This is a genomic window from Campylobacter sp. RM10537 (genome assembly GCF_022369435.1).
Classification (GTDB): domain Bacteria; phylum Campylobacterota; class Campylobacteria; order Campylobacterales; family Campylobacteraceae; genus Campylobacter_D; species Campylobacter_D molothri.
Genome location: NZ_CP059597.1, coordinates 402,883 through 460,553 on the forward strand (window position 1 = coordinate 402,883; position 57,671 = coordinate 460,553).

Annotated in this window: 58 protein-coding genes and 3 pseudogenes (2 of these 61 only partly in view); 46 read left to right on the forward strand and 15 right to left on the reverse strand. The window is 28.5% G+C overall.

The window, feature by feature from the left end; all coding sequences use genetic code 11:
- The 3 genes in view from yihA to mrdA are tightly spaced (each overlapping or abutting the next) and all read left to right on the forward strand, a layout consistent with a single transcriptional unit that may run on beyond the window.
- A protein-coding gene (gene yihA / locus CMOL_RS02055; protein WP_200283442.1) for a ribosome biogenesis GTP-binding protein YihA/YsxC crosses the window boundary here: on the forward strand, window positions 1-130 show its end. Its footprint begins 461 nt before the window's first position; only the last 130 of its 591 coding nucleotides appear in the window; its start codon lies off the left edge, out of view; it ends in the stop codon at window positions 128-130.
- The gene (locus tag CMOL_RS02060) at window positions 131-616 is read left to right on the forward strand and encodes a hypothetical protein (RefSeq protein ID WP_239820525.1); all 486 of its coding nucleotides are present in this window, start codon (window positions 131-133) and stop codon (window positions 614-616) included. It abuts the gene before it with no gap.
- Window positions 616-2,418, forward strand: a complete 1,803-nt coding sequence (mrdA, locus tag CMOL_RS02065) for a penicillin-binding protein 2 (RefSeq protein WP_239820526.1) — start codon at window positions 616-618, stop codon at window positions 2,416-2,418. The genes CMOL_RS02060 and mrdA overlap by 1 nt, the downstream gene beginning before the upstream one ends.
- Before the next feature lie 18 nt (window positions 2,419-2,436).
- On the opposite strand, the gene CMOL_RS02070 is transcribed toward mrdA, so the two are convergent.
- From CMOL_RS02070 to rplI, 7 genes are read right to left on the reverse strand one after another with little or no spacing between them, the layout of a single operon-like run.
- Window positions 2,437-4,227, reverse strand: coding sequence for an aminopeptidase P family protein (locus CMOL_RS02070; protein WP_239820527.1), 1,791 nt, complete (start codon window positions 4,225-4,227; stop codon window positions 2,437-2,439).
- The gene (locus tag CMOL_RS02075; protein WP_239820528.1) at window positions 4,227-4,790 is read right to left on the reverse strand and encodes a hypothetical protein; all 564 of its coding nucleotides are present in this window, start codon (window positions 4,788-4,790) and stop codon (window positions 4,227-4,229) included. Before CMOL_RS02075 ends, CMOL_RS02070 begins: the two co-directional genes overlap by 1 nt.
- A complete protein-coding gene (locus CMOL_RS02080; protein WP_239820529.1) occupies window positions 4,783-5,859 on the reverse strand; it encodes a hypothetical protein in 1,077 nt (358 codons plus the stop codon). The genes CMOL_RS02075 and CMOL_RS02080 overlap by 8 nt, the downstream gene beginning before the upstream one ends.
- Complete coding sequence (era, locus tag CMOL_RS02085; RefSeq protein ID WP_239820530.1) at window positions 5,849-6,724, reverse strand: GTPase Era; 876 nt, start codon at window positions 6,722-6,724, stop codon at window positions 5,849-5,851. Before era ends, CMOL_RS02080 begins: the two co-directional genes overlap by 11 nt.
- The gene (hslU, locus tag CMOL_RS02090) at window positions 6,721-8,040 is read right to left on the reverse strand and encodes an ATP-dependent protease ATPase subunit HslU (RefSeq protein WP_200283305.1); all 1,320 of its coding nucleotides are present in this window, start codon (window positions 8,038-8,040) and stop codon (window positions 6,721-6,723) included. Before hslU ends, era begins: the two co-directional genes overlap by 4 nt.
- Window positions 8,037-8,579 (reverse strand): ATP-dependent protease subunit HslV, encoded by a 543-nt coding sequence (hslV, locus tag CMOL_RS02095; protein ID WP_137624192.1) that lies wholly within the window; start codon window positions 8,577-8,579, stop codon window positions 8,037-8,039. The genes hslU and hslV overlap by 4 nt, the downstream gene beginning before the upstream one ends.
- Window position 8,580: 1 nt before the next feature.
- The gene (gene rplI, locus CMOL_RS02100) at window positions 8,581-9,024 is read right to left on the reverse strand and encodes a 50S ribosomal protein L9 (RefSeq protein ID WP_137624191.1); all 444 of its coding nucleotides are present in this window, start codon (window positions 9,022-9,024) and stop codon (window positions 8,581-8,583) included.
- Window positions 9,025-9,171: 147 nt separating this feature from the next.
- On the opposite strand from rplI, the gene CMOL_RS02105 reads away from it, so the two are divergent.
- From CMOL_RS02105 to CMOL_RS02150, 10 genes and pseudogenes are all read left to right on the forward strand, one after another.
- A complete protein-coding gene (locus CMOL_RS02105; protein WP_239820743.1) occupies window positions 9,172-9,417 on the forward strand; it encodes an RNA-binding S4 domain-containing protein in 246 nt (81 codons plus the stop codon).
- The gene (gene tsaE, locus CMOL_RS02110; protein WP_200283321.1) at window positions 9,414-9,818 is read left to right on the forward strand and encodes a tRNA (adenosine(37)-N6)-threonylcarbamoyltransferase complex ATPase subunit type 1 TsaE; all 405 of its coding nucleotides are present in this window, start codon (window positions 9,414-9,416) and stop codon (window positions 9,816-9,818) included. Before CMOL_RS02105 ends, tsaE begins: the two co-directional genes overlap by 4 nt.
- A complete protein-coding gene (lptB, locus tag CMOL_RS02115; RefSeq protein WP_200283324.1) occupies window positions 9,815-10,543 on the forward strand; it encodes an LPS export ABC transporter ATP-binding protein in 729 nt (242 codons plus the stop codon). The genes tsaE and lptB overlap by 4 nt, the downstream gene beginning before the upstream one ends.
- A complete protein-coding gene (locus CMOL_RS02120; RefSeq protein WP_239820531.1) occupies window positions 10,543-11,793 on the forward strand; it encodes an RNA polymerase factor sigma-54 in 1,251 nt (416 codons plus the stop codon). The genes lptB and CMOL_RS02120 overlap by 1 nt, the downstream gene beginning before the upstream one ends.
- A gap of 122 nt (window positions 11,794-11,915) precedes the next feature.
- Window positions 11,916-13,451, forward strand: a pseudogene (locus CMOL_RS02125) (anaerobic C4-dicarboxylate transporter).
- Between the two features lie 91 nt (window positions 13,452-13,542).
- Window positions 13,543-13,620, forward strand: a pseudogene (gene kdpF / locus CMOL_RS02130) (K(+)-transporting ATPase subunit F); the annotation flags it as partial.
- 9 nt (window positions 13,621-13,629) lie between these two features.
- Complete coding sequence (gene kdpA, locus CMOL_RS02135) at window positions 13,630-15,321, forward strand: potassium-transporting ATPase subunit KdpA (RefSeq protein ID WP_239820532.1); 1,692 nt, start codon at window positions 13,630-13,632, stop codon at window positions 15,319-15,321.
- Window positions 15,322-15,334: 13 nt separating this feature from the next.
- Window positions 15,335-17,380, forward strand: coding sequence for a potassium-transporting ATPase subunit KdpB (gene kdpB / locus CMOL_RS02140; RefSeq protein WP_239820533.1), 2,046 nt, complete (start codon window positions 15,335-15,337; stop codon window positions 17,378-17,380).
- A 1-nt stretch (window position 17,381) separates the two neighbouring features.
- Window positions 17,382-18,023 (forward strand): potassium-transporting ATPase subunit KdpC, encoded by a 642-nt coding sequence (kdpC, locus tag CMOL_RS02145; RefSeq protein WP_239820534.1) that lies wholly within the window; start codon window positions 17,382-17,384, stop codon window positions 18,021-18,023.
- Window positions 17,992-19,923, forward strand: a complete 1,932-nt coding sequence (locus CMOL_RS02150) for a sensor histidine kinase (RefSeq protein ID WP_239820535.1) — start codon at window positions 17,992-17,994, stop codon at window positions 19,921-19,923. Before kdpC ends, CMOL_RS02150 begins: the two co-directional genes overlap by 32 nt.
- On the opposite strand, the gene uvrB is transcribed toward CMOL_RS02150, so the two are convergent.
- On the reverse strand, window positions 19,918-21,891 hold the full coding sequence (gene uvrB, locus CMOL_RS02155; RefSeq protein ID WP_239820536.1) for an excinuclease ABC subunit UvrB: 1,974 nt from the start codon (window positions 21,889-21,891) through the stop codon (window positions 19,918-19,920). The two genes, CMOL_RS02150 and uvrB, sit on opposite strands and share 6 nt — an antisense overlap.
- Before the next feature lie 158 nt (window positions 21,892-22,049).
- Here uvrB and CMOL_RS02160 point away from each other — a divergent pair, with 158 nt between their 5' ends.
- From CMOL_RS02160 to CMOL_RS02175, 4 genes are read left to right on the forward strand one after another with little or no spacing between them, the layout of a single operon-like run.
- Complete coding sequence (locus tag CMOL_RS02160) at window positions 22,050-22,280, forward strand: hypothetical protein (protein ID WP_137624181.1); 231 nt, start codon at window positions 22,050-22,052, stop codon at window positions 22,278-22,280.
- A complete protein-coding gene (locus CMOL_RS02165) occupies window positions 22,270-22,515 on the forward strand; it encodes a hypothetical protein (protein WP_137622217.1) in 246 nt (81 codons plus the stop codon). The genes CMOL_RS02160 and CMOL_RS02165 overlap by 11 nt, the downstream gene beginning before the upstream one ends.
- Window positions 22,512-22,949, forward strand: a complete 438-nt coding sequence (locus tag CMOL_RS02170) for a type II secretion system protein (protein WP_239820537.1) — start codon at window positions 22,512-22,514, stop codon at window positions 22,947-22,949. Before CMOL_RS02165 ends, CMOL_RS02170 begins: the two co-directional genes overlap by 4 nt.
- Window positions 22,946-24,784, forward strand: coding sequence for a primosomal protein N' (locus CMOL_RS02175; protein ID WP_239820538.1), 1,839 nt, complete (start codon window positions 22,946-22,948; stop codon window positions 24,782-24,784). The genes CMOL_RS02170 and CMOL_RS02175 overlap by 4 nt, the downstream gene beginning before the upstream one ends.
- A 13-nt stretch (window positions 24,785-24,797) precedes the next feature.
- Here the strand turns inward: CMOL_RS02175 and CMOL_RS02180 are convergent, their stop codons facing one another.
- Window positions 24,798-26,171 carry a DUF2972 domain-containing protein gene (locus CMOL_RS02180; RefSeq protein ID WP_239820539.1) on the reverse strand — a complete coding sequence of 458 codons (1,374 nt, stop codon included), beginning with the start codon at window positions 26,169-26,171 and terminating at the stop codon, window positions 24,798-24,800.
- A gap of 3 nt (window positions 26,172-26,174) precedes the next feature.
- Window positions 26,175-26,699 carry an adenylyl-sulfate kinase gene (locus tag CMOL_RS02185; protein ID WP_239820540.1) on the reverse strand — a complete coding sequence of 175 codons (525 nt, stop codon included), beginning with the start codon at window positions 26,697-26,699 and terminating at the stop codon, window positions 26,175-26,177.
- A gap of 110 nt (window positions 26,700-26,809) precedes the next feature.
- Here CMOL_RS02185 and ispG point away from each other — a divergent pair, with 110 nt between their 5' ends.
- On the forward strand, window positions 26,810-27,880 hold the full coding sequence (ispG, locus tag CMOL_RS02190; protein ID WP_200282239.1) for a flavodoxin-dependent (E)-4-hydroxy-3-methylbut-2-enyl-diphosphate synthase: 1,071 nt from the start codon (window positions 26,810-26,812) through the stop codon (window positions 27,878-27,880).
- 29 nt (window positions 27,881-27,909) lie between these two features.
- Here ispG and flgH read toward each other — a convergent pair whose 3' ends face one another.
- Window positions 27,910-28,608, reverse strand: coding sequence for a flagellar basal body L-ring protein FlgH (gene flgH / locus CMOL_RS02195; RefSeq protein ID WP_239820541.1), 699 nt, complete (start codon window positions 28,606-28,608; stop codon window positions 27,910-27,912).
- 108 nt (window positions 28,609-28,716) lie between these two features.
- On the opposite strand from flgH, the gene pta reads away from it, so the two are divergent.
- Genes pta through CMOL_RS02210 form a run of 3 tightly spaced genes read left to right on the forward strand, consistent with a single transcriptional unit; the run spans window position 28,717 to window position 31,942 of the window.
- Window positions 28,717-30,219 (forward strand): phosphate acetyltransferase, encoded by a 1,503-nt coding sequence (pta, locus tag CMOL_RS02200; RefSeq protein ID WP_239820542.1) that lies wholly within the window; start codon window positions 28,717-28,719, stop codon window positions 30,217-30,219.
- Window positions 30,220-30,239: 20 nt separating this feature from the next.
- Window positions 30,240-31,424 carry an acetate kinase gene (locus CMOL_RS02205; RefSeq protein ID WP_200282246.1) on the forward strand — a complete coding sequence of 395 codons (1,185 nt, stop codon included), beginning with the start codon at window positions 30,240-30,242 and terminating at the stop codon, window positions 31,422-31,424.
- A gap of 26 nt (window positions 31,425-31,450) precedes the next feature.
- The gene (locus tag CMOL_RS02210; RefSeq protein WP_239820543.1) at window positions 31,451-31,942 is read left to right on the forward strand and encodes a hypothetical protein; all 492 of its coding nucleotides are present in this window, start codon (window positions 31,451-31,453) and stop codon (window positions 31,940-31,942) included.
- Here the strand turns inward: CMOL_RS02210 and CMOL_RS02215 are convergent.
- Window positions 31,930-32,805 (reverse strand): hypothetical protein, encoded by an 876-nt coding sequence (locus CMOL_RS02215; protein WP_239820544.1) that lies wholly within the window; start codon window positions 32,803-32,805, stop codon window positions 31,930-31,932. The genes CMOL_RS02210 and CMOL_RS02215 overlap by 13 nt on opposite strands.
- Window positions 32,805-33,731: a 16S rRNA (cytosine(1402)-N(4))-methyltransferase RsmH gene (rsmH, locus tag CMOL_RS02220; RefSeq protein WP_239820545.1), complete on the reverse strand. Its 927-nt coding sequence runs from the start codon at window positions 33,729-33,731 to the stop codon at window positions 32,805-32,807. Before rsmH ends, CMOL_RS02215 begins: the two co-directional genes overlap by 1 nt.
- Window positions 33,732-33,884: 153 nt before the next feature.
- On the opposite strand from rsmH, the gene CMOL_RS02225 reads away from it, so the two are divergent.
- The 6 genes and pseudogenes from CMOL_RS02225 (at window position 33,885) to CMOL_RS02250 (ending at window position 41,021) form a co-directional block, all read left to right on the forward strand.
- Complete coding sequence (locus CMOL_RS02225) at window positions 33,885-35,375, forward strand: peptidylprolyl isomerase (RefSeq protein ID WP_200282256.1); 1,491 nt, start codon at window positions 33,885-33,887, stop codon at window positions 35,373-35,375.
- A complete protein-coding gene (gene ftsA / locus CMOL_RS02230; protein ID WP_200282257.1) occupies window positions 35,372-36,760 on the forward strand; it encodes a cell division protein FtsA in 1,389 nt (462 codons plus the stop codon). Before CMOL_RS02225 ends, ftsA begins: the two co-directional genes overlap by 4 nt.
- 15 nt (window positions 36,761-36,775) lie before the next feature.
- Window positions 36,776-37,888 carry a cell division protein FtsZ gene (ftsZ, locus tag CMOL_RS02235; RefSeq protein WP_239820546.1) on the forward strand — a complete coding sequence of 371 codons (1,113 nt, stop codon included), beginning with the start codon at window positions 36,776-36,778 and terminating at the stop codon, window positions 37,886-37,888.
- Between the two features lie 130 nt (window positions 37,889-38,018).
- Window positions 38,019-38,831, forward strand: a complete 813-nt coding sequence (locus CMOL_RS02240; protein WP_239820547.1) for a flagellar hook-basal body protein — start codon at window positions 38,019-38,021, stop codon at window positions 38,829-38,831.
- 25 nt (window positions 38,832-38,856) lie between these two features.
- Window positions 38,857-39,648: a flagellar basal-body rod protein FlgG gene (gene flgG, locus CMOL_RS02245; RefSeq protein ID WP_137624165.1), complete on the forward strand. Its 792-nt coding sequence runs from the start codon at window positions 38,857-38,859 to the stop codon at window positions 39,646-39,648.
- Between the two features lie 128 nt (window positions 39,649-39,776).
- Window positions 39,777-41,021, forward strand: a pseudogene (locus tag CMOL_RS02250) (Cj0814 family flagellar-dependent secreted protein).
- Window positions 41,022-41,080: 59 nt separating this feature from the next.
- Here CMOL_RS02250 and glnA read toward each other — a convergent pair.
- Entirely contained in the window at window positions 41,081-42,511 is a 1,431-nt protein-coding gene (glnA, locus tag CMOL_RS02255) for a type I glutamate--ammonia ligase (RefSeq protein ID WP_239820548.1), read from the reverse strand.
- Between the two features lie 213 nt (window positions 42,512-42,724).
- Between glnA and CMOL_RS02260 the strand changes: the two genes are divergently transcribed.
- The 18 genes from CMOL_RS02260 to CMOL_RS02345 all read left to right on the forward strand — a co-directional run bounded on the left by CMOL_RS02260 (window position 42,725) and on the right by CMOL_RS02345 (window position 55,704).
- Window positions 42,725-43,426, forward strand: coding sequence for a chemotaxis protein (locus CMOL_RS02260; protein ID WP_239820549.1), 702 nt, complete (start codon window positions 42,725-42,727; stop codon window positions 43,424-43,426).
- Complete coding sequence (locus tag CMOL_RS02265) at window positions 43,427-44,683, forward strand: peptidase U32 family protein (protein ID WP_239820550.1); 1,257 nt, start codon at window positions 43,427-43,429, stop codon at window positions 44,681-44,683.
- Window positions 44,680-45,174 (forward strand): 5-(carboxyamino)imidazole ribonucleotide mutase, encoded by a 495-nt coding sequence (gene purE / locus CMOL_RS02270; protein WP_239820551.1) that lies wholly within the window; start codon window positions 44,680-44,682, stop codon window positions 45,172-45,174. Before CMOL_RS02265 ends, purE begins: the two co-directional genes overlap by 4 nt.
- Window positions 45,175-45,182: 8 nt before the next feature.
- Complete coding sequence (locus CMOL_RS02275) at window positions 45,183-45,731, forward strand: DUF3972 domain-containing protein (RefSeq protein ID WP_239820552.1); 549 nt, start codon at window positions 45,183-45,185, stop codon at window positions 45,729-45,731.
- The gene (gene glyQ / locus CMOL_RS02280) at window positions 45,728-46,591 is read left to right on the forward strand and encodes a glycine--tRNA ligase subunit alpha (RefSeq protein ID WP_200282270.1); all 864 of its coding nucleotides are present in this window, start codon (window positions 45,728-45,730) and stop codon (window positions 46,589-46,591) included. The genes CMOL_RS02275 and glyQ overlap by 4 nt, the downstream gene beginning before the upstream one ends.
- A complete protein-coding gene (locus CMOL_RS02285) occupies window positions 46,578-47,303 on the forward strand; it encodes a Nif3-like dinuclear metal center hexameric protein (RefSeq protein ID WP_239820553.1) in 726 nt (241 codons plus the stop codon). The genes glyQ and CMOL_RS02285 overlap by 14 nt, the downstream gene beginning before the upstream one ends.
- Before the next feature lie 9 nt (window positions 47,304-47,312).
- Window positions 47,313-48,029: a zinc ribbon domain-containing protein gene (locus CMOL_RS02290; protein WP_200282283.1), complete on the forward strand. Its 717-nt coding sequence runs from the start codon at window positions 47,313-47,315 to the stop codon at window positions 48,027-48,029.
- Entirely contained in the window at window positions 48,026-49,183 is a 1,158-nt protein-coding gene (gene waaA / locus CMOL_RS02295; RefSeq protein WP_239820554.1) for a lipid IV(A) 3-deoxy-D-manno-octulosonic acid transferase, read from the forward strand. The genes CMOL_RS02290 and waaA overlap by 4 nt, the downstream gene beginning before the upstream one ends.
- Window positions 49,164-49,916: an RluA family pseudouridine synthase gene (locus CMOL_RS02300; protein ID WP_239820555.1), complete on the forward strand. Its 753-nt coding sequence runs from the start codon at window positions 49,164-49,166 to the stop codon at window positions 49,914-49,916. The genes waaA and CMOL_RS02300 overlap by 20 nt, the downstream gene beginning before the upstream one ends.
- Window positions 49,917-49,975: 59 nt before the next feature.
- Window positions 49,976-51,313, forward strand: a complete 1,338-nt coding sequence (gene ffh / locus CMOL_RS02305; RefSeq protein ID WP_200282292.1) for a signal recognition particle protein — start codon at window positions 49,976-49,978, stop codon at window positions 51,311-51,313.
- 63 nt (window positions 51,314-51,376) lie between these two features.
- Window positions 51,377-51,604, forward strand: coding sequence for a 30S ribosomal protein S16 (gene rpsP / locus CMOL_RS02310; protein ID WP_239820556.1), 228 nt, complete (start codon window positions 51,377-51,379; stop codon window positions 51,602-51,604).
- A gap of 2 nt (window positions 51,605-51,606) precedes the next feature.
- Complete coding sequence (locus tag CMOL_RS02315) at window positions 51,607-51,849, forward strand: KH domain-containing protein (RefSeq protein WP_200282298.1); 243 nt, start codon at window positions 51,607-51,609, stop codon at window positions 51,847-51,849.
- Entirely contained in the window at window positions 51,842-52,381 is a 540-nt protein-coding gene (rimM, locus tag CMOL_RS02320) for a ribosome maturation factor RimM (RefSeq protein ID WP_239820557.1), read from the forward strand. The genes CMOL_RS02315 and rimM overlap by 8 nt, the downstream gene beginning before the upstream one ends.
- Entirely contained in the window at window positions 52,378-53,085 is a 708-nt protein-coding gene (gene trmD, locus CMOL_RS02325) for a tRNA (guanosine(37)-N1)-methyltransferase TrmD (protein ID WP_200282304.1), read from the forward strand. Before rimM ends, trmD begins: the two co-directional genes overlap by 4 nt.
- A gap of 9 nt (window positions 53,086-53,094) precedes the next feature.
- Entirely contained in the window at window positions 53,095-53,451 is a 357-nt protein-coding gene (rplS, locus tag CMOL_RS02330) for a 50S ribosomal protein L19 (protein ID WP_200282307.1), read from the forward strand.
- Between the two features lie 147 nt (window positions 53,452-53,598).
- Window positions 53,599-54,015 (forward strand): hydroxyisourate hydrolase, encoded by a 417-nt coding sequence (gene uraH, locus CMOL_RS02335; protein WP_239820558.1) that lies wholly within the window; start codon window positions 53,599-53,601, stop codon window positions 54,013-54,015.
- Between the two features lie 16 nt (window positions 54,016-54,031).
- On the forward strand, window positions 54,032-55,378 hold the full coding sequence (locus CMOL_RS02340) for a class II 3-deoxy-7-phosphoheptulonate synthase (protein WP_239820559.1): 1,347 nt from the start codon (window positions 54,032-54,034) through the stop codon (window positions 55,376-55,378).
- Window positions 55,372-55,704, forward strand: coding sequence for an arsenate reductase family protein (locus tag CMOL_RS02345; protein ID WP_239820560.1), 333 nt, complete (start codon window positions 55,372-55,374; stop codon window positions 55,702-55,704). Before CMOL_RS02340 ends, CMOL_RS02345 begins: the two co-directional genes overlap by 7 nt.
- A gap of 27 nt (window positions 55,705-55,731) precedes the next feature.
- Here CMOL_RS02345 and CMOL_RS07805 read toward each other — a convergent pair whose 3' ends face one another.
- Window positions 55,732-55,971, reverse strand: a complete 240-nt coding sequence (locus CMOL_RS07805) for a SelT/SelW/SelH family (seleno)protein (RefSeq protein WP_255349559.1) — start codon at window positions 55,969-55,971, stop codon at window positions 55,732-55,734.
- Between the two features lie 133 nt (window positions 55,972-56,104).
- On the opposite strand from CMOL_RS07805, the gene dnaE reads away from it, so the two are divergent.
- Window positions 56,105-57,671: the beginning of a DNA polymerase III subunit alpha gene (gene dnaE / locus CMOL_RS02350; RefSeq protein WP_239820561.1), read on the forward strand. 2,036 nt of this gene lie beyond the right edge of the window; only the first 1,567 of its 3,603 coding nucleotides appear in the window; it begins with the start codon at window positions 56,105-56,107; its stop codon lies beyond the right edge, outside the window.

Consider the following 57,671-nt stretch of genomic DNA (forward strand, 5'->3'; position numbering starts at 1 on the left):
TAAATTAAATCAAAGTGAGAAGGCTAAACTTAAAAATTATTTTCAAGATGCAATTTTAATTTCAAATTTAAATAAATTTGGACTTGATAGACTTGAGAATGAAATTATCGATCAAGTTTTGGGTTTATAAATGATAAAAAATTATAGAGTAAGTATCAATGGTGGATATATATTTTTAGGTATTTTTTATATTATATATCAAATTTTAGGTTCTATTTTCACTTACACTCCTTTGCTCTATGGTTTATTTTTTTGTTATATGATTTATCTTTTAGAGCAAAGACAAAAAACTTTTAATAAGCTTGATTTTCGGTGGTATTTTTCTTTATTTTTTTTATTTTTCACAGATATCACTTATGATTTCTTTATTTTTTCATCTTGGATTGCATTTGCTCTTTTTTATTATATTTGTGCTGATTGGATTAAAACAAGTTTAAAAATAGAAAAATTTATCCCTATTGCATTTGTGCTTTGTGCTTATTTTTTTATTTTTCTTTTGGATTTTATTTTTTCTTATATGAATAATCAGCATTTTAAAGCATTAAGTTTTGGATATTTAATATCCATAGGAATTGAGTGTTTTTTAGCTTATGTCTTTTTTAGGGGTAAAATTTAATGCGTATGCGTTTAGTTGTTGGATTTATACTTTTATTTTTTATTTTTTTATTGAGTCGAATCTATTATTTAAGTATAAAGTCTAATGTATATTATGAAGAGCTTGCGAAACAAAATGCCATAAAAACACAATTATTAGCACCAAAACGTGGGGAAATATTTGACCGAAATGGCACACTTTTGGCGGTTAATGATTTAGGATATAGTATTTCTCTAAAGCCTTATTTAAGTCTTAAAAAAAATAAAATCAGTATTTTGGAAAAAGAGTTAAATAAATTGCAAGGTTTTTTTCCAGATTTAAATGTTACAAAATTGTTGCAATTTTACAAGAAAAATGATTCATATTATAATCAAGATTATATACAAATTGTAGATTTTATACCTGCGCAAGAAATGATGAAACATTATTCCGTGCTTAATTTGGATGAAAATATAAAAATAGAATCTGCTGTGCAAAGAAAATATCCTTATGGAAAATTAGCCTCTCATATTATAGGTTATGTTGGAAAAGCTAATTTACAAGATATAAAAGAAAATGAAATTTCTAAATTAACAAATTTTATTGGAAAAAGTGGTATAGAGCGTTACTACAATGACATTTTACAAGGAGTAAAAGGAGAGAAGGTTTATAAGGTTAATGCTTTAAATCAAGAAGTAGCCCAAATTTCTTATACTCCTCCGCTTTCAAATGATATACATTTAACTATTGATATAGAATTGCAGAATTTTCTAACAAATCTTTTTGAAAATAATGCTGGAGCCGCAATAATTATGGATATTAGTGATGGGTCTATTTTGGCAGCTGGAAGTTTTCCAGAATATGATCTTAATCCTTTTGTAACTGGTATTTCTTTCAAAGATTGGGATGAACTTTCTAATAATCTTGATCACCCTTTTACAAATAAACTTATTAATGGATATTATCCTCCTGGTTCGGTTGTTAAAATGGGTGTTGCCTTAGCCTTCTTAAATTCAGGTAATATTACACCTTCTACTCAATTTTTTTGCGGAGGTAGTGTTGAGCTTGGAGGAAGATTATTTCGTTGTTGGAATCGATCAGGTCATGGAAATGTGGATCTAAAACATGCTATTAAATCAAGTTGTGATGTTTATTTTTATGATGGAGGTTTGCAAGTTGGTATTAATCAAATCAGTCAAACTTTATCACGTATTGGTTTTGGAGCAAAAACTGGAGTTGATTTGCCCAATGAATTTGTAGGTATTTTGCCAAGCAGAGAATGGAAAATGCAAAGGTACGGGCAAAATTGGTTTCAAGGCGATACTTTAAATACGGCCATAGGGCAGGGAAATTTTTTAGCAACTCCTATGCAAATTGCAAGATATACAGCTCAAATTGCCAAAGGTAAACAAGTTTTACCTCATTTTTTGCAAAGTATAGAAAATAATAATACTAAAATTCAAAATAAAACTCACTTTAATCAGGAAATTTTTACTTTATTTGAAAAAAGTCAGCTTCCATATATAAGAGATGCGATGTATGCTGTAGCTAATGAACAAGGAGGAACAGCTTATCGTTATTTACATGATCTTAAAGTAAAAGTAGCTGCTAAAACAGGAACTGCACAAGTTGTAGGATTTTCTCAAACGGATCGAAGTAGGGTGGATGAAAAACAATTGCAATATTATACAAGATCCCATGCTTGGCTTACTTCTTATGCGCCCTATGCAAATCCAAAATATGTTGTAACTGTTTTGCTTGAACATGGGGGTAGGGATACTACTTCTGGAGAAATTAGTGCAAAAATTTATCAAAAAATGATAAATTTGGGTTATTTTAAATAGTCCTCTAATTTTATAAAATTATTTAATAGTTTTTGTTTTATTTTTTAACCATTTTAGAACTTTGGGTTCATTTTTTAATTTAATAGAAAGTTTATCATAAACTTTTTTATGATAGGCATTTAGCCATAATTTTTCGTCTTTATTGAGTAAGGTTTTATCGATACATTTTGATTCAAAAGGACAAAGAGTTAAGGGTTTAAAGTATAAAAATTCTCCATAATCTCTATTTTTTGGATTTTTAACTTTAGTATTTAAGACTAAATTTTCAAGCCTAATACCCCATTTATCTTTTTTATATATCCCTGGTTCTATAGAGGTTAACATTCCTTCTTTGGCTTTAGTTTTTTCAAGAGCTGGAGAAAAGTAAGATAGGGTTTGCGGACCTTCATGAACATTTAAAAAATATCCCACCCCATGTCCAGTTCCATGCATATAATCAAGTTGATTTTTCCATAATGGTGCTCTTGAAATTGCATCAAGCAAAGGCATAGGAATATCTTTTGGAAAAATAGTATTAGATATGGCTATATGTGCTTTTAAAACAAGGGTATAATCATAAATTTGCTCTTTGCTTATTTGTCCTATAGGAATGACGCGAGTTATATCTGTAGTGCCATTTTCATATTGGGCTCCAGAATCTATAAGCAAAAGCCCGTTTTTCTTAATATAGGAAAAATTTTCTTTTGTTGCTTTGTAATGGATACAAGCTCCATTAGCATTAAAACCTGCTATGGTTGCAAAACTATTGCTAATATAATAAGGGCTTTTTGCTCTAAATTCTGTTATCTTAAAATCAATATCAAGTTCGCTGATACATTCATTTTTTTTAATATTCTCTTCTAGCCATGTAAAAAATCTAGCTAAAGCAACTCCATCTTCTATCATAGCATTTTCTATATGCTTGATTTCTTTTTGAGTTTTGATTGATTTTAAATATGTACTAGGATTAATTTCTTCTATAATTTTTACACTTTTATGGAGATATTGAATCAGTAAGGCTGTGGTTTTCGTTGGTTCTATCAGTAGGTTTGTATTGCGAAGTTTTTGGATTTCTTGATAAATTTCATAATAATCTTTAATATAAATTCCATCTTGATTGAGTTTTTTTTCTAGCTTTAAATCAATTTTATTTTTATCAATAAAAAGTAAAATTGTTTTTTGATTGATAAATAAATAACTTAAAAATACAGGATTATACTTTATATCATTGGCTCTTAAATTGGTAATCCAAGCGATATCATCAAGGGAAGAAATGAGATGATTTTGAGTATTTAAAATTTGCATTTTTTCTCGTATTTGATTGATTTTTTGTTGACGTGAATAGCCACAATATTTTATTTTATGTTCATAAATTTTACTTATTGGTAAATTAGGACGTTCTTTCCATAAAGGTGAAATTAAATCGATGTGTTTTAGTTTTATTTGATAATTTGTTTGTAAATTTTTAAATAAATTTAAAGATAAAAGAGAAAAATCCGTTCCTAAGATTTCATTTTTTTTAAGATTTTTTTTTAACCAATTTAAAAAAGTATTTGTATTATTTTGTTTTTGAAGCTCTATAAAAGTTCCTTTTAGTTCTCTTTCAGCTTGTAACCAATATCTTCCATCTGTCCATAAAAGAGCTTTTTCATGGGTAATAATTAAAGTTCCAGCTGATCCTTTAAAACCACTGATGAAAGTTTTATTTTGATAAAAATCTGGAAGATATTCATTTAAATGAGGATCTGAACTTAAAATTAAATAAGCATTTAAATGATGTTTTTTCATCAAATCTCTAAGTTGTGCAATTCTTTTTTGGTATAAATTCATCAAATTTCCTTATTAATATGTATTGTTGATATTTCAAGATTTAATTCTAATTTTAAACTTCTTAAATTTTGCATTTCAATAGTATTAATTTGGTAATAAAAATTTGAATTTTCTAAATCTTTTATAAAAGATAATAAAGCATTAAAATTTCCATAAGTTTTAATAAAAAAATCATAGCGATTGATATTGTTTTTTTGAATTTTTGTTTGAGTGATATTTTCTATTTCAATTTTATTATTTGAAACAAGTGTTTGGATATTTTTTAAATATTGATCATATTTTTTTTGAAATAAACTTAAATATTGTTCATAGATAAGTGTTTTATTTTGAATTTGCTGTAATTTTTGATTTAATATTTGTAATTTTTGTTCTAAATTTTGATTAATAGATTGTTCTTTTTTAATATCAATATCATGAATGAAAATATTATGATTAAAAAAGGAATTTATAAATAAAGATTCGACTTTAAAAGCTAGAAAAATAGCCAATAATACTATAATTATAGCAATAAGAAATTTTTCTCTTAAGTTGAAATTTTCTAAAACAAATTCTAATTTATCCATGAGTTAACTCTAAAATAATTTGATATAGTGCATCATTTTTAGATATAAGTTTAAATTCAGTTTTTAAATTTTTAAGAGCATTAAGATAATTTTCTTGATTGTTAAATTGTATGATAATATTATAATCTTTTAGCTTTAAGCTAGAAATTCCTAAAGAATTTTGATTAAGCCAAATAAAGATATTTTTTAAAATTAAAGTCCTATTTTTATTTGGCTTGAAATTTTTTATAATTTCATCGAGTTGATTAAAATTTTGATCAAGAAGTGCTTTTTTGTCATAAAGAGTTAAATTTAAATCTTTAAGTTTTCTTTCTAAAACTATATTTTTTTCTTTTTCTAATTTATAAAGCTTATCTTGGGAGTTTTTATTTTGAGTTTGTAAGCTTTTATTTGCTTGGTAATTTAAAAAATTATTAAAAATTAAAATTCCACTCATGCTCAAAAAGCTCAGTAAAAATAAAAAAATTAATTTTAAATAATAAGGAAAATTTTTCTTACTTGTTTTAATAAAATTTGCATTTTTATCTAAGATTGACATACTTAATTGTGCAAGTTTATTTTCATTTTGTTCTAAAATTTTACAAGCAATGGCTTTATTTTTTAATTCTTTTATTAAATCATTATTCTCAAAACTGATCAAAATTTCACTTTCATAATATTGCAAAAGCTCTAATATATGATTTTTTTCTAAAAATGATTCTAAATTTTTCTCATATTTAAATTTTTTAAAAGCTTTAAATTTATCTTGCTCATAAAAACATAAATATACTTCATCTAAATAAAGTTCTAAAAAACAAAAATTATTTTCCTGAATCAAATTATTTTTAAATAAAGACTTAAAAATAAAAGCTTTAGGAAAGCAAGCGAAACATTTAGGTAAATTTTTAACTTTGCTTAGAAAACAATGATAAATTTCATCTTGTTTTAAAAAAGCTATTTGATACTCAAAAGGATTTTTTATATCGCACTCTTTGATAACTTTTTCAAAAAGTATATCTTCTTCAAATTTTCCATTTTTTTGAATATAAATGAGTTTTTCAAAACTTAAAATTTCAATTTTATTCTTCATAATTTAACATTTTTTTTAAAAAGTCTTCATCTTTTTGCCAATTCTTTTTCACCACAATGTATAACTTCAAAAGAACTTTATTTTGAGCCAATCGAGTAATTTTCATCCTAGCATCTTTACCTATACGATTAAGCGTTGCTCCATTTTTTCCTATAAGTATAGCTTTATGGGAATTTGCATCTGTGATTATTTGTGCTTCGATGATAATAAGCTTTGTTTTTTCTTTAATTTTGTTGATTATAACTTCAGTGCAATAGGGCAATTCTTGACTCAAATTTTCATAAATACTTTCAAGTATGAAATCTCTATAGATTTCTTTTTGACTACTTGGAGTTAAAAATTCAGGGTCGTAAAAATATTCATGCTCATCTAAATATTTTACAATTTCATCAAGTAATATTTTTTTGTAACTCTTTTTTTTGCAAGAATAAGGAATAATAGCCTTAAAATGCTCGCTAAATTTAGCATAGTCATTAAGCTTTTTTAAAAGGATATCATTATGAGTTAAATCTACTTTATTTAAAATAATAATATGCGGCACTTTTGGCTTTAAAGCTAAAAATTCTTCATAATTTTTTAAATCATCAAATACGCTTGCTACAAATAAAATTAAATCACAATCTCCCATGGATTTTATAGCGCTTTCAATTAGCATTTGATTTAAAGTTGCTTTGCTTTGATGTAGCCCAGGAGTATCAATAAAAATAATTTGATCCTCTTTATGCATTACTATAGCTTTGATTTTTCGTCTAGTAGCATTTTGTTTGTGAGAAACTAAGGTAATTTTTTCTTCAAGCAAGGAATTAACCAAAGCACTTTTTCCAGCATTGGTTCTTCCTATAATGCTAACAAAGCCACTTTTCACAAAATATACCTAGCTAAATCTTTATTTTCTATAATATCTCCAAGTTTTTCTTCAACCATTTTTTTGTCAACTGTAAATTTTTTACCCGCATATTCATCGGCTTCAAAGCTCAAATCTTCAAGAAGTTTTTCTATTACAGTATGCAAACGTCTAGCACCTATATCTTGCATTTCTTCATTTGCCTTAGAGGCTATTCTTGCAATTTCTTTTATCGCTTCATCATCAAATTCAAGTTCTAATTGTTCTGTTTTCAACAGCTCGGTATATTGTTTTAAAAGTGAATTTTTTGGACGGGTTAAAATTTCATAAAGAGCTTTATCGTCTAAACTATCAAGTTCAACTCTTAAAGGAAAACGTCCTTGTAATTCTGGAATCAAATCACTTGGCTTGCTTAAATGAAAAGCCCCTGCGGCAATAAAAAGTATATGATCAGTTTTTAAAGTTCCGATTTTGGTTTGAACACTAGAACCTTCAACAATTGGTAATAAATCTCTTTGTACCCCTTCTTTGCTCGGATCTTGTCGATTTGAATTTCCACTTGAAACAGCTATTTTATCAATTTCATCTATAAAAATAATACCTTCATTTTCTGCTCTTTTTAAGGCTTCACTTTTGATACTTTCTTGATCTAAAATTTTATCTCCAGCTTCGTTTCTTAAAGCATTTTTGGCATCTTTAATTTTCATTTCTTTTTTGACTTTTTTACTGCCTACGCCAATAACCTTAACAATATCTTGCATTGCTCCCATTTCAGGCGGTAAATTAGGATTGGTATCAAACATACTTTGAGATATTTCTATTTCTATATTGCTTTCATCTAGATCACCATTTCTAAGTTTGGTTCTCATTTTTTCAAGACTATTTTTATATTCTTCTTGTTTTTCATCACTAATACCCTTTGGTAAAGGCGGTAAGAGTTTTTCTAAAATTTTATTTTCGATAAATTCATCGATTTTATCTTTGTTTTTTTCCTTTTGTTCATTTTTGACTAAATTTAAAGCCGCATTAGCTAAATCTCTAACCATACTTTCTACATCTCGTCCCACAAAACCAACTTCTGTATATTTACTAGCTTCAATTTTTATAAAAGGAAAGCCCATCATTTTTGCAAGTCTTCTTGCAATTTCTGTTTTACCAACTCCAGTTGATCCTATCATTAAAATATTTTTTGGCATAATATCATCTTGAAGTTCTGGGCTTAGTTGCATTCTTCTATAGCGATTTCTTAAAGCTATAGCGATAATTTTTTTAGCTTTTTTTTGACCGATAACGTAATCATCTAAAAATTTGACTATTTCTTTTGGAGTTAAGTTCATTTTTCATCCTCTATCACATAGGTTTTTATATTTGTATTAGTATAAATGCAAATTTCTCCTGCAATTTGTAAGCTTGATTTAACCAGCTCTTCTTCATCTAAAGAAGCATGTTTTGCCAATGCTCTTGCAGCTGAAAGTGCATAATTTCCACCGCTTCCAATTGCTGCAATTTCTCCATCTTCTGGTTCAACTACATCGCCAGTTCCTGAAAGCAAAAAAATATGATTTCTATCAAGCACTAGCATCATAGCTTCAAGTTTTCTCAAGTACTTATCTTTTCTCCATTCCTTAGAAAAATCTATTGCAGCCTTTAAGAGATCTCCTTTAGAGCTTTGTAATAAATTTTCAAACATATCAAAAAGATTAAAAGCATCTGCTGTACTTCCTGCAAAACCTGCCAAAACTTTACCATTATTAAGTTTTCTAATTTTAACTGCATTGCCTTTTAAAACAGTATTTCCAAAGCTAACTTGTCCATCTCCTCCAATTACGGATTTGTTTTTGCCTTTATAGGCTAAAATTGTAGTTGCATGAAACATATTATTCTGCCTTTATATCAATTTTAAAATTTGCATGGATTGCATGACCTAGCTTTACACTAATTTCATGAATTCCAATACTTTTTAAAGTATCACATTCTAAACTTTTTTTATCAAGTTCTATATTTTTTTGTTCTTTAAGTGCGTGAGCAATTTCATCTTTTGTAACTCCACCAAATAAATTACCATTAGCTCCAACAGGTTTAAAAATTTCAAGAGTTATTTTACTAAGTTCTTCTTTTAGTTTTTCCAAATTTGCAATTTCAAAGCGTAAATTTTCAGCTTCTTTTTTCTTATCACTTTCATATTTTCTTAAAACTTCAGTGGTAGCAGCTTTAGCTAGTCCTTTTCCGATTAAAAAATTTTGCCCATATCCATCTTTGACTTCTTTAACTTCTCCAGCTTTTCCAAGTCCTTTAACATCTTTGATCAATAATACTTTCATTGAAAATCCTTTTTTAAGTTTTAACTTAATTTTTGCCTTATTGTATCTAAATTTTTATTAAAAGAAAGGTTTTAAATGAAATTTAATTGCCTTAATACAAGCAAAATATGTTCCAAAATTTGTTTTTTTTTGCTAAAATTCATTCCTATGAGAGTGGATAAATTTTTAAATGTGGTTAATATCACTAAAAGGCGAGTAATTTCTGAAGATATGTGCAAAAGCGGGGTGGTTAAAATTAATGATAAAGTTGCTAAAGCGAGTAAGGAAGTAAAAATAGGAGATATTATTAGTTTACATTTTATGCAATATACTCAAGAATATAAGGTTTTAGCTATACCCTCTACTAAAAGTATTCCTAAAAATACTCAAAATCAATATGTGGAAAAATTATGAAAGAAATTGTTTTATCCAAAGAAGAAATAGATCAAATTTTTTCTTATTTGCCTTGTAAAGGAGTGGTTTTATTACAAGGAGATTTAGCTAGTGGTAAAACTAGTTTGGTTCAAGCTTGGGTTAAATTTTTAAATTTAAGTGATCAAGTAACTTCTCCAACTTTTTCTATTATGCAAAAATACCAAAATGAAAATATTTGCATATATCATTATGATATTTATCAAGAAGGATTAGAAGGGCTTTTGAAAAATGGATTATTTGATAATTTATTTGAGGAAGGTTTGCATTTGGTAGAATGGGGAGATGAACAGCTAAAAGAAAAATTATTTCAATTTGGAATTTTATCAACGGTTGTTAAAATTAGTGTTGAAAAGAATAAAAGAAAGTATGAAATTTTATGAGTAAGCTACAAATAATCAACTTAGAAAAAATCATAAAAAAAACAAAAATAATACAAGATGTATCATTAGAATTAAATAGTGGTGAAGTTGTTGGACTTTTAGGGCCAAATGGAGCAGGAAAAACTACTACTTTTTATATGATATGTGGTTTAATTACTCCAAGCAATGGAAAAGTTTTGCTTGATGGCGTGGATATCACTAAAGAGCCATTAAATAAACGCGCTAGAAAAGGAATTGGATATTTGCCGCAAGAAAGTAGTATTTTTAAAGATTTAAGCGTTGAGGATAATTTACTTTTAGCGGCACAAATTTTTTATAAAGATAAAAAAGTTTTAAATGAAAAAGTGGAGCAAATGCTTGAACTTTTAAGTATAGAACCGATTCGATTAAGAAAAGGTTTGAGTTTAAGTGGAGGGGAAAGAAGGCGTTGTGAACTAGCAAGAAGTTTGATGTGTGAGCCTAAATTTTTACTTCTTGATGAACCATTTGCTGGAGTTGATCCTATTGCGGTTTCTGAAATTCAAACTTTAATTAAAGAGCTTAAAAAATTAAATATTGGAATTTTAATAACTGATCACAATGTACGCGAGACTTTGGCAATTTGTGATAGAGCTTATGTAATCCGTTCTGGATCTTTATTAGCAAGTGGAAATGCTGAAGAAATTGCAAACAATAAAGATGTAAAAAAATACTATTTAGGAGCGGAGTTTAAGCTCCTAGATTAATGTTAAAACAAAAAGTTACTCAGGGCGCAAAAACAAAAATTTCTCAGACTCTACGTTCTTGGCTTCCTATTTTACAAGCCAATATAGAAGATTTAAAAGAAAATTTGGACAAATTTGCAGAAGAAAATCCTTTTTTAAATGTTCAAGATGCGATTAAAACTTCTGAAAAGGGAAAGAATTATTTTGATTCTTTTTATAAAAACAATACAAATTCAGCCATGGTTGAAAGCATGGGTATTGGTAAAAAAAGCGTTTATGAGCTTTTAAGTGAACAGATTATTCCTCCACTTTTTCCTACAAAAAAATCTCAAAATATTGCAAATAAAATTATTGAATGTCTTAACCATGAAGGATATTTTGAATATGATCAAGAAGTTATGCAAAATATCGATGAAAAGGATCTTGAAAATATTAGGATGCGCTTTAGATTTTTAGATCCAATAGGTGTAGGTGCTAAAGACTATAAAGAAGCTTTTTTATTTGCTCTAGAAAATGAAAGTATAGATGAAGAGCTTTATGATTTTTGTAAATTGCTTATATTGGATTTTGAAAATATTCAAAACTATACAAAAGAAAAATTATACACCCAAGCAATTTCTGTCATAAAAAAATTTAGTATTCCGCCTTTTTTGGAATATTTTGAAGATTCTCAAGCTATTATTCCAGATATATTTATTTTTCGTGAAAATGATGAGATTAAGGTAAAAATTAATGATGAATATTATCCTGAAATTTCTATTGAAACAGATGGAATTGATCATGAATATTTAACTCATTATATTAAAGAAGCTAAGAATTTAGTAGATGCTTTAGCTATGAGAAAAGCAACTTTGTATAAAATAGGATTAATGATAGTAGAACATCAATATGATTTTTTTGTAGGCAAAGATATCAAGCCTATGACCTTAAAAGATATTGCTGAAGATTTAGATCGTAATGCTTCTACGGTTTCAAGAGCGATTGCAAATAAATATTTAAGTTGCGAAAGAGGATTAATCCCCTTAAAAGATTTTTTTGCTTTTGCTCTTGATGAAGAAGGAGAAACTTCTAATGCGAGTGTGAAAGATTTTATTGCAAATTTAGTTAAAAATGAAAATCGCTTAAAACCTTTAAGCGATAGTAAAATTTTAAAACTTATACAAGATGAATTTAAGATTGATATTGGGCGTAGAACAGTTACTAAGTACCGAAAACATCTTAATATTGCAAGTTCTACAGATAGAAAAAAACTTTATGAACTTGAAGGATAAAAATTTAATCTGCTAAATTTTAATATTTAATTTTTATTTAAATTATTTAATAAATGTTATCTTTTCTTTTTAAATTATGATACAATGAAATTACAATTTTTATAATTTAAAAAGGATCTAAAATGGATTTTTTTACAAATCTTAGTGAAGGATGGCAATTTTTTATTCAAATAATAGTAATACTTATTTGTCTTTTTTATGGTGCTAAAAAGGGTGGTATAGCTCTTGGATTGCTAGGCGGCATAGGCATTTTGATGTTGGTTTTTGTTTTTCATGTCCAGCCTGGAAAACCTGCGATTGATGTGATGCTTACTATTTTAGCTGTAGTTATTGCTAGTGCAACTTTGCAAGCAAGTGGCGGTTTAGATGTTATGCTTCAAATTGCTGAAAAAATTTTAAGAAAAAATCCTAAATTTTTAACTATTTTAGCTCCTTTTGTTACTTGTTTTCTAACAATGCTTTGTGGAACAGGGCATGTGGTATATACTATAATGCCTATAATTTATGATATTGCTATTAAAAATGGTATTCGCCCAGAACGTCCCATGGCAGCAGCTTCTATTTCTTCACAAATGGGAATCATAGCAAGTCCTGTTTCTGTAGCAGTTGTAAGTTTAACAGCTTTGCTTTTAAATACCTCTCATAAATTAGTTGGTTTTGATGGTTATATTAATTTGCTTCAAATCACCATACCCAGCACTTTTATAGGCGTTTTATGTGTGGGAATCTTTTCTTGGTTTAGAGGTAAGGATTTAGATAAAGATGAAATTTTTAAAGAAAAATTGAAAGATTTAGAATTTAAAAAATATGTTTATGGAGAATCTAAAACGCTTTTGGGTGTTAAACTGGCAAAAAGCAATTGGGTTGCAATGTGGATTTTTATCATTGCAATTTTTTTAGTAGCTGCTATTGGAATTTTTGATAATTTAAAACCAAATCGGGGTCAAAAAATGATGTATCAAGTACATATTAATAATACAATAGAATGAACTTTAAGTAGAAAAGATAAAGCTATAATTGATCTTTAAACAATTAACTTCTAATATAAAAGATCAATCAGATGTAGTTACGGCTATTGCACAAAAAGATAAACTTGGAAATCCAAGTTATAATTATATTTCTATGGTATCAATCATTCAAATGTTTATGCTTTTAGCAGGTGCTTTGATAATTATTTTCACAAAAACAGATGTAAAAAAGATAAGTTCTAATGAAATTTTAAACCTGGCATGGTGGCTCTTGTGGCAGTTTTTGGAATTTCTTGGATGGCTGATACGATGTTTGGGGTTCATACTCCCATGATGAAAACTTTATTTGGAAATATAGTTAAAGAACATCCTTGGACTTATGCTTTAATGTTGCTTTTAATTTCCAAATTTGTCAATTCTCAAGCAGCAGCTATTTCCGCTTTTGTTCCTTTGTCTTTAAGTATTGGTGTTAAGCCAGGCGTAATTATAGCTTTTGCAGCTGCTTGTTATGGATATTATATTTTGCCAACTTATCCAAGTGATTTAGCTACTATACAATTTGATCGATCAGGAACAACTCATATTGGTAAATTTGTAATCAATCATAGTTTTATTTTGCCTGGACTTATTGGTGTAATTACTTCTTGTATAGCGGGTTATTTTATAGCAATGATGGCGGGATACCTTTAGTTCAAAAATGATAAAGCAAATTATAAGGCTAGCAAGGATAGAATTAAGATCCTTTATTATAAAGTAATTTTTATTAATTAGGATTTTATAAATGATTTTTTTATTAATTTTGAGTTTGATACTTGCTTGTTATCTTTTTTATGCGCTTTTATATCCTGAAAAATTCTAAAGGAAGAATATGTTAGAAATTATAATAGTGCTTCTGATATCTTTTGGCTTATCTTTAATTTTTGGACGTTATTTATATAAAATCGCTAATTTTAAAAAAACTATTTTTGATTTTATTTTTAATCCTATAGATGCTTTAATTTATAAAATTTGTGCTATTGATAGAAAAAATATGACTTGGAAACAGTATTCTTTGCATTTGTGTATTTTTAATTTTTTAGTAGCTATTTTTTCTTTTATTATTTTTTTGTTTCAAGATAAATTTTTTTTAAATCCTAATTCCATCAAATCTATGTCTTTAGATCTGAGTTTAAATACTGCTATTAGTTTTATTACTAATACTAATTTACAGCATTATATTGGAGAAAATGCTTTAAGTTTATTTTCTCAAAGTACAGGAATTTTACTTGCTATGTTTGTTTCTGGCGTAAGTGGATATTGTGCTTGTATAGCTTTTTGTAGAGCATTTTGTGGTATGCAAATGGGAAATTATTATGAAGATTTTACTCGTATAATGACGCGCTTGATACTTCCTTTAAGTTTTATTATTTCTTTAATTTTCATTTCACAAGGTGTAGTGCAAAATTATTATCCAAATTTTCATCTTATAACTTTAGAAAATAAAATTCAAACTATAGCTACAGGTCCTGTTGCTGCTATTGAGTCGATCAAACACTTGGGAACTAATGGTGGAGGATTTTTTGGAGCCAACTCAAGCATGCCTTTTGAAAATCCCAATGCCTTGACTAATCTTATACAAATTTTATCTATGATGCTTATTCCAAGTTCTTGTGTTGTAGTTTTTGGCTTGATGGTTCATTATAAAAAAGAAAAGCAAGGTTTTGTTTTAATGGGAAAGCAAGGCGGTGTTATTTTCGGAGCTATGAGTATTATTTTCTTAATTTCTTTAGTTATTATCCATCATAGTGAAACTATCCCAAATCCTAATTTATCTTCTTTAGAGCTTAATCAAACTTTGGGTAATTTAGAGGGTAAAGAATTAAGATTTGGAGTTAATTCATCTAGTCTATTTAGCGCTATTACAACTGCTTTTACAACGGGAAGTATTAACAATATGCACGATAGTTTAAATCCTTTAAGTATAGGAGTTGCTATGCTTAATATGATGCTTAATGTTGCTTTTGGTGGCGATGGTGTTGGGCTTATGAATATGATGATTTATGTTATTTTATGTGTATTTATTTGTGCTTTAATGATAGGAAGAACTCCAGAATTTTTAGGAAAAAAAATAGAAAGTAAGCAAATGAAACTTATTGCCTTGGCTATTTTGATACATCCTTTATTAATTCTTGTTTTAAGTGCATTTGGAGTAATTTTCGCAAAAGACAGTATTTCAAATCCTAACTTTCATGGTTTAGCTCAAATTTTATATGAATTTACATCTGCAACCGCAAATAATGGATCTGGACTCGAGGGACTTAAAGATAATGATTTATTTTGGAATTTAAGTACAGCTTTTGCTATGTTTTGTGGACGTTATCTTATATTAATCATACAATTAGCAATTGCAGGATCGTTTTTAAAGCAAAAAACTCAAGAAGGTAGCACAAATACCTTAAAAACAGATAGTTTGACTTTTATGTTTGTTTTAATTTGTATAGTTTATATTTTTACAGCATTAACCTTTTTTCCGGTGCTAACGCTTTCTAGTGTGGCTGAATATTTATCTTTGTGGTATTAAATAAGGAGTGCTAATGTCTAAAAAACAAAATAAACTTATCACAAAAGAAATTTTAAGCACTGCTATTAAAGGAGCATTTTTTAAATTTGATCCACGCTTTATGATTAAAAATCCTACAATGTTTATTGTAGAGATTGGTTTTGTTATCACGCTTATTTTAAGTTTTTTTCCTAGTTTATTTGGGGGAGATAATCAAGAAAGGATTTATAATATTTTAATCACTTTAATTCTTTTTGTTACTTTATTGTTTGCAAATTTTGCAGAAAGTATAGCAGAAGGCAGAGGCAAAGCACAAGCAGCTACTTTAAAGCAAAGTAAAAAAGATTTTAAAGCAAGATTAATTAAAAATGATGGTAGCGAAGAAATGTTAAGTGCTAGTAAATTAAAAATAGGCGATATTGTTTTAGTTAGAGCAGGAGAGCTTATACCTAATGATGGAGAAGTTATCGAAGGGGCAGCTAGTGTTGATGAATCAGCAATTACTGGAGAAAGTGCACCTGTGATGCGTGAAGCAGGGGGTGATTTTTCTTCTGTAACTGGAGGAACAACGGTTTTAACGGATTTTTTAAAAATTAAAATTTTAGTAGGTGCTGGAGAAAGTTTCTTGGATAAAATGATTAATTTAGTTGAAGGAGCTGCACGTCAAAAAACGCCAAATGAAATCGCATTAAATATTCTTTTAATTGTTCTTAGTCTCAGTTTTTTAATTGTTGTAGTTAGTTTATATCCTTTTATGCAATTTTTAAACGTTAATTTACCTATTTCTTGGCTAATTGCTTTACTTGTATGTTTAATTCCTACTACTATAGGAGGACTTCTTTCAGCTATAGGTATAGCTGGAATGGATAGAGTAACTTGTTTTAATGTGATAGCACTTTCTGGAAAAGCGGTAGAAAATTGCGGTGATGTTGATACTATGATTTTAGATAAAACAGGTACAATTACTTTTGGCAATCGTTTGGCTAATGAATTTTACGAAGTCCAAGGTGTTAATAAAGATCAATTAATCAATGCATGCTTACTATCTTCCTTAAAAGATGAAACTCCAGAAGGAAAAAGTATCGTTGTATTAGCAAATAAAATGGGATATCACTGTGATCAAAAAGAAATTCAAGATGCGATTGATTTTAGTGCTCAAAATAGAATGAGCGGTGTTAATTTAAAGGATGGTACTCAAATTCGCAAAGGAGCTTTTGACACTATTAAGACCTATATTGATAAAATGGGTGGAAAAATTCCAAGTGATTTAGAAACAAAAGTAATGCAAATTTCAAATCTGGGTGGAACTCCTTTAGTAGTAAGTCAAAATAAAGAAATTTTAGGAGTGATTTATCTAAAAGATACTGTAAAACCAGGTCTTAAGGAGCGATTTGCAAAATTAAGAAAAATGGGTATTAAAACTCTTATGTGCACTGGGGATAATCCTCTAACAGCTGCTACGATAGCTAAAGAAGCTGGACTCGATGGTTTTATAGCAGAATGCAAACCAGAAGATAAAATAGAAGCCATAAAAAAAGAACAAGCAGAAGGTAAGATTGTTGCAATGACAGGAGATGGTACTAATGATGCTCCAGCACTCGCACAAGCTGATGTAGGTATTGCAATGAATTCAGGAACAGCAGCTGCTAAAGAAGCAGCTAATATGATTGATCTTGACTCAAATCCTACAAAAATTTTAGAAATTGTAGAAATAGGTAAAGGTTTATTAATTACTAGAGGAAGTTTAACAACTTTTAGCATGGCTAATGATATTGCTAAATATTTTGCTATTTTACCAGCTATGTTTAGTGTAGTTTTGCCACAAATGCAAATTTTAAATATTATGCATTTACAAACCCCTCAAAGTGCGATTTTATCGGCATTAATTTTTAATGCAATAATAATTCCTTTACTTATACCTATTGCTATGCGTGGTGTTAAATTTAGAGCCATTAAAAGTGAAATGTTGCTTTTGAGAAATTTAGGAATTTATGGAATTGGCGGAGTAATTGCTCCTTTTATTGGTATTAAAATTATTGATATTCCTACAGCTTGGTTGCTTAGAATTTTAGGAGTTTAGTATGATTAGAACTTTGCTTAGTTTTTTTGTTGTTATGCTTGTTTTATGCTGCATTGTCTATCCCTTTGTTTTAAATGAAACAGCTAGATTTATTTTTCCTTATGAGGCAAGTGGAAGTTTGATCGATAAAAATGGAAAAGCTACGCTTGATATAAATAAAGCAGTTGGATCAAAGCTTTTAGGACAAGCTTTTACCCAGCCTTATTTTTTACACGGAAGAAGTTCAGCTATAAATTATAATACAAGTGACACTAATCAAAGCATTGTTAATTCTGGCGGTTTTAATTATGCTATGTCCAATCCAGAATTAAAAGAGCGTATAACAAAAGATTTAAATCAATTTTTAAAACAAAATCCACATATTTTAAAAAAAGAAATTCCTATTGATTTATTAAGTGCTTCAGCCTCAGGACTTGATCCTCATATTAGCAAACAAGCGGCATGGATACAAATTCCTCGTATAATGAAATTTTCAAAATTAGATCAAAATCAAGTAGAAAAAATTATTAATAATAACACAGAAGATAAGTTTTTGGGTATTTTTGGTGAGATGAAAGTTAATGTTTTAAAAGCTAATATAGCAATAAGTCAAGCTATGAAAGAGGGTAAAAATGCAACGACAAACACCCGAACAAATTCTTAAGAAATTTGAAGTAAGGGCTAAAGAAGAGGAAAAAAATAAATTTGCCAAGTTGAAAATATTTTTAGGCTATGCAGCAGGATCTGGTAAAACTTATGCTATGCTAAGTGAAGCTAGAAATTTATTGCAAAATGGAGTTGATGTGGTTTTAGGTTATATAGAGCCACATGATAGACCTGAAACTATGAGTTTAACTGAAGGTTTTGAGAGTATTGAAAATCTTGAAATTTCTTATAAAAATATTATTTTAAAAGAATTTGATTTAGATGCCACCTTAAAAAGAAAACCAGCTTTGGTTTTAGTTGATGAGCTAGCGCATACCAATGCAAAAGGTCTTAGAAATGAAAAGCGTTTTCAAGATATAGAAGAGTTATTAAAAGCTGGCATTGATGTTTATACTACTTTAAATATTCAGCATTTAGAAAGCTTAAATGATTTGGTGGCAAATATCAGTAAAATAGAAGTTAAAGAAAGAATTCCTGATAGTATTTTTGATGAAGCTGATCAAGTAGAACTTGTTGATATTGAACCTAATAAACTTTTAAAAAGAATGCAAGAGGGTAAAATTTATAAAGAAAAGCAGGCTAAATTAGCTTTAGAAAATTTTTTCAGACAAGAAAGATTGATAGCTTTAAGGGAAATTGCTTTAAGAAGGCTTGCATCAAGGGTAAATTTAAGAGCGAATGAACAAAGACTTATTAATGATGATCTAACTTATCATACCGGAGAACATATTTTAGTTTGCATCAATGAAAGTAATGCCAAGGTTATCAGGTCAGCTGCAAGGCTTGCAAGTGCTTTTCATGCAAAATTAAGTGCTATTTGTATAAAAAATTCCAATCTTGAAGAAGATAAATTATTAAAAGAAAATTTAGAACTTGCAAAGAGTTTTAATGCTGAAATCATTAGTGTTTATGATGAAGATATAGCGAGTCAAATTGCTGAGTATTCTAGCATTAGTAATGTTTCTAAGATAGTTTTGGGAAAAAATAAAAATAAGAAGAAATTTAAAGAAGAAATTTTTGAAGCTGTAGCGAAAAAAAGTCCAAATATTGACTTGTATCTCGTTAATGAAAGTGAAATTAAAACGCCTAAAATAGCCAGAAAAAAAGGTTTTAATTTTTTAAATTTTATTATGATTAATGCTATATTATTATTAGCAATTATAATAGCTTTTGTATTTCATCAATTTGACACGCAACCTAGCAATATAATGATGGTTTTTATTTTGGCAGTTTTTAGTTCTTCTTTTATATCGGATAGCAAATTTTATGCTTTATATTCTTCTTTAATCAGTGTATTGTTTTATAATTTTTTCTTTTTGAAGCCTTTTTTTAGTTTTAAAATTCATGATAGTGCGAATATAGTTACTTTTTCAACTATGTTTATTGTCGGTTTTTTAACTTCTATTTTTACAAGAAGATTAAAACTTCAATCTAAAGAATTAGCAAAAAGAGCTTATAGAACAGCAATTTTGCTTGAAAATAGTGAAAAGTTAGCTAGAGTAAAAAGTAAACAAGAGCTTTGGGAGCAACTAGGCAATCAAGCCTTAAAATTATTAAATTTACCTATAATTATTTATCCTATGAGTAAAAATAATATCTTATCTAAACCATTATTGTTTTTTAATAATGATAAGCAAATACTCAAAAATTGTTTCAGTGCTGATGAAATTGCTATCGCTCAATGGGTGGCTACAAATCGTGAAAGAGCTGGACTTTGTACAAATACTTTACCGAATGCTAATGCAATGTATTTGCCCATAGAAGATGGGGAAAAGACAAAAGGGGTTATTGGTATAGTTTTAAAAGAAAAGCGTCCTTTGCAAGATTTTCAATATGAGATTTTAAATGCTTTAATTAATGAAGTTGGGGTAAGAACGAGAGATATATTTTTGTTATAAATTTTTCATTTTGTTAATTTCATCCCTTATGGCTGCCGCTTTTTCAAATTCAAGAGCTTTTGCTGCTTCTAACATTTGTTTTCGAAGTTCTTTAATGAGTTTAGCTCTTTCACTAGCAGGTATTTTTTCTAGTTTTTTACCTTTGCGATAAATTTCTCCCAAATCTTCTTCATTTTTTAAACTTTCTTCTATATGGCGTTTGACTGAAGTTGGGGTTATATTGTGTTTTTTATTGTAATTTTCTTGAAGTTTGCGACGCTCATTAGTTATATCTATAGCTTCTTGCATAGATTTTGTAATTTTTTTACAAAAAAGTAATACTTTTCCATTAACATTTCTTGCCGCCCTTCCCATAGTTTGTATAAGACTTGTTGTGCTTCTTAAAAATCCTTCTTTATCAGCATCCATAATGGCAATGAGTGAAACTTCAGGCAAATCAAGCCCTTCTCTAAGTAAATTGATACCAATTAACATATCAAAAGCACCACTTCTAAGATTTCTAATGATTTCATTGCGTTCTATTGCATCGATATCTGAATGCATATATTTTACCTTAATACCAAGTTCTAAATAGTATCTTGTAAGCTCTTCAGCTAGTTTTTTGGTTAGTACTGTAACTAATACACGTTCATTTTTATTAATCACTTTTTTAGCTTCATCAAACAAAATTTCAACTTGATTATCGCTATCTTTTAATTCTATTAATGGATCAAGTAAACCTGTTGGACGCATAATTTGATGAAAAATATTTTCTTTGCTAAGTTCAAGTTCTAGAGGTGCTGGAGTAGCTGAAACAAAAAGAAATTGACAATTTTTGTGGATAAATTCATCAAACATTAAAGGACGATTATCAAGCGCTGAAGGCAAGCGAAAACCATAATCTACTAAAGTTTGTTTTCTACTTCTATCTCCAGCAAACATTCCGCGAAATTGAGGTAGTGAAACATGACTTTCATCAACAATAACAAGAAATTTCCTATCTTGAATAGCAAAATAATCAAATAGCGTATATGGTGTATCCCCAGCTTTTAAGCCTGTTAAATGTCTAGCGTAATTTTCTACACCTTTGCACATACCTGTACTTGTAAGCATTTCAAGATCAAATTCAACGCGTTGTTTTAAGCGTTGATACTCTACAAGTTTATTTTCAAGTTCAAATTGAGCTAAACGTTCATTTAATTCTTGTTTGATATCTTTAATAGCTTGTTTTAAACGTATTTCACCGACGCTAAATTGACTTGTAGGATATAAAATAAAGCGTTTTAAATCCTTGCCTTTTTTGTTTTCTAAAACATTATAATGATACATGCTATCAAGTTCATCACCAAAAAATTCAAGTCTTACTACTTCATCTTCATAATAAGCAGGATAAATATCTATAATGTCACCTTGTACGCGAAAATCTGCACGATCAAAAAAATTATCATTTCTTTTATAACCCATATCTACAAGTTTTTTAAGAAGTTCTTTTTGTGAAATTTGCATACCAAGTTCGAAAATTAAAACCATTCCAATATATTCATTTGGATTTCCAAGCCCATAATTAGCTGAAACACTTGCAATACATATAACATCTTTATAACTTAAGAGTGAGGCTGTGGCACTTAGTCTTAATCTTTCTAGATCTTCATTAGTAGAGCTATCTTTTTCTATGAAAACATCTGTACGTGGAATATAAGCTTCTGGTTGGTAATAATCATAATAAGAGATAAAGTATTCTACATGATTTTTAGAAAAGAAACCTTTAAATTCGCTATAAAGCTGAGCGCACAAACTTTTATTATGACTCATGATGAGTGTTGGCATTTGAAGCTCTTTGATAACATTAGCCATAGTAAAAGTTTTTCCACTACCTGTTACACCTAATAAAGTTTGATATTTATTACCCTTTTTAATGCTTTTTACTATGCCTTCTATGGCTTGTTTTTGATCAGGACTTGGTTTAAATTCGCTTGTAAGTTCTAACATTTTTTTACTTTTTAATTTTATTTTTTGAAAAAAATTTTAAAAGAAAATGCTTTAATTAAAATTAATCTTTTTAAAAAACGTAAAAATTTATTTTTTTTTTGCTACAATTATATAAATATTTCCTATATTTAAATTTTCAATTAAAGAAGGCGAAAAATATGTTTGATGAAAAAATTATTAATACTATGTCAGATAAAGTAAATGAGCTTATTGAAAAGTATAATGAAGTGTGTGAAGCAAATGAAAATTTAAGAAACGAGCTTGTTAGCGTTAAAGCACAAAATGAGGCAAAAAGTAATCAAATTATGCGTCTTGAAGAAGAATTAAAATCTCGCAATATAGAAAGTGAGGATATTTATAAAAAAATCGAGGCTGTACTTGGCAAGTGATAATTTAAAGCAAGTAATTATCAATGTTTCTGCAAAAGATTTTATTGTCAAGTGTAGCGAAGAATTTGCTAATATTTTAGAGGATGATATTGCTTTAATTTCTGGCGGAACTAAAAAAATTGAACTTAAGCGTTTTGTAGATGCTTTTGTAAAAAAAAGTTATGAAAATTATATTTTAGAAAGAGAGCTTAAAAAACTTATAAAAGCTATTAATGAAGAACTTCCGGTCAAATGAAAAAAGCTTTTACTTTGCTTGAATTAGTTTTTGTTGTTTTGATTTTAGGAATACTTATAGGTATATCTTTAAATTTTTCAGGTAAAAACAAAGATGAAGCAAAAATTTTAAAATTAAAAATAGATTATGAAATGTTAAGCTCAGCTTTGTCACTCATGCGTACTCAAGCTGAGCTTAAGGAAATTGCTTTTATGGCAAATCTTGATCAAGCTAAATTTAACACCCCAAGAGAAAAACTTTTTTATTGTGTCGATCAAAATGGCTACTCTTTGCTTGATTCTCCCATTTATTCTGATTTTAATTCTTGGATGAAAATCACAATTAATCAATATAGATTTTTTTTAAATTCAAAAGAATATATCGATTTTATTTATCATCCTAATGATGGTATTTTAGAGTGCATAAATTCAAAATATTGTAAAGATTTGCAATGAGATATTATGAAGTATCTATTTTTGGATTATATTTACAGAATTTAATTTTTCATAGCGAGGAGAAGATTCCTTCTTTGAGTGAAGTTATTGTAGATATAAAAATGAAAAAAAATCTTAGGGCTTTAGTGATTAAAGAATGTGAAAAGCCAAATTTTCAAACAAAAGCTATTAAAGAACTTACACCTTTTTCTTTGAGTAAATCTCAATTTGAACTCGCAAAATTTATTTCTTATTATTATGCTACTACAATAGGTTTTGTTTTAGGTTTTTTTTCAACAAGTAAAGAATATTCTTGTAAAAAATTAGAAATTTTAAAAAAACCTAATTTAAGTTTTGAGCAACAAAAAGCTTTAGAATTTTTAAATAATCAATCAAGTTCTTTACTTTTTGCAGATACTGGGAGTGGTAAAACTGAAATTTACATCTCTTTAATAAAAGATTACTTAGAAAAAGGAAAGCAAGTTTTATTTTTAATGCCTGAAATTTCACTCACTTCTCAAATTAAAAAACGTTTAGAGATGTATTTTAAAGATAATTTTTTTTTATGGCATTCTAAGGTTTCTAAAAAGAAGAAACAAGAATGTTTAGAAAGTTTTAATGAAGGTAAAGCCTTGTTAATTGCTGGAGCCCGTTCCGCGCTTTTTTTACCTTTTAGAAATTTAGGTTTAATTGTAGTAGATGAAGAGCATGATAATTCTTACAAAGCTTCAAATAAACCTTATATAAATGTCAGAGATTTGGCGCTTTTTTTAGGATCGAAATTAAATATTAAGGTTGTTTTAGGATCCGCAACTCCTTCTTTAACAAGTTTTTATAAACAAAAAGTATTTAGACTTAAGGGTACATTTTTTGAAAGTAGAAAATATTTTTTATATGATGAAAATGAATTATCTTTAAGTCCAATGCTTTTAAATGAAATACAAGTAAGTCTAAATAAGCAAAAACAAGCCATTATTTTTTTACCTACGCGTGCCAATTTTCGTCAAATTTTTTGCAAAAATTGCGGAGATACAATAAAGTGTCCATTTTGTTCTATTGCTATGAGTTTACATAAAAATAGAAATTTATTAAAATGTCATTATTGTAATTTTACAAAAAACATCGATCAATTTTGTCCTTCTTGTAAAGGATTAATGCTAGAAGCTAGAAAAATGGGAACAGCCGAACTCAAGGAACTTTTAGAATCAAAATTTATTCATGCTAAGGTAGCAAAGTTTGATAGCGATGAGATTACCAGTGTTAAAAAATTAAATAATATTTTAAAAGATTTTAACGATAAGAAAATTGATATACTTATAGGAACTTCTATGCTTGCTAAGGGGCATGATTATCATAATGTTGATTTGAGTGTGATTTTAGGTATTGATGAGTATTTATTTAGGCCGAATTTTAGATCAAGTGAAGAAACTTTAGCTTTAGCTATGCAAGTAGCAGGTAGAGCAGGGCGTAAAGGAGAAGCTAGGGTGCTTTTACAAACTAAAAATCGTGCTTTTTTTGAAAAATATATACAAAATTACGATACTTTTTTAAAAGATGAACTTGAGAATAGAAAAGATTTATATCCACCTTTTAAACGTCTTTTAAGACTAATTATAGAAGATATAGATAAAACAAAAGCACAAAAATTATGTGAGTATTTAGCTGAAAAATTAGCAATAATGAAAAATATAGAACTTGTTGGCTATGGGGTTTGTGGTATTGAAATGATTAATTCAAAATATCGTTTTCATATTCTTATTCGCAGTGATTCTTATAAGGCTTTAATTTCTATAGAAGAATATGTCTTGCAATTTAAAAATATTAATGCAGATATTGATCCTATAGAATTTATGTAAAATTATTATTTTTTTAAAATATTTTTTTAAATTCTTGATAATATTTCCAAGAATTGATAATATCTGGACGATTTTGTTTTAAATGTTGATATTCTTTTTTAAAAATATTTAAAAATTTAGATGCTAGAAATTTATTAGCATTAAAAATAGATAATACCTCTTTTTCTTTCATCATCATAAGTTGATTTTTATGATTGATTTTTTTAATTTCATATAAAAAATCACGTAAATATTCTTTAACGATTGTAAAAAGTTGTGCATTATTTGTTAATTTTTCTAAATCTTCTTTTTGAATATATAAAGCTATATCATTTGACAAATCATCGTTAATAATTAATTTTATTATATTAATTTGTTCATTTTCTCTTGGTCTATCTAAAGTAATGGCAATACTATTTAAAGGATCGATTTCTAAATCATATATCTTAGGATTGTTAATTGTAAATCTATTCTTTATATCTTTTTCATTAACATAAAGTGTGATAGGAAAAAGGTAGCGTATATAACCTTGAAATTCTTGAATTTTAAAAAAAGATTGTTTTTCTTGCGGGGGGGGGGTAAAGCTGAATTTTCGAGCAAGAAAATCCAAGGTTTTAAAAGCATTTTTAGGAATAATTGAGTTCATATCTAAATAATATATTTGTTCTTTATTAAAGTATTGTAATAAAAAATTTAAAATAAAAACACTATTGTTTAGTTCTTCAAAATCAACTTTAATTTCAGTTTTTGCATTGTGGGTTAAAAATTTAATATAAGTTCTATAATCATAAGTAAGATCAAAATCGCGTGGATAGTTTCTTGTGATTTTTGTCCAATCTCTTCCCCAATTGTGTTTTAAAATACTTATTGGATCTCTAACACTACAAATAATTTTAGAGTTGGGATTAAGCAGGGCTAAAAATTTATCAAAATTAGGAATATTAAGCTCTGAAATATTTATGGCATATTGCTTAATATTGCTATTTAAATGCATATAATGCATGCAATATCTTTCTTTAGCATCTTCAGGCGAGGTCCAAGAAGGGAAACATAAAACATTACAACCTTCATTGAGATATCTTAAAAATGCAGCAGCGCCAACTCCATGAGGAGAAATGTAGATAAATTTATAATGTTGAGGTAGAGGTAAATTTAGATCCCAGGCAAGTTCTGCGCAATATCTGCTTGAATCTGTATCAATGAAATTTGGATTGATTAAGGCGGGATAAGGATTGTTTAAATAATTTTCTTTAAATTCATGAGAATTTAGCCATTCGCAAATAATATTAATATTTTTCATAACAAAACTAAAAAAATTTTCATTATGAGAATTTTTTAAAGCTTTTAATAAAATCTGAGCTTGAGTTTGGTTTAAGTTATTTCGTATAAATTCTAATAAATCTTGCATATTTTATAGATGTTTTTGTAAAGAATTTAAGATTGTTGATACTTTTTCTTCAAGATTATCAAGCTTTGAATTATCTATAATAAGATCAGGGCATGGCTCATCAAAATCAATATCAACACCTACAACATTTTTGATATTGCCTTGTATAGCCCCACTGTAAAGTCCTTTTTTATCTCGTCTTTTTAATTCTTCAAAATCACATTTTATATAAATTTCAAAATAGTTTTTTAATCGTTTTCGATTATAGCTATAAATTTCATTCCACATAGAAATTGTACTTACTATAACTATCATTCCTTGAGAACTTAAAAAATGAGCAAAATTAGAACGTTTTAATGAGACTTCAATACGCCCTTCTTTTTCATAGCCATAATGCCCTAAAAGATCTCTTAATTCATCACCATCAAGATAGATGATATTATTTAATTTTTCTTTTAATTTTCTACATAATTCTTCAGCAATATAACTTTTTCCACTTCCAGCTAATCCTGTTAGCCAAATCACTCCACCATTTTTTAAATTTTGCATTATTTTTTCCATATATTTAATAAAATTAGATGGAGAGATTATATAAAAATAAACTTTAGTTAAAGCAAAAAAAGTTAAAATTTTAAAAATAATATTAAAAAAGAGTTTTTATGGTAAAAAGAGTTGAAACAAAACAGATTAAAGTTGGAGATGTGTTAATAGGAGGTAATGCGCCTATTTCCGTTCAATCAATGTTATTTACAAAAACTAGAGATATAGAGGGTTGTTTAGAACAACTTAATCGTCTTTATTTTGCTGGAGCTAATATAGTGCGTTTAGCTTGTTTAGATATGGCAGATGCAAGAGCTTTAAAGGAAATTAAAACAAAGAGTCCGTTGCCTTTAATAGTTGATATTCATTTTAATCATAATTTAGCTGTATATTGTGCTGAATTTATTGATGGTGTGAGAATCAATCCTGGAAATATTGGTTCTAAGGAAAACATTAAAGAAGTAGTAAAAGCGTGTAAAGAACGCGATATCCCTATACGTATAGGGATAAATCATGGTTCTATAGAAAAACAATTTAGTGATAAATTTGGATATGGTATAGATGCTATGTTAGAGAGTGCTTTGTATAATATCAAACTTTTAGAGGATTTAGATTTTACAGATATTAAAATTTCGATGAAAACTTCGGATGCTCAAAAAACAATAGAAGCTTATGAAAGATTACGTCCACTTTGTAATTATCCGTTTCATTTAGGTGTTACAGAGGCTGGAACTAAATTTCATAGCACAATAAAAAGTTCTATAGCTTTAGGAAATTTACTTCTTAAAGGTATAGGTGATACAATGCGTGTATCAATAACAGGAGAACTTGAAGAAGAAATTCGTGTCGCAAAAGCAATTTTGCAAGATAGCGGAGTGCAAAAAAACGGAGTTAATATCATTTCATGTCCAACTTGCGGAAGAATACAAAGTGATTTACTTAGTGCAATTAAAATAGTTGAAGAAAAAACTAAACATATTAAAGAACCGATTAACATTAGCGTTATGGGTTGCGTTGTTAATGCTTTAGGTGAAGCTAAGGGGGCTGATGTTGCCATAGCTTTTGGAAAAAATCAAGGTCTTGTTATAAGACACGGTGAAGTTGTAGCTAAACTTAAAGAAAAAGATTTGGTTGATAGATTTTTATTAGAAGTTGAAGATGAGGTAAAAAGTAGAACAGTAAAAGACTAATAAAAGCAAGGTAAAAAACCTTACTTTTATTAAAATGGCCAAATAGCTTCTATTACTTTGCTTCCCCAAGGTTTTCTAGTGCTTCTATCAACTTCGCCTTCAGTTTTATAAAGAATTTTTGCATCTGCGATATATTTACTATCTATGGTATTATCTTGTCCAATATCATAAGGACGAATTACTCCGCTTAATTGTATAATTTGTTTTTCTCCATTAATTAAAAGTTCTCTTGAGCCTTCAATAAAATAATTACCATTGGATAAAATTTTAATTACTCGAGTTGAAATTGTTGTATTAAAACTTTCATTGCGACTTTGAGAGCCTGAACCTTGATAGTTATTTGTACTATTAGTCTGAAAACCTATATTAGAATATGCATTAACTTTATTGATTGCATTTTTTAAAATTCCAGAACCACCTGTTAAAGTTCCTCCGCCTAAATTTGAAGTATTGGTTCTGCTTGTAGCTTTATTAGCCTGAGTGCTTTGAGTAGTGCTTTCTTGAATAACTACTGTAACCAAATCATTAACATTCATTGCTTTTTTATCTGAAAATAAAGGATTATCTCCCTTTCCAAAAAGCGATCCTGGTGCTGTTTCAATATTATTACTTTGTTTAGGGGCAAGCTCCTCTACATAAGCAGGTGGTTTCATAGAAATTTGTGGATCTACTGTAGCAGAACAACCAAAAAATACAAATGGTAGAGTATAAAATAAAACTTTTTTCATTAAAATCGTCCTTTAAATTATGAATTTTTATTTTTTTTTGTTAAAATAATATTTATAAATATACAAAAGCAAAGAGTGTTCCACTTTTTTAAAATAAAAGGAGAAGTAATGGAGAATCTTTATTTAATAAGATCTAAGAGTGATGATCAAAATATTATAGTCGGTTTAAAATTGCTAGAATATTATAGTAAAAATTATAAAAATATAGCAATTTATTGCCCAATAGCTTCCAAGCATGATATTTCTATTTTTCAAGAGTGGCTTAATCAATTTAGCATCAATCAAAATATAGAAAATACCTATAGTTTTATTGATAAAGATGCTATGGAAGAATTTGATAAAGACTCTAATATTTTTTTTAATACTATTTTAAAAACTTATGAAGAGTTAAAAGAAAAATATGAATTTGTTTTAACAATTGGTTTTTCTCAATTTGGTATATTAGATACCTTTGGACTTAATGTTAAGATCGCCAAAAATCTTAATACTCCAATTGTTGCTGATGTTTGTAGTGAATATATGGCAATGACTCAAAAACATCTTGATAAACTTTTAAATGGTAAAAATTACGTTTTAATTGATGAAAATATTGATTTTGAGAAAATCAGTCAATTAAAATCTTATGATTTTATGACTCCTTATCGTTTTAAATATGAAATGATTAAAAAAGGTATTAAAAATAAAAAAACAGTTGTTTTACCAGAAGGCAATGATGAGAGAATTTTAAAAGCTTGCGATATTTTATTAAAAACTGAAGTTGTTGATCTTATTATTTTAGGAGATGAAAAAGAAATCAAGCAGAATGCAGAAAAACTAATGCTTAATATCCATTCTGCAAAAATGATGAATCCTAGCACTTCTGATTTATGTGAAGAATTTGCTTCAATGCTTTATGAAGCAAGAAAATCTAAGGGAATGACTCTTGATCAAGCTAAGGAATTAGTAAAAGATAAGACTTATTTTGGAACTTTACTTGTGCATAGTGGAAAAGCTGATGCTATGGTAAGCGGCGCTTCTACAACCACAGCTGAGACAATTCGTCCTGCGCTTCAGTTGATTAAAACTCAAGAAGGAGTGAGTTCTGTTTCAGGATTATTTTTTATGGGTTTAGAAGATAAAATGTTAGCTTTTGCAGATTGTGCTGTCAATCCTAATCCAACAGCTGAACAATTAGCCTCTAGTGCTTATGTTAGTGCTATGACCGCAAAATCTTTTGGACTAGATCCTAAAGTTGCTTTACTTTCTTATTCTAGTGGAAATAGTGGAAAAGGTGAAAGTGTAGATCTTGTAAAAGAAGCTCTTAAGATAGCTAAGGAAAAATATCCAGAATTAAATATAGATGGCCCTATGCAATTTGACTGCGCTTATGATCCTAAGACTGCAGCTTCAAAAATGCCAGAATCTAAAATAGCAGGACAGATCAATGTTTATGTATTCCCAGATCTTGATGCTGCAAATATAGGCTATAAAGCTGTGCAAAGAACAGCTAATGCTTTGGCAATTGGTCCTATTTTACAAGGTCTTAAAAAACCAGTCAATGATTTAAGTCGTGGGTGTTTGGTTGATGATATTGTAGATACTGTAATTTTAAGTGCTGTACAAGCGCAATAATTTTTAATAAAGGATGTAAAATGAAAGTTTTAGTTTTAAATTCAGGTTCATCATCTATAAAATTTAAATTTTTTGATGATAAAATAGTTAAGGCAAGTGGTTTAATTGAAAAAATAGGTGAGGAAACTTCTAAAGTTGTTTTAAAAAATACTTTAAGTGATGAAAAATTTGAAAGAGATATTGCCATAAAAGATCATGAACATGGCTTGCAAGTTTTAAATGAACTTTTTAAGGAATCAGGAATTTTAGAAGATCTAAAAGTTCTTGATGGTTGTGGTCATCGTATTGTCCATGGAGGGAAAACTTTAACAAAACATTGTTTAATAGATGATCATGTACTTAATGAAATTGACAGAGTAAGTGTTTTTGCCCCTTTGCATAATCCAGCTCATTTAGCAGGTATAAAAACAATGATTAAAGCTGCTCCAAATGTACCAAATGTTGCAGTTTTTGATACAGCTTTTCATCAAACAATGCCTGATTATGCTTATATGTATGCTTTGCCTTATGAATTTTATGATAAAGATGGTATAAGAAGATATGGCTTCCATGGAACTTCTCATGCTTATGTAAGTTCAAAAGCTGCTAATTTATTAGGTAAAAAGAGTGTAAATGTGATTTCAGCTCATCTCGGGAATGGAGCAAGTGTCTGTGCTGTAGAAAATGGAAAAAGCGTAGATACTTCTATGGGATTTACTCCTCTTGAGGGTCTAGTTATGGGAACTCGTTGTGGCGATATGGATCCTGCAATTATACCTTTTATTAGTAAAGCAAGAGGCTTAAATATAGAAGAGATTGATAATTTGATGAATAAAAAAAGCGGCGTATATGGCATTTGTGGTTACAATGATTTTAGAGATATTGAATCACGAGTTGAAAAAGGAGAAGATAAAGCACGTTTAGCTTTTGATATGTTTTGCTATCGTTTAGTAAAATATATAGGAGCTTATCTTGCTGTATTACCAGGAACTGATGGTATTATTTTCACAGGAGGCATAGGTGAAAATTCTTCTTTGGTAAGACAAAAAGTTTGTGAAAAATTATCTCATCTTGGTATTGATCTTGATTTGAATTTAAATAATCAAAGAATGTCCACTGAAAGAATAATAAGCACCACAGATTCTAAAATAAAAGTTTGTATTATTCCTACAGATGAAGAATTTGAAATTGCAAGAGTTACAGAAGAGCTTGTAAATAAAGGCTAAAAGCTTTTATTTACATATTTTAAAGCATGAAAAAATTTAAAGATTTTAGTCTTAATTTTCTTTTTAAAATATCAGATCAACCAGTTATTTTACGTGATTTACTTGAAGCTAACGCTTTGTTTAATGATGGAATGCTTGTTGATCCTTCTAAACTTAATTTTAATTTCAAAATTTTAAATTCTTATTTATATTTTAGTATTCTTTGTGTGCTTGTTTTATTACCTTTATTACTTATTACACATTATTTTTTTATGCGTCTTGACTTCCATATAAGTATAATTAGTGCAGTTGTTGTAACATCTTGTGTTTTTATAAGTTATGATATTTTTAAAATTTATACTAGAAAAATTATTTCAAGACAATTGATTAAAAAAGCTTGGGGTTTACATTTTCCTTATTTTTCATATGAAAAATACTCTTTGGTAGCAAGTAAACTTTACAAAGAAGCTTTAAAAGATGATATTTTAAAGAAGAATTTAGAAAAATATGTGTTAGAAAAAATTATTCAATCAAGATAATCAAGAATTTGATTTTGAAAACGCATATTTTCTAATCTTCTTTTTAGATCTTTATTTTCCTCATTAAGAACACTTTCTTCTGTTTTTAAAGTTGCAATTTCTCGACTTAAATAATAAATTTGATTTCTTATATAAATTTGTGGAATAAAAAGTAATAAAGCAAAACTTACAAGTAAAATAGCAAAAAGCAAGTGATTGAAATTTAAATTTCTATCTTCCTTGGTTGCATCTGTGAAACCTTCTAAAAGAGTATTTTTAGCTTGTTCGGTATCTTCTTCATTGGAATTTTTTTTCAACGGTATATCGGTTATATTGTTGGTATGTATTTTTTTTTGTAAATTTTCTAAACTTTGCTTAATATCAGTTTGTGGAATTTTTGAATTTTTTTTATCTAATTTATAGTTATTTTCTTTTTTTAGTAATTGAGATTCTTTATTGTTTTTTTTATTTAAATTTTTAGTTTCTATTTTATTTTCTTGTATCTTTTTGGGCTCAATTTCTTTTTCTGTTTTTTTTAGAGAAAATAATTTTTTCTTATTTTTTTTTGTGTGTGAATTTTTATTTTTTTCTTTTATTTTAGAAAAAATTTTTTTAGCCAAGGATTGCTTTTCTTCTAATTTTACATTAATTAAATCTTCTTTAAGATATATATTTGATTTTTTAGAATTTTTTATTTCATATTCATCTGGATCAAATAAATTACGAGGTTGTTTATTTAATCGTCTTTTAAAAATATCATTACTGGAAATAATTTCATTTTTAAGTTCATCGTCTAAAGGCTTTCCTTGATTCATAGCGCGTGAAAAATTTAGCATTTTTTGACGTATATTTTGTTTTTCTTTTAAAAAATCATCTTCTAACATTATTTTTCCATATTTTTAAAATGAAATAAACGCATTTTTGCGCAACTAGATCTTGAATTTTGCATTATTTCTGTTTCACTTGCAATGATAACTTTTTTATTTAAAATTTTTCCTAAAGAATGATTATTTCCGCATTCGCAACGTAAAACTTTTTCATCGCAAATGCAATTTTTAGACCATTTTTTAAAATAATTTTTCACTATTCTATCTTCTAAAGAATGAAAACAAATTATAGCTAAAATACAATCTTTTAACTTTATTTTTTCTAATTTTTCCAAAAAAATTTTTAAAACCTCAAGTTCTTGGTTGACTTCAATTCTAATAGCTTGAAAAACTAAAGTTGCTTTGGAAACTTTTCTATGATGTTGTTTGGTTGAGCCTATAATTTTTTGTAATTCTTTGGCACTTTTTATAGGTGTTTTAATCCTTGATTGACAAATTTTTTTAGCAATAAAATAAGCATCATCTAATTCACCATATTCTTTAAAAATATAAGTGAGTTGTTCACAAGTATAAGAATTAACAACATTAAAAGCTGAATTTTTAATATTTTGATTCATTCTCATATCTAAAAAATCAGAATCAAGACTAAATCCTCGTTTATTATTATCTAATTGATAAGAAGAAATTCCAATATCTGCTAAAATTCCTCTTAAAGAATTTGTAGGAATTTGATCAAGAATTTGGCTAAAATTTGTTAAGAAAAATTGCGTTCTGTTTTTAAATTGTTCAAGGCGCTGTTTTGAAAATTCAAGTGCTTCTTCATCTTGATCGCAAGCAATTAGTTTTATATTAGGATGATTTTTAAGCAAAGATTCACTATGGCCACCAAAGCCTACAGTGCAGTCTAAAAAATATCCATGGTTTAAATTTTCAAAGGCCTTATTGACTTCATTAAGTAATACTGGAATATGTGGAATTTCCAAGCTAAATCCTACAAAATTTTTATTAATCGGGTTTGATATTATAGCTTATTTTAGCATCAAAATCAAAAAAACAACATACTTTGGTTTAAATTAAACTCCACTTAAAAACTTATGTGCTAAAATATTAAACTTATTTTTTTATCAAGGAATAGTATGCTTACTTGGATGCAGCATCATAGAAAATATCTTATTATTACTATATGGATTAGTACTATTGCTTTAGTTGGAGCTGTTTTTGTTAATTGGGGTGCTTATGATTTTAATCTTGATCGTGCTTCAAATGCAGCTATTGTTGGAAATGAGAAGATAAGTTACAATGAATTTAATACACGATATAATCAGATTTTTAATTATTATAATCAGATTAGCAATGGCAGTTTGGATGAAAATAATGCTGAAAAGATAGGTTTAAAAGAATTAGCTTTAAATTCTCTTATAGAAGATAAACTTTTATTAAATTTTGCTAAAGACTTAGGTTTAAATTCTAACGATAATGAAATTATAGAAAAGCTTACGCAAACAAGAGCTTTTCAAAACCCAATAGGTGAATTTAATAAAACAATTTATTATGAAATTTTACATGCTAATGGTTTTATGCCTAAAGATTATGAAAAAATTCTTTCTGATGAAGTTATCATTGATAAATTAAATAAAATTTTTAACTTGCCTTCTAGTGAAAGTGAAATCAAAATGTTGGCAATTGCTTATTTTATGAAAGATTCTTTAAGTATTGCAGAACTTAATTATGATAAAAAGAATATAAAGATCAACGAGGAGGAGTTAAAAAAATTTTGGGAACAACAAAAAGAAGATTATAAAACAAGTAAAACTTATGAAATTTCTACATATTTTTTACCATTAAATGATCAGAATTTTTCAGAAGAAGAATTGCAAAAATTTTACAATGATGCAAACAATCGACTAAATTATAAAGATCAAGATGGCAAGATTTTAGATTTTAAATTGGCAAAAAATAAAGTTGCAAAAGATTATGGTTTAATCAAGCTTAAAAATTTAGCCAATGCTAAATTTTTAGAATTAAAGAACAATAAAGAGAAATTTCAAAAAGATGAAAATATTTCGGATTTAAGTATCTATTATCCTTTGGATCTTTTATCTAAAATTAAAACCGGAGATCTTTTAAGACCGGTTAGATATAAAGATGGCTATATGATTATTAAGATCAATAAAATTAATCCTATAAGAATTAAAACTTTTGAAGAAGCTAGGAATGAAATTTTACCTTTATATTTGAGCGAAAAATCTAAAGAAAATTTAGAAAAAGAAGCTGAGGAGAGATTGAAAGATTTTAAAGGTGAAAATATAGGTTTTGTAACTAGAGATTCATTGCTTAGTGATATCAAAATGGATAAAAATATATTTAATAATGCTGAATTTAGTTATTTTTTAACTAATGTTTTTAATTCTGATCAAAATGCTTCTTATGTTCTTTTAGGTGATAATAAAGCAGTGCTTTATAAAATCAATAAGCAAAAAATTGATATTAGTGATGATAAATTAAATCAGCATTATGAAACATTAAAACAAAATTTGCAAATATTAAAATCTGATATGATAAAACAGGAATTAATTAATCAATTAAGAAAAGCATATCCAATAAAAATTTATTATAAAGGGAAGTGATTTTGAATATACTAGGAATTGATTTAGGTTCGACTCAAACTTGTGCTATTATTGCGCAAAAAGATGATGAAGGTTTAAAAATTATTGGTTTTTCAAAATCAAAAACCAATGGTGTGAAAAAAGGTGCTATTACAAATATTGAACTTGCTTCAAAATCTATTGAAGAAGCGGTAAGAAATGCCGAGATGATGAGCGGTGTACATTATGATAAAGTTGTTGTTTCTATTTCTGGAGCTTATACTAAGAGTGTAGATAGTATTGGAGTTGTAAATATTCCAAATCATGAAATTGGAATTAAAGAAATACATCGAGCGGTAAGCACTGCAAAACATACAGCTAATATACCAAGTGGATACGAAATTATTCATGTTTTACCTTATAATTTTAAAGTCAATGATTTAGAGCATGTAGATGATCCTTTAGGAATGAGCGGAAGTCGCTTGGAAGTTTCAACTCATATTGTTATTTCCCAAGAATCTCATATTAAAAATTTGAAAAAAGCCGTAGAATTAGCAGATTTAAGAGTTGATAATATAGTGCTTTCTGGTTATGCTTCATCAATAGCTTGTTTGGATGATAGTGAAAAAGAACTCGGGTCTGTCCTTATTGATATGGGTGGTGCAATTTGTGATATGGTGGTTCATACTGGAAATTCGATCCGTTATAATGATTGTTTGCAAATTGGTTCTATTAATATTACTCAAGATTTATCAATGGCTTTACATACTCCACTTAAAGAAGCTGAAAAAATTAAACTCAATTATGCGGCCTTATCACAGCAACCTAATGCACTTATACAAATTCCAACAATGGGTGATGAAAAAAGAGTAAATGAGGTTTCTTTGGATATTATTTCAGAGGTTATTTATGCTAGAGCAGAAGAAACTTTAATGATTTTAGCAAAAATTTTAAGCGATAATCGTTATGCTAATAGCATAGGTGGTGGAGTTGTGCTTACTGGAGGAATGACTAAATTAGCAGGCATTGATGAGTTGGCACCTGCTACTTTTGATAATCGTTCTATTAGAATAGCAACTGCAAGAAGAGACTTAATAACAAGTTTTAATGAAATTTTTAATGATCCTGAAAATACTTGTGCCATAGGTCTTTGTCTTTATGGAGCAGGTTATTTTACTCCTTATGAGCTTGATTCTAATGAAAAATTAAGATATAAAGGTGAAATAGAAAATTATAATCGCCAAATCAGGCAAGAAATTATTCCTCAAAAAGAAGTAGAAACTGAAATAAAATCTGATTTTTTTGATGAAAATTTGCAAGAAAATGATACAATAGCAATTCAAGAACAATTAGATTTCAAAGAGACACGAGAAAAAAAATCTGGTCTTTTTTCAAGCGTCTGGCATAAAATAATAAATCAATTTTAACAAGGAGAGAATTTAATGAATGAATTTTTAGTAGAAGAGATGCAACATAACAAGGGTGCGAAAATTAAAGTTATAGGCTGCGGTGGTGGTGGCGGTAATATGATCAATCATATGGTTAAAATGGGGCTGAATGATCTTGATCTTATCGCTGCTAATACTGATGCACAAGCTATCTCTGCATCTTTGGCAAAAACTAAAATTCAACTTGGCGAAAAGAAAACAAAAGGGCTTGGAGCAGGTATGCTTCCTGAAGTTGGAGCAGAAAGTGCTAGAGAGAGTTTTGAGGAAATCAAAGCGAGTTTAAGTCAAAGTGATATAGTATTTATTGCGTCTGGTTTTGGTGGTGGAACCGGAACAGGTGCTACTCCTGTTATAGCACAAGCAGCTAAAGAAATTGGAGCTTTAACTGTTTCTGTGGTAACTATGCCTTTTAGCTTTGAAGGTAAACAAAGAAAAAAACTTGCAGAAAGCGGACTTCTTGAGTTAAAAAAAGAAAGCGATTCTATCCTTGTAATTCAAAATGAAAAACTTTTAAGTATTATTGATAAAAAAGCAAGCATGAAAGAGGCTTTTAAATTAGTTGATGATATCTTGACTCGTGCAGTAAAAGGTATGGTTTCTATACTTTTAGATAATGGTGATATTAACGTTGATTTTGCTGATGTTAGAACTATCATGAGTCATAGAGGACTTGCACTTATGGGTGTTGGAAGTGCTGAAGGTGAAAATGCTGTTGAAATAGCATTAAAAAATGCTATAGAGTCTCCTTTATTAGATGGAATGGATATTAAAGGGGCTAAAGGTGTGATTTTGCATTTTAAAACAAGCTCTAATTGCTCTTTATTTGAAATTTCTGCAGCAGCTAATAGTATTGAAGAAAAAGTTGATGAAAATGCAAAAATTATTTTTGGATCAACCATGGATGACACTATGGAAGATAGAGTTGAAGTGACTATTATTGCTACAGGTTTTGAAGATAAAGATACTGTTGGAAAAAAATCTTCAGAGGAAACCGAAGTTGCTAAGAAAAATCCTTATTTAAATCTTAAAAAAGTAAGTGGTGGTTTTGATGAAGAGATTATGGCTCAAATAGAAACTCCTACATTTTTACGCCGCCAAATGGATTAATTTACAAGGCTTTAAAAGCCTTGTTTTCTTATAAATTCTTCTTTTATTCCTCGTTTTTTCTATATTTTTAAAAGTTGGAACACTCTTTGCTTTTGTTTTTTTGTAATAAAATAATTTTATAGGTGAAAATATGCAAAACGGATATTATCAAGCAGTGGGTGGAATGGTAACTCAGTTTAATAAACTTGATGTTATTACAAACAATCTTGCCAATATTAATACAAGTGGATATAAAAGAGATGATGTTGTAATTGCAGATTTTAAAAGGATTTTTAAAGAAACTCAGGATGTGTTGCCTATAGAAAATAATACAAGAGATGCGTCACGCTTTCTTAATACCACTATAGATGGCATACCGCAAGTTTCTCAAGAATATACAGATTTCAGTTTAGGTTCTTTAAAAGCAACTAACAATCCTTTAGATTTTGCAATAACAAGAGATGATGCTTTTTATCTAGTTCAAACAAAAAATGGAGAAATTAGATTAAGCAAAGATGGAAATTTTCAATTAAATGAAGAAGGGTACTTGGTAAACAAACAAGGATATAAGGTATTAAGTAGTGATTATTTTAATAATCCTGAAAATGCTGCTATTAAGATTCCAAATGGATCCTCTCAAATTAGTGTTGATAAAGATGGAAATATTGAAGTTGATGGTGCAAGAAATGCAAGATTATTTATTGCACAAGTAGATGATATGAGGGCTTTGCAAAAAGATGGAGATAATGTTTATAAAATCGATGATTTAACTCGTATTAGAGATTTGGATAATTCTAATGCGGTACGACAAGGGTTTTCTCAAGGTTCCAATGTCAATCCAGTTATTGAAATGGTGGGCTTGATTGAGACTAATAGAATGGTTGAAATGTATCAAAAAGTTATGACAGCTCATATGGATGATTTAAATCAAGAAGCAATTAATAAGCTTGCATCTGTTAAATAAGATTAAAAATTAAAAGGATAAAAAAATGATGAGATCACTTCATACTGCAGCTACAGGAATGGTAGCGCAGCAAACACAAATTGATGTTACTTCTAACAATATTGCTAATGTTAATACAGCTGGTTTTAAAAAGAGTCGTGCTGAATTTGCTGATTTAATGTATCAGGTTATGAAATATGCAGGAACTTCTACTTCAGCCACAACTCTTTCACCCTCAGGCATAGAAGTAGGGGTTGGTGTACGCCCTACTGCTGTAACAAAAGTTTTTACAGAGGGAAATTTGAAAGCAACGAGTACAGATAGTCTTGATATGGCTATTGCTGGGAATGGTTTTTTTCAAATTCAACTTCCTGATGGAACGATAGGATATACCAGAAATGGACAATTTACAAAAGATAATGAAGGTAATATTGTAAATTCAGATGGCTATAAACTACTTCCTGAAATGACTATACCAGAAGGTGCAACTGCTATTAATGTGGCAACTGATGGAACGGTATCTGTTATGCTTCCTGGAGAGCAACAAGAAACTCAAATTGGACAAGTGGAATTAGTGCAGTTTATTAATCCAGCGGGACTTCACTCTATGGGGGATAATTTATATCTTGAAACCGGTGCTAGCGGTGCTCCAGTTGCAGGAATTGCAGGGCAAGATGGGCTTGGTACAATCAGACATGGTTTTGTGGAGCTTAGCAATGTCCAACTTGTTGAAGAAATGACAGATCTGATTACGGGACAAAGGGCTTATGAGGCTGGATCAAAGGCCATAACTACAAGTGATGATATGCTTGGTATTGTAAATCAGTTAAAACGATAATTAATATATTAATTTTTGGTCTTATTTTAAATACTCTCGTTCCACTTATCCAAAGTGGAACACTTCTTGCTTATATTATTTTAAGATATTTAGATTGAAGGCAAAAAAATCTAAATTAAGGAATTAATATGAGTATCTTTAGTATCAATGATAACTCAAACTATAATTCTATACTTTCACAAGCAAAAGCTAATAAAGAAAGTAAAGAAAATTCTAAAATAAGTTTTGCTAATGCTTTTTAAAACAAAATGCTAGTAAGTTAAATGAAATTCAAAGTGCAAATTCACAAACTTTAATAAGAAGTGAAGTATTAAATTCTACTAATACAACAAATACTAGCAATAATACTAATTTTAGTATAAGTAGTAAGACAAGTTCTCCTAATTATAATATATCAAGTGAATTTAAAAACTCTATTTATACTCTAAAATATAAACAAGCAGATATAAGTAATAATACAGCCTATGGTTATAGTGTAGATAAAGATGGTTATATGGGAAGTGATTTTAACAAAGCTGCGGGACTTCCTGAAGATTTTAAGATACATAAATCTACTTTGGATGAGATAGAGAGATTTAATCAACATAATATGGCTGATGAAACTAGTGGAAACTATTATAATAGTTTTGATATGGCTTCTATTGTTAAGTCCTATTATAATAGCTTTAATCAAGTAATAAGAGCATTTCCAAATGATAAAACAAGTTTTAGCAAAGCGGATTTAGAACAATTGCCTAAAGGATTAAATTATGGTCGTAATGATAATCAAGAAAAAGTTGTAAAAAATATTCAATGCAGAACAATTTCACGAAGCACAAGCGATTAAATATTCTACTATGGGTTTGGATATGAACCTTATGAAACTTGACTTTTCTCCACAAAGTATGGAGCAAGGTCCTTCGCTAGAAGGTGGTTTCAATCCTGATATGTCAGTTTATCTAAAAAATGAAGATGGAAGTTATTCTAAAGAAGCTTTGTTTATGAGTTTTTTAAAGTCTTATCCGCCTATTCCATCTTCAAATCAAGTTGTTTTAAGTCCTGAAGCAAAAGTTTTGGAAGCACAACGTAAGCTAGAAATGAAAGCAAATCCTTCTTTTGATGTTTCACTAGATGACATTATGACAGGTAAGGTTGATTTTGCAAGTTTATTAAAAGGCTATGCGCAAGATGGCTGGCTTGATGCAGGTATATATGCAATGGATAAAGGGGTTAAATGGCAAAATACAAGCATAGGTTATGGTGGAGCTTGGTTTGATAATCAGTTTAATCAAGCAAAGGCTAATGGCTGAAAAGCAAGTAGCCAAAGTATAAATTCTTTTGTAAATAATATAATGGATAGATTAAATAATCTTATAGGACAAACTAGGGTTTAGGAAGTAAATAAAAAGAAATTAATATCGCTTAATTGCGATATTAAAAATCTAATTTTTAATCAGCAAGAATAGCAAGTTTTAAATTCATAAGCAGTAGGACGTGCTTCTACAGGCCATACTTGAGTTTCAAATTTTAAATGTTGATAATCATTGATAAAAAGATCACTCATGATAGGTTTTAGATAAGTATTGTTGCGAATAAGAGCTTCTAGACTTCCTCTTAAAGTGTGCGGTAGTTGTTCTATGCCTTTTTTTCGAATTTCATCTAGGGTTAAATCAAATAAATTTTCATCCATTGGGCCGACCGGAGTGATTTTATTTTCTATTCCATTAAGTCCTGCCATTAATAAACTTGCAAAAGCAAGATATGGATTTGCTGTATTGTCAGGAAAACGGATTTCAATGCGAGCTGAATTTTTGTCTATACCATAAGGTATGCGACAACTTGCACTCCTATTTTGACAAGAGTAAGTTAAAATACAAGGAGCTTCAAAACCTGGAACTATTCTTTTATAAGAATTTGAACTAGGATTTGTAAAGGCAGCAAGGCTTCTAGCATTTTTTAAAATTCCACCTATATAGTGTATGGCGGTTTGACTTAAATTTGCATATCCTTGTTTATCATAAAATAGATTGACTCCGTTTTTCCATAAACTCATATGTACATGCATACCACTTCCATTATCTCCATAGAGCGGTTTTGGCATAAATGTTGCTGTTTTTCCATTTAAATGTGCAACCATTTTAATAACATATTTATAAATTTGGACATTGTCTGCGGCTTCCACAAGTGTATCGTATTTTACTCCTATTTCTGCCTGAGCTTGTGCAACTTCATGATGATGCACAAAGGTTTTAAGTCCAACCTTCTCAAGAGTTTGTACCATTTCAGCCCTAATATCTACCAGCGAATCTATAGGTTGCACAGGGAAATATCCACCTTTTTTACGAGGTCTATGTCCTGTGTTATAGCTATCCATAAATTCTTTATCATCATTCCATTCTCCTTCTTCGGTATCAACTTCATATTTTGAACAATGTGCTGTATCTACTATTTTTACACTATCAAAGATAAAAAATTCGTTTTCTGCTCCAAAATATGCTATATCTGCAATACCACAATCTTTAAGATATTGCATTGTTTTTTTGGCAATACTTCTTGGACATTTTTCATACATTTGCCCTTTATAAATATCGTATACATCGCAAATAACAATAATAGTTGGATCTGCCGTAAAAGGATCTAGAAAAGCACTTTGTACATCGGGCTTTAAGATCATATCTGATTTTTCGATCGGTTGCCATCCTTTTAAAGAACTTCCATCAAATGGAATTCCAGTGTCAAAGGTTTGCTCATTAATTGAATGTATATTATAGGTAATATGATGCCAAGTTCCTATTAGATCAGTAAAACGAAAATCTACAAAAATTACTTCATTTTGTGTACAAAATTCAAAAAAATCATTGATATTATTAACAAATTTTCCCATTTATTCTCCCTAATAAATATTAATTTTTAAAATTGTATCATATTATTTTAATAAAAAATTTATTAATATCTTTAAAATGGATTGCAATTAAAAATTCAATAAAAAAGAATATTTAAAAAAATATGAGAATTTATATTTTTATTTCAGATTAAATAGAATATAATCTTAAAATATTTAAGAAATGTTTGAATATTTTAAAAATTAAGGAAAACAATGACTCAAGAAGAACTTGATGCTTTGATGAATAGTGATTTAGATTCTGATGATACCTTAGAGTCTGAAACCATGACTGAAGTAGAGACTCAAAGCGATGAAACTCAAGAAGAAAAAATAGAAGATGTAAAAGTGGCTGATTATAGACCAAATCCTAATTTAGCATGGCCACCACCGCCACCAAGCCAAGAACACAAAGTAGTACATCAGCTTGATGATGTGACTAAAGATAGTGAGCAAAAAGCCACAGAAATGATGGAAAAGCTTGAAAATATTAATAATTTTTTTGCAGATTCTGAAAGTTTAATAGCTGATATTAATAAAATTTTAGATAAAAATATCGAAATTTTTACAAAGTTAAACGAGAAATTTCCTAATGTTGAAAGTTTTTGTGAGGCTTTAGAAACTAATAAAAAAGCAAAAAAAACAAGTAGTGATATTGTTGATCATTTGCAAGGTGGCCAAGATGAAGTTATGATGGCTATGGATGCAATGCAATATCAAGATATCCATCGTCAAAAAATTGAACGTGTTATTAATGTTATGCGCGCCTTAAGTCGATACATGAGTTCTTTATTTGAAGGCAAAATCGATGATAGGAAACGTGTTGGTTCTGCGGTACATATAGAAGGAGATAGCACAGCAGAAGTTGTAAGTAATGATGATATAGAAGCCTTGATAGCAAGTTTGGGTCAAAAATAAATGATCATTCCCGAAATCGTAGCTCCAGCTGGAAATTTTACAAAGTTAAAGATTGCTTTAGCTTATGGGGCTGATGCGGTTTATGCTGGAGTAAATAACTTTTCTTTGCGTTCTAGGACAGCTAAAGAATTTACTTATGAAACCTTTGAAGAAGCTGTAAGATATACTCATAATAATGGTAAAAAAATTTATGTCACTTTAAATGGATTTCATTTAAGTGGACAAATAGAAGGTCTTAAGCGTCATATTTTAAAACTTCGCGAAATAAAACCCGACGCTTTTATCGTTGCATCTGTAGGTGCTATGAAGCTTACTCGAGAATTGGCTCCTGAAATTCCCTTGCATGTATCCACTCAGGCTAATGTTTTAAATTATCTTGATGCTGAAGTTTATAAAAGTATGGGCGCTAAACGTATTGTTATAGCTAGAGAATTAAGTCTAAAAGATTCTAAAATTTTAAAAGAAAACTGTGATATAGAGCTTGAAGCTTTTGTTCATGGGTCTATGTGTTTTGCTTATTCTGGTCGTTGCTTAATTAGTTCAGTTCAAAGTGGAAGAATGAGCAATAGAGGTTCTTGTGCTAATGATTGTAGATTTAGTTATGAACTTTATGCTAAAAATCCTGAAAATAATACACTTTTTAGACTTGAAGAAGATGAAAATGGTACGCATATTTTTAATTCAAAAGATTTAAATTTATGCTCTTATATAGAAAAAATTATGCAAGAAAATTGTATTAGTGCATTTAAGATAGAAGGAAGAACGAAAAGCGAATATTATGTCGCACTCACTACTAGAACTTACAAAATGGCTATAGAAGATACATTAAATCATAATTTTAATTCTGAAAAATATGAAAGAGAAATTTATACTCTTAAAAATCGAGGTTTTACAGATGGTTATTTGGTTTCTCGTCCTTTAGAAAAAACCGATACTCAAAATCATCATACGAGTATAGAAGAAGGAACTCATCAAGTTCATGCTATTGTTGAGGATGGAGAGTATTTTAAATGCAAAGGTAAAATAGTTTTAAATACAGCTTATGAAATTTTAATCCCTTTGGGAGATAAACTTAGAGAATGTGAAAATGAAATAGGTAAAATTTATAAAAAAAATGATAAATATTTTGTAGAATTTAAGAAGTTAATTGCAAAAAATAATAAAGAATTTACAGAAATCCATAGCGGAAATGAAAACGAAATTAAAATGCCAACAAAAATTAGTGCATTTAGTTTTCTAAGAAAGGAAATTTTATGAAATTTGTTTCTATTTTAATGGGAAGTAAAAGTGATTATGAAATTATGCAAGAGTGTGCTAATATTTTTAAGCAATTTAATATTAAATATGAACTTATTATTACTTCAGCCCATCGTAGTCCGCAGCGTACTAAAGAATATATAAAAAAAGCAGAAGAAAAAGGTGTTCAAGTTTTTATTGCAGCTGCAGGTATGGCGGCTCATTTGGCTGGAGCAGTTGCTGCTTATACAACTAAACCAGTTTTAGGGGTTCCTATGCCAGGAAATAATTTGGCGAGCATGGATTCTCTTTTCTCTACTGTGCAAATGCCAAGCGGAATTCCTGTTGGAACTTTAGCTATTGGAAAAGCAGGTGCTCAAAATGCTGCTTATTTAGCAATGCAAATTCTTGCTTTAAATGATGCTAAATTAGCACAAGCTTTAAAAGAAGATAGAGAGACTAAAGAAAATAAATTGGTTGCAGACTCAAAAAGTGTCGAGATTTTATTATAGGAAAAAAGATGCAGACTTATTTAGAGCTTGAGGAATTTTGCAAACTTGTACATTTAAATGAAGATGTTGTAAAGGGTATGATGGCTAAAGGTGCTTTAAATTTTAAAGAAGAAGAAGGTGTGATTTATATAGAAGCTAATCAAGGCACTTTTAGCGTTGTTCCTACTGCTAATTCACAATCTGCTATGGTCAATTCTATGACTTTAGCTGGAGAGAGTTTTGTAGAAAAAACTATAGGTACAATTTTAAATTTACATGAAAAAGTTTTAGACGCAAAAGATGAAACACTCGAAGCTTTAAAAAATGAAAATAAATTTTTAAAAGATGCACTTTATTCTATGCAAGAACTTTACGAAGAAGATAGAAAAACAATAGAAACTTTAAATAGTGAATTAAAACATGCAAGAGAAGAGATTGAGTTTTTAAAACGTAAATATAAGCTTATGTGGAATAAGACAACTGAAATTTTTGGAACAAAAACAGAGCCTGATTTAGAAATGAATAAAGAAAATAAAATTGATATGAATTTAGATAATAATCAAGAAGGTGAAAAATGAATTTTTCGCAAATGATATTAAAATTACAAGAATTTTGGCAACAACAAGGTTGTGCTATAATGCAATCTTATGATATGCCAGCTGGAGCAGGTACTTTCCATCCCGCTACTTTTTTAAGAAGTCTCGGAAAACAGCCTTGGGCTGTAGCTTATGTAGCACCTTCTCGTCGTCCAACAGATGGAAGATATGGTGAAAATCCTAATCGTCTGGGGGCTTATTATCAATTTCAAGTTTTAATAAAACCTAGTCCAGAAAATATACAAGAGCTTTATCTTAGAAGTTTAGAAAATTTAGGTTTTGATTTAAAAAATCATGATATACGTTTTGTTGAAGATAACTGGGAAAGTCCGAGTTTAGGAGCTTGGGGACTTGGATGGGAAGTTTGGCTTGATGGTATGGAAGTTACACAATTTACATATTTTCAGCAAGTTGGAGGTATAGCAGTAGATTTAGTTAGCGCTGAAATAACTTATGGGCTTGAAAGAATAGCTATGTATCTTCAAAATGTTGATAATGTTTATGATATTATTTGGAGTGAATTTCAAGGTAAAAAAATCACTTATGGTGATGTTCATAAACAAAGTGAATATGAATTTAGTAAATATAATTTTGAGGTAAGCAATGTTGAGTTCTTAAATCAGCAATTTGAGAATGCCTACAAGGAATGTAAAAGCATATTGGAGCAAGAATTGGCATTGCCGGCTTATGATTACTGTATGCTTGCGGCACATACTTTTAATCTTCTTGATGCAAGAGGAGCTATCTCGGTTACACAAAGGCAAGATTATATGCTAAAGATTAGAGAGCTTTCTAAAAATTGTGCTCAGATTTATAAAAAAACGTTAAATGAAACTGATTGATATTTATAATTTTTTAGATCAATTAAGCCCTTTTAATAATCAGCAAGATTGGGATAATAGTGGTATTTTACTTGGAAATAATCAAGATGAGATTAAAACTGTATATTTAAGCTTAGATATTGATGAAAATTTAATTAATCAAGCTGAAGATAATTCTTTGTTTATAACCCATCATCCACTTATTTTTAAAGGTTTAAAAAGTTTAGCAAATTTAGATTATCCTAAAGCTTTTATTAAGAAAATGATAAAAAAAAATATTTCATTAATATCTATACATACAAATTTTGATTTAAGCCATTTAAATAGTTATTTTGTTGAAGAGATTTTAGATTTTAAAATAGCTTTTAAGGATGAATTTTTAATCTATGTTGATCAAGAATTTGAATTTTTTAAATTGTGTGAATATTTAAAATTAAAATTGCAAATAGATATTTTAAAGATTAGTTATTGCGGAAAAGAAAAAATCAAACGCTTTGCTATTTGCACTGGAAGCGGAGGCGATCTTATATCTAAAGTGCAAGCAGATTGCTTTTTAAGCGGGGACTTTAAATATCATCAAGCCATGCAAGCCGTAAGCGATGGTTTAAATTTGATAGATATAGGACATTTTGAAAGTGAGCGGTATTTTTCACAATGTCTAGCAAAAGACTTGAAAAATTTGCCGCTAAAGGTTATAATATCAGTTTCAAAAAATCCATTTCAATATTTTTAAGGAATATATATGAATAAACATCTTGAACAATTAGTGCTTTTATCCAAAATAGATCAAGAAATCGATAGTTTTGAGCCAAAAATAGATAGCATAACTAAAAATTTAAAAGATGCTGAAAATAAGATTAATCAGATTAATATTCAAATTGGTAATTTAGAACTTGAGATTGAAGATGTAAAAAATCAAAAAATTCAAAATAATTTACATATTTCAGAATTTTCAGCTAAAATAAAAGAGCTTGGTAAAAAAAGCGCTTCTGTTAAAACGGAAAAAGAGGCTAATGCTTTAAAAATAGAAGAAGATATTGCCAAAGAACAACTTGATTCAGCTAATGATGAGATTATTCGTTTGGATAAAATTTTGGAAAATAAAGAGCTTTTTAAAAAAGAGCTTTTAGAAAAAAAAGCTAAAGAAGAGCAAGATATAGAAACGATAAGATCAAGTATTAAAACTCAAATGGAAGCTTTGGAAAAAGAAAGAATGGATGTTTATGCTAAAAAAACTAAACTTGTTGCAGATATTAACTTAAAAGTTTTAAGCTTTTATGAAAAAATTAGAAAATGGGCTAAAAATACAGCAGTTGTAGCTGTTAAAAAACAAGCATGTTATGGTTGTTTTATGAAAATTTATGATAAAACTTATTTATCTGTGATAAAAGGAGAAGAGATTATAACTTGTCCACATTGCGGTAGAATACTATACAAAGAACAAGAAGACAAGAGTTGATTTTTTGTTATTATATCTTGTCATGGATAGCTTTTATAATATCGGCTATCCCTGTTTTTATCCTTTCTCTATTAAAACAAAAATATAAATATAGCTTAAAATCTCGATTTTTTTTATTTAAGAATTTTAATCAGAAAAAATCTGATGTTCATTTTCATTCTTGCTCTTATGGCGAAACAAGAAGTATTAAAGAATTTGCTTTAAGATTTAATTCTAGAATTACTACTATAACAGAAACTGGTTTTAATTGTGCTAAAGAATTTTGCGATAAAGTGAATTATCTCCCTTTTGAAAATTGGATACCGTTATGGTTTAAACCTACAAGGGTTTTAGTCATTTTTGAGGCTGAATATTGGCTTATGTTGGTTTTTATGGCTAAATTTTATCAAGCAAAAATTATTTTGCTTAATGCACGTATTTCGGACAAATCTTATAAAAGTTATTTAAGATTTCGTTTTTTTTATAAAAAAATTTTTTACTACATTGATGAAATTTTTGCACAAAGTGATATAGATAAAATAAGACTTGAAAGTTTAGGAGCAAAAAATGTTAAAGTCTTGCATAACATTAAAGCAAATATTACAATTAAATTTAGTAAAAATTATTTTAAACCCAGGGAAAAATTAATTATTTTTGCAAGCACACATGCAGGCGAAGAAGAATTGCTACTTAACTCTATAAATTTGAGTAAAAAAGAAAAGCTTATTATTGCTCCTAGACATCCAGAACGTTTTTATGAGGTTGAAAATTTACTTAAAAATAAAGGTTTAGAATTTGAAAAATTTAGTCTTTTGGATACTCAAGATAAAAAATTCAATAAAAAAATTTTATTATTAGATGCTTTAGGTGAATTAATCAATTTTTATGCTATTTCAGATGTAGTTGTTCTTGGCGGATCTTTCTTTAAAAATATTGGTGGGCATAATCCAATAGAAGTAGCTTCTTTTCAAAATGTTTTAATAACTGGACCTTTTATAGATAATCAAAAAGTTTTATTTGATAAAGTTGAAAATGTTTATTACTGTAATGATTTAAAAGAATTGGATTATAAAATTCACCATTGTAGTTTAAAAGCAAAAATTAAAAAAAGTGATGATTTATCACAAATTTTTAAAGCGATACAGGAAGGAATTGATGCAGGAAAAAGCTTATAAAATTTTAGCCTTACAAGAAAATATTTCAAATCGCGAAGCCAAGGAGTTGATAGATAAAGGATGTGTTTTTACACATGGAAAGAAAGTGCTTATCGCAAGAGCTTTAATGAGTAATAAGACAAAATTTAATATTATAAAAATGTCAAATCCTAGTATTATTTTTGAAGATGATAAAATTATTGCTATAAATAAACCTTATTCTTATATAAGTGAGGATTTAGAAAAAAAATTTGGTGCAAAACTACTAAATCGTATTGATAAGCAAACAAGTGGAATAATTTTACTTTGCAAAGATGAAAATTTTAAAAAGCTTTGCATTGAAGAATTTAAACAGCAAAAAGTTTATAAAAGTTATATAGCAATTTTAGATGGAATTTTAGCAGAAGAAATAGAAGTTAATGAGCCAATTTTAACTATAAAAACAAAACGAGGAGCTTTGAGTAAAATTTCCAAAGAAGGTTTGAGTGCATCAAGTTTATTTATTCCTATCATGGTTCAAGCTAAAAAAACCTTGGCAAAAATTATTATTCATACTGGAAGAACTCATCAAATTAGAGTGCACGCTAATTTTATTAAGCATGGAATCATAGGAGATGAAAAATATGCAAGAATTATTAACAATAGGATGTATTTGCATAGTTATGAAATAAATTTATTTGATTATAAATTTAAGGCGGATTTAGATCACGGTTTTTTTAATTTAGGCTTTGAAATAAAAAATTTAGATTTTTAAAGCCATTTAAGAAAAAATTTTGTATAATTCTAGGCTTAAATTAAAAAGAAAGGTATAAAGTGTTTGAATTAATTGGCGAATCTTTTAAATCAGCGATTAATAAATTACGTTTTGTTGATGATGAAAAAGCGCTTAAGAATGCTTTAGAAACCTTAAAGAAATCCCTTTTAAAAGCTGATGTGCATCATAAAGTTGTCAAAGAATTATTAATACTTGTTGAAGATGATGTTAAAAAAAATGGGATAGGACAAAAACAATTTTTAGATGCTATAAAATTAAATTTAGAAAATATTTTAAATGTTGCTAACAAAAACCAAGGTTTTGTATTTTCTTCGAAACCTCCAACAGTTGTTCTTATGACAGGTTTACAAGGTGGAGGTAAAACTACTTCTACGGTTAAGCTTGCAAATTATTTAAAACTTCGCAATAAAAAGATTTTAATTGCTGCTTGTGATTTACAGCGTTTAGCAGCTGTTGAGCAACTTAAACAATTATGTAGTGCAAATGAACTTGATCTTTTTTATTTAGAAGATGAAAAAAATCCTATAGAAGTTGCAAAACAAGCTTTAGATAAAGCTAAAAATTCTATGGTTGATGTATTATTAGTTGATACTGCAGGGCGTTTAGCTATTGATGAAATTTTAATGGATGAATTAAAGAAAATTAAAGAAATTTTAAATCCTGATGAAATTTTTTATGTTGCAGATGCGATGAGTGGTCAAGACGGAGTTAAAACAGCAGCTAGTTTTAATCAAGCTTTGGGTATTAGTGGTGTTATTTTATCTAAATTTGATGCAGATACTAAAGGAGGTGTTGCCTTAGGAATAGCTAGGCAAATTGAAATTCCTTTAAGATTTATAGGAATTGGTGAGAAAATAGCAGATTTTGAAGTTTTTATACCTGATAGAATTGTTAGCAGAATTATGGGCGAAGGTGATTTAGCAACTTTAGCTGAAAAAACTGCAACTATAATCGACGAGAAAGAAGCGAAAAAGCTTAATCAAAAAATTAAAAAAGGCGAATTTAATTTTAATGATTTTTTAAATCAAATGGAGAGTATGAAAAAACTTGGAAGTATGAAATCTCTTATTGGTATGATTCCCGGACTTTCCAACGTGTCTTCAGCTATAAAAGATATTGATCTTGAAAATTCTAAAGAAATTTTACATATTAAAGCGATGATTTCCTCAATGACTCCTAAAGAAAGGGAAAATCCAGATTTACTTAATAATGCTAGAAAACGTCGCATAGCAGAAGGTGCTGGTTTATCTCAAATGGAAGTAAATCGATTTTTAAAACAATTTGCCAATGCAGCTAAGTTAGCTAAAAAATTTTCAGGAAAAAAAGGGATGGAAAATTTGATGCAAATGATGAATCAAGCTAGAAGACAATTTTAAAAATTTTATTTATGAGTATTTAGTTTATATTTATAAATAAAATTTTTATTTTAAGGAGTAATAATGACAGTAATTAGACTTACAAGAATGGGAAGAACAAAAAGACCTTTTTATCGTATCGTGGTAACAGATAGTAGAAAACGTCGTGATGGCGGTTGGATTGAAAGCATTGGTTATTATAATCCTATGGTTGAGCCTGAAGTTATTAAATTTGATGCAGAGCGTTTAGCTTATTGGAAAAGCGTAGGTGCTAAATTAAGTGATAAAGTTGCTTCAATTACTAACAAATAATTATGGTAGAGAAATTTTTAAAAGAATACACTAAGTTAATAGCAGATTATCCTAATAGGATTTTAACTGAAAAGGTAGAACTTGGTGAAAATTTTTTTGAAATTATACTTTATGTTGATAAGACAGATACGGGTAAGCTTATCGGTAAAAATGGTAAAATGATTAATGCAATTAAAACTGTTGTATCTGCTTTTAAAAGCAAAGATGCAACAAATTATCGTGTAACGGTAAAAGCTCTTGAGTGAAGAAGATTTTATTCAAGTTGCTAAACTCGGAAAAACTGTTGGTCTGAAAGGTTTTTTGAGACTTCATAATTTTAGTGATTTTTCAAAACAGTTTAAAAAAGATTCCTCCTTTTTTATTGATAGAGGTCATAAAAAATTAATTATAAAATCATACAATCATGCTAATTCTTCAATTTTATTTGAGGGATATGAAAGCATCGAACAAGCTCAAGAGCTTGTGAATGCTATTTTGTATCAAAGTATTGAAACAACTCGAAAAACCTGTAAATTAAATAAAGATGAATTCTTTTACTTTGATATTTTAGGATGTCAAATTTTATTTCAAGAACAAAATTTGGGCCAAGTAATTAATATATTAGAAGTTGGAAATTCGTTTTTATTTGAAGTAGAGACAAATAAAAAATTATTAGTCAAAAATTATCCTAAAATATTTTTTATACCTTATCTTGATAAATTTATTAGTAAAATTGATGTAGATAAAAAAAATATTTTTTGCACTCAAGATGCTTTTTTAATTTTAGAAAATTCATGAAATTTACTTTTGTATCTTTATTTCCCAATTTAATTGAATTTTATTTTCAAGATTCTATTTTAGCAAAAGCAAGAAAAAAAAATCTTTTTAAACTTTCATTTGTTAATCCTAGAGATTTTAGTGAAAATTCTTATCATAAGGTAGATGATTATAAAATTGGTGGAGGAGCTGGACTTTTAATGCAAGTTGATCCACTCTATAACGCTTTATATTTTATTAAAAATAATGAAGAATATGAACCTTATTTTATTTTTTTAACCCCAAGTGCAAAATTATTTAACCAAAAAGATGCAAAACGTTTAAGTAAAAAGAAAAATATTGTATTGGTTTGTGGAAGATATGAAGGTATAGATGAGAGAGTTATAGAAATATTTGCTAATGAGGTTTTTAGCATAGGAGACTTTATTTTAACTGGTGGAGAATTGCCAGCTTTGACTCTTTGCGATGCGATTTTAAGAAATGTAGAGGGAGTTTTGGGAAATACTTCCAGTCTTGAAGAAGAAAGTTTTGAAAATAATTTACTTGAAGCTCCTTCATTTTCAAAACCTTTTATTTTTGAAAGAAAAGGTCAAAGTTTTTATACCCCTTCAGAGTTTTTAAAGGGTAATCACGCTAAAATTGCAAGTTTAAAAACTACTTTAGCGTTTTGCAAAACTAAATTTTTTCGTCCAGATTTATTTTTGGAGCATAAACGCAAAAAATGAGGGATTTTTATGAAAAACAAATACATAGAACAATTTGAAGCTAAGCAAATTGAGGGTAAAAATGTTCCAGAATTTCGTGCTGGAGATACTTTAAAGCTTGCAATTCGTATTAAAGAAGGCGATAAAACAAGAATTCAAAATTTTGAAGGCGTTTGTATCGCTAGAAGAGGCAATGGAGTAAGTGAAACTTTTATTGTTCGTAAAATTGGTGCTAATAATGTAGGCGTTGAAAGAATTTTCCCAATTTATAGTGAAAGCTTAGAGAGTATTACTGTGCTAAGAAAAGGCCGTGTTCGTCGTGCAAGATTATTTTATCTTAGAGATAGACGTGGGAAAGCAGCTCGCATTAAAGAACTTAAAAAATAATATTTACAACGATATTGTCGTTGTAAATATTTAATACTACTTATCTAAAAAATATCTTTTTAAATAATTTTTATTATTTGATTATGTTTGTTAATAATATTTTATTATAATCAAAATGTATTAAAATTATTTATTAAGGAGAAAAAAATGTTTTCGGTTAAAAAAATTATTGCATTTTTGGTTATTAGCGCTCCATTGCTTTTAAGTGCTGCACAGTATCAGCTCAGTACTCATGTTTTGGATATTGTTTCTGGAAAACCAGCACCTAAAGTTAAAGTAGAACTTTACAAAATGGAAAAAAATCAAAAATGGAAAAAAATAGGTGAAGAATTTACAAAAGATGATGGAAGAATAGGTGATTTTTTACCCTACAATGAACCAGAAAATAGAGTAAATGGAATTTATAAGCTTAAATTCTACACTAAAGATTATTATATGTCTCATAAAATTGATACATTTTATCCCTTTATAGAGGTTAGTTTTGAGCTTTCCAAAGATCAAAAACATTATCATGTTCCAATAACTCTTTCACCGTTTGGATATTCTACTTATAGAGGAAGTTGAGAATTAAAAATTTATTATGAAATGGAATATTAACTCTTGGAGAAAATATCCTGCAAAACAGCAACCTGTTTATCCAAATCGACAAGATTTGGATAAAGTTCTATCTAAACTCCAAAAATTACCACCTTTAGTATTTGCAGGTGAAGTTAAAGCTCTTCAAAATGACTTAATTAAAGTTTCACGAGGTGAAGCTTTTTTGCTTCAAGGTGGAGATTGTGCTGAAAGTTTTAAAAATTTTGGTGCTATTAATATACGCGATATGTTTAAAATTTTACTTCAAATGGCTATAGTTTTGACTTTTGCCGGCGGATGCCCTATTGTTAAGATCGGACGTATAGCGGGACAATTTGCAAAACCTAGAAGTAGTGATTTTGAAGAATTAAATGGAATAAGACTTCCTAATTATCGAGGGGATATTATCAATGATTTTAAATTTGATAAAGAATCAAGAATTCCTGATCCTAAGAGAATGTTAGAGGCTTATTATCAAAGTGCTACAACTTTAAATTTGTTACGTGGATTTGCTAAGGGTGGTTTAGCTGATTTACGTGAAGTTCATCGCTGGAATTTAGGTTTTTTAAAAAAAAATAAATTATATGAAAAATATGCACATATGAGTGAAAAAATTTCTGAAGCTTTAAATTTTATAGAAGCTTGTGGTATTAATATACAAGATACATCTACGCTTAAAGAAGTTAATATTTATACTTCTCATGAAGCTTTGCTTTTGCCTTATGAGGAATCTTTAACAAGAATAGATAGTTTAAGTGGAGAAATTTATGATTGTTCTGCTCATATGTTATGGTTGGGAGAAAGAACAAGATCTATTAATGAAGCGCATGTTCATTTTTTAAGCGGAATAAAAAATCCTTTAGGGGTAAAAATAGGACCCAATGCTAATGCCGAAGATATTTGTGCTTTAGCTCATTCTTTAAATCCAAAAAATGAAGAGGGTAGGTTAAATATTATCATTAGAATGGGTGCTGAAAAAATAGTCCAAAATTTACCTAAGATATTTACTAAACTTAAAAGAGAAGGAATTAATTTAATCTATAGTATTGATCCTATGCATGGTAATACTACAAAAATAGGAAATTATAAAACTAGAGAATTTGATAAAATTATTCAAGAGCTTAAATCTTTTTTTGAAATTGCTCATAGCGAAGGAATTTATCCAGGAGGAGTTCATCTTGAGATGACAGGACAAAATGTTACAGAATGTATAGGCGGTGCTTCGAATATTACTCAGCAAAAATTAAATAAGCGTTATGAAACCCAATGTGATCCAAGATTAAATGCTGATCAAGCTTTAGAGCTCGCATTTTTAATCGCAGATTTATTAAAAAGGAACAAGAAATGTTAAATTTTTATGGGATAAAAAATTGTAATAGTGTTAAAAAATCTCAAGAATTTCTTAAAAATGAAAAAATCGAATTTGAATTTTTTGATATTAAAAAACTTGATGAAAAAACTTTTGATTTTTGGATAGGGCAAAGAAATATTATTGATTTTGTAAATACAGCAGGTATCACTGCTAAGAAGATTGGATTAAATAAGGAAATGCTTACTTATTTAAGCAAAGATGAGTTAAAACAAGTGATATTAAATAACCCAAGTTGTATTAAACGCCCAGTAATAGAATTTCAAGGCAAAATTTATATCGGAAAAGAATATGAATCTTTAAAATAAAAACTATTTTAAAGATTCTAATATTTTTTACATTTTGTTAATCAAATCTGATATTTCTTTTTCATATGGAAATCTTTCATTTTCACAATTTATAAGATCCATTTTTGAAAAGATTATTTTTGAATCAACCTCTACAATAAAATCGCCCTTGTTGCCAATTTCAAATTCAATATGGATATTTTTAAAATTATTTTTTAATTCTTCTGCAACACGTGCAGCTTGAGGACGATAGTTTCAAAGATTACAATAAATAATTTTTACTCGCACTTTAATCTCCTTTTATTTAGATTTTTTATAATTATAATATATTTTTTAAATAATCTAGGAGAATAAATTCTTAAAAATTCAGGGATAAAGAACTATAATAAAAAATATATTTAGTGTATTTTAAGGATAATTAATGAGTCAATTTACCCATCTTCATTTGCATACCGAATATTCCTTACTTGATGGCGCTAATAAATTAAAAGAATTAGCAGATACCTTAAAAGAACAAGGAGTTACAAGCGTTGCTATGACAGATCATGGCAATATGTTTGGAGCTATTGATTTTTATCAAACGATGAAATCAAGAGGTATTAAACCGATTATAGGCTTAGAAGCGTATTTGCACAATCATGATGATATAAGCGATAAAAGCTCTAGGCAGCGTTTTCATCTTTGTTTGTATGCTAAAAATGAAATAGGTTATCAAAATTTAATGTACTTAAGTTCTCAAAGTTATATTCATGGGCTTTATTATTATCCACGTATTAATAAAAAAATCTTAGAAAAACATAGCGAAGGACTTATTTGTTCATCAGCTTGTTTACAAGGCGAGATTAATTGGCATTTAAATATCCAAAGTCAAAGAAATGCTCGTTTTGGTGCAAAAGGATATGATAGCGCTAAAGAAGCAGCACTGTGGTATAAAGATATTTTTAAAGACGATTTTTATTTAGAAATTATGAGACATGGTATTTATGATCAAAGATGTATCGATGATGATATTATAAGATTATCTAAAGAATTAAATATAAAAATTATAGCTACAAATGATACACATTATACTTTTAAAGAAAGAGCCGCAGCGCATGAAGTTTTTATGTGTATAGCAATGGGAAAGAAATTAAATGATCCTGATCGTATGCGTCATAGTGTGCATGAATTTTATGTAAAAACCCCTCAGCAAATGGCAGAACTTTTTTTAGATATCCCAGAAGCAATAGAAAATACACAAGAAGTAGCACAAAAGTGCAATTTGGAATTAAATTTAGGAAATCCAACTCCACCTAATTTTAAATTTACTAGAGAATATGCCAAAGAACACAACTTACAATTAAAAGATGAAAAGAAAGAATTTAGTTTTGATAATGATGATATTGTTTTTGAATACCTTTGCAATAAAGGTTTAGAAGAAAGATTAAAATTTATAGATCAAGATAGACACAAAGATTACAAAGAGAGATTACAAAGAGAGATTGAAATCATTAAAAATATGAAATTTTCAGGCTATATGCTTATTGTTCATGATTTTATAGCTGTTGCTAAAAGTAAAGGTATTCCAGTGGGACCAGGGAGAGGTTCTGCTGCCGGGAGTTTAGTGGCTTATTGTTTAAAAATCACAGATTTAGATCCTTTGCCTTATAGTTTGCTTTTTGAGCGTTTTTTAAATCCAGAGCGTGTTTCTATGCCAGATATTGACGTTGATTTTTGTCAGGATAGACGCGGTGAAGTTATTGATTATGTAATTGATAAATATGGTTCTGATAAAGTTGCACAAGTTATAACTTTTGGTAAGTTGTTGGCACGCGGAGTAATTAGAGATGTTGCTAGAGTATGTGATATGAGTATTCCTGATGCTGATGAGCTTGCTAAACTTATCCCTGAAGAGCTTAAAATTACTTTAGATAGTGCTTATGAAAAAGAGCCAAAAATCAAAGAATTTATTGATAGACACCCTAAGGGACATGAAGTTTGGGAATATG

Coding starts and splice junctions, on each gene's coding strand:
- CMOL_RS02170 (WP_239820537.1), top strand. CDS start 22,512: ATGAAAAAAGCTTTTACTTTGCTTGAATTAGTTTTTGTTGTTTTGATT.
- uvrB (WP_239820536.1), bottom strand. CDS start 21,891: ATGTTAGAACTTACAAGCGAATTTAAACCAAGTCCTGATCAAAAACAA.
- kdpA (WP_239820532.1), top strand. CDS start 13,630: ATGTTAGAAATTATAATAGTGCTTCTGATATCTTTTGGCTTATCTTTA.
- hslV (WP_137624192.1), bottom strand. CDS start 8,579: ATGTTTCATGCAACTACAATTTTAGCCTATAAAGGCAAAAACAAATCC.
- CMOL_RS02210 (WP_239820543.1), top strand. CDS start 31,451: ATGAAAAAATTTAAAGATTTTAGTCTTAATTTTCTTTTTAAAATATCA.
- CMOL_RS02345 (WP_239820560.1), top strand. CDS start 55,372: ATGTTAAATTTTTATGGGATAAAAAATTGTAATAGTGTTAAAAAATCT.
- CMOL_RS02120 (WP_239820531.1), top strand. CDS start 10,543: ATGTTAAAACAAAAAGTTACTCAGGGCGCAAAAACAAAAATTTCTCAG.
- pta (WP_239820542.1), top strand. CDS start 28,717: ATGGAGAATCTTTATTTAATAAGATCTAAGAGTGATGATCAAAATATT.
- CMOL_RS02315 (WP_200282298.1), top strand. CDS start 51,607: ATGGTAGAGAAATTTTTAAAAGAATACACTAAGTTAATAGCAGATTAT.
- flgG (WP_137624165.1), top strand. CDS start 38,857: ATGATGAGATCACTTCATACTGCAGCTACAGGAATGGTAGCGCAGCAA.
- hslU (WP_200283305.1), bottom strand. CDS start 8,040: ATGAACTTAACTCCAAAAGAAATAGTCAAATTTTTAGATGATTACGTT.
- mrdA (WP_239820526.1), top strand. CDS start 616: ATGCGTATGCGTTTAGTTGTTGGATTTATACTTTTATTTTTTATTTTT.
- glnA (WP_239820548.1), bottom strand. CDS start 42,511: ATGGGAAAATTTGTTAATAATATCAATGATTTTTTTGAATTTTGTACA.
- CMOL_RS02175 (WP_239820538.1), top strand. CDS start 22,946: ATGAGATATTATGAAGTATCTATTTTTGGATTATATTTACAGAATTTA.
- glyQ (WP_200282270.1), top strand. CDS start 45,728: ATGAATTTTTCGCAAATGATATTAAAATTACAAGAATTTTGGCAACAA.
- purE (WP_239820551.1), top strand. CDS start 44,680: ATGAAATTTGTTTCTATTTTAATGGGAAGTAAAAGTGATTATGAAATT.
- CMOL_RS02340 (WP_239820559.1), top strand. CDS start 54,032: ATGAAATGGAATATTAACTCTTGGAGAAAATATCCTGCAAAACAGCAA.
- rplI (WP_137624191.1), bottom strand. CDS start 9,024: ATGAAAGTATTATTGATCAAAGATGTTAAAGGACTTGGAAAAGCTGGA.
- kdpB (WP_239820533.1), top strand. CDS start 15,335: ATGTCTAAAAAACAAAATAAACTTATCACAAAAGAAATTTTAAGCACT.
- tsaE (WP_200283321.1), top strand. CDS start 9,414: ATGAAAGAAATTGTTTTATCCAAAGAAGAAATAGATCAAATTTTTTCT.
- kdpC (WP_239820534.1), top strand. CDS start 17,382: ATGATTAGAACTTTGCTTAGTTTTTTTGTTGTTATGCTTGTTTTATGC.
- CMOL_RS02205 (WP_200282246.1), top strand. CDS start 30,240: ATGAAAGTTTTAGTTTTAAATTCAGGTTCATCATCTATAAAATTTAAA.
- flgH (WP_239820541.1), bottom strand. CDS start 28,608: ATGAAAAAAGTTTTATTTTATACTCTACCATTTGTATTTTTTGGTTGT.
- CMOL_RS02290 (WP_200282283.1), top strand. CDS start 47,313: ATGAATAAACATCTTGAACAATTAGTGCTTTTATCCAAAATAGATCAA.
- CMOL_RS02180 (WP_239820539.1), bottom strand. CDS start 26,171: ATGCAAGATTTATTAGAATTTATACGAAATAACTTAAACCAAACTCAA.
- CMOL_RS02225 (WP_200282256.1), top strand. CDS start 33,885: ATGCTTACTTGGATGCAGCATCATAGAAAATATCTTATTATTACTATA.
- CMOL_RS02185 (WP_239820540.1), bottom strand. CDS start 26,699: ATGCAAAATTTAAAAAATGGTGGAGTGATTTGGCTAACAGGATTAGCT.
- CMOL_RS02265 (WP_239820550.1), top strand. CDS start 43,427: ATGATCATTCCCGAAATCGTAGCTCCAGCTGGAAATTTTACAAAGTTA.
- rpsP (WP_239820556.1), top strand. CDS start 51,377: ATGACAGTAATTAGACTTACAAGAATGGGAAGAACAAAAAGACCTTTT.
- CMOL_RS02285 (WP_239820553.1), top strand. CDS start 46,578: ATGAAACTGATTGATATTTATAATTTTTTAGATCAATTAAGCCCTTTT.
- CMOL_RS02075 (WP_239820528.1), bottom strand. CDS start 4,790: ATGGATAAATTAGAATTTGTTTTAGAAAATTTCAACTTAAGAGAAAAA.
- CMOL_RS02260 (WP_239820549.1), top strand. CDS start 42,725: ATGACTCAAGAAGAACTTGATGCTTTGATGAATAGTGATTTAGATTCT.
- CMOL_RS02070 (WP_239820527.1), bottom strand. CDS start 4,227: ATGAATTTATACCAAAAAAGAATTGCACAACTTAGAGATTTGATGAAA.
- rplS (WP_200282307.1), top strand. CDS start 53,095: ATGAAAAACAAATACATAGAACAATTTGAAGCTAAGCAAATTGAGGGT.
- CMOL_RS02215 (WP_239820544.1), bottom strand. CDS start 32,805: ATGTTAGAAGATGATTTTTTAAAAGAAAAACAAAATATACGTCAAAAA.
- CMOL_RS02160 (WP_137624181.1), top strand. CDS start 22,050: ATGTTTGATGAAAAAATTATTAATACTATGTCAGATAAAGTAAATGAG.
- CMOL_RS02275 (WP_239820552.1), top strand. CDS start 45,183: ATGCAGACTTATTTAGAGCTTGAGGAATTTTGCAAACTTGTACATTTA.
- CMOL_RS02150 (WP_239820535.1), top strand. CDS start 17,992: ATGCAACGACAAACACCCGAACAAATTCTTAAGAAATTTGAAGTAAGG.
- uraH (WP_239820558.1), top strand. CDS start 53,599: ATGTTTTCGGTTAAAAAAATTATTGCATTTTTGGTTATTAGCGCTCCA.
- lptB (WP_200283324.1), top strand. CDS start 9,815: ATGAGTAAGCTACAAATAATCAACTTAGAAAAAATCATAAAAAAAACA.
- CMOL_RS02105 (WP_239820743.1), top strand. CDS start 9,172: ATGAGAGTGGATAAATTTTTAAATGTGGTTAATATCACTAAAAGGCGA.
- ispG (WP_200282239.1), top strand. CDS start 26,810: ATGGTAAAAAGAGTTGAAACAAAACAGATTAAAGTTGGAGATGTGTTA.
- CMOL_RS02240 (WP_239820547.1), top strand. CDS start 38,019: ATGCAAAACGGATATTATCAAGCAGTGGGTGGAATGGTAACTCAGTTT.
- trmD (WP_200282304.1), top strand. CDS start 52,378: ATGAAATTTACTTTTGTATCTTTATTTCCCAATTTAATTGAATTTTAT.
- CMOL_RS02060 (WP_239820525.1), top strand. CDS start 131: ATGATAAAAAATTATAGAGTAAGTATCAATGGTGGATATATATTTTTA.
- ftsZ (WP_239820546.1), top strand. CDS start 36,776: ATGAATGAATTTTTAGTAGAAGAGATGCAACATAACAAGGGTGCGAAA.
- CMOL_RS02300 (WP_239820555.1), top strand. CDS start 49,164: ATGCAGGAAAAAGCTTATAAAATTTTAGCCTTACAAGAAAATATTTCA.
- CMOL_RS02080 (WP_239820529.1), bottom strand. CDS start 5,859: ATGAAGAATAAAATTGAAATTTTAAGTTTTGAAAAACTCATTTATATT.